The organism is Arthrobacter sp. MDT2-16, from assembly GCF_054510925.1.
Genome location: NZ_JBTNDP010000001.1, coordinates 896,657 through 943,948, shown reverse-complemented (window position 1 = coordinate 943,948; position 47,292 = coordinate 896,657). Strand labels below are relative to the sequence as shown.

General features: G+C 69.9%; 52 protein-coding genes (1 of these 52 running past the window's edge). 36 read left to right on the top strand and 16 right to left on the bottom strand.

Features of this window, described 5'->3' with window-relative positions; all coding sequences use genetic code 11:
• Positions 1-239: 239 nt before the first annotated feature.
• Positions 240-593, bottom strand: a complete 354-nt coding sequence (locus ACX80N_RS04565; RefSeq protein ID WP_459338451.1) for a hypothetical protein — start codon at positions 591-593, stop codon at positions 240-242.
• Between the two features lie 256 nt (positions 594-849).
• On the opposite strand from ACX80N_RS04565, the gene ACX80N_RS04560 reads away from it, so the two are divergent.
• Positions 850-1,143, top strand: coding sequence for a hypothetical protein (locus tag ACX80N_RS04560; protein WP_459338450.1), 294 nt, complete (start codon positions 850-852; stop codon positions 1,141-1,143).
• A 263-nt stretch (positions 1,144-1,406) separates the two neighbouring features.
• On the opposite strand, the gene ACX80N_RS04555 is transcribed toward ACX80N_RS04560, so the two are convergent.
• Complete coding sequence (locus ACX80N_RS04555; protein ID WP_105032044.1) at positions 1,407-2,363, bottom strand: manganese catalase family protein; 957 nt, start codon at positions 2,361-2,363, stop codon at positions 1,407-1,409.
• Between the two features lie 295 nt (positions 2,364-2,658).
• Here ACX80N_RS04555 and ACX80N_RS04550 point away from each other — a divergent pair, with 295 nt between their 5' ends.
• From ACX80N_RS04550 to ACX80N_RS04535, 4 genes are all read left to right on the top strand, one after another.
• The gene (locus ACX80N_RS04550) at positions 2,659-3,036 is read left to right on the top strand and encodes a VOC family protein (protein ID WP_105032043.1); all 378 of its coding nucleotides are present in this window, start codon (positions 2,659-2,661) and stop codon (positions 3,034-3,036) included.
• A gap of 239 nt (positions 3,037-3,275) precedes the next feature.
• Positions 3,276-3,887: a hypothetical protein gene (locus ACX80N_RS04545; RefSeq protein WP_459338449.1), complete on the top strand. Its 612-nt coding sequence runs from the start codon at positions 3,276-3,278 to the stop codon at positions 3,885-3,887.
• A gap of 44 nt (positions 3,888-3,931) precedes the next feature.
• A complete protein-coding gene (locus ACX80N_RS04540; RefSeq protein ID WP_105032041.1) occupies positions 3,932-4,315 on the top strand; it encodes a hypothetical protein in 384 nt (127 codons plus the stop codon).
• Positions 4,316-4,347: 32 nt separating this feature from the next.
• On the top strand, positions 4,348-5,976 hold the full coding sequence (locus tag ACX80N_RS04535; protein WP_459338448.1) for an AAA family ATPase: 1,629 nt from the start codon (positions 4,348-4,350) through the stop codon (positions 5,974-5,976).
• A gap of 60 nt (positions 5,977-6,036) precedes the next feature.
• Here the strand turns inward: ACX80N_RS04535 and ACX80N_RS04530 are convergent, their stop codons facing one another.
• Entirely contained in the window at positions 6,037-6,582 is a 546-nt protein-coding gene (locus tag ACX80N_RS04530; protein WP_459338447.1) for a CGNR zinc finger domain-containing protein, read from the bottom strand.
• An 86-nt stretch (positions 6,583-6,668) separates the two neighbouring features.
• Here ACX80N_RS04530 and ACX80N_RS04525 point away from each other — a divergent pair, with 86 nt between their 5' ends.
• The 3 genes from ACX80N_RS04525 to ACX80N_RS04515 all read left to right on the top strand — a co-directional run bounded on the left by ACX80N_RS04525 (position 6,669) and on the right by ACX80N_RS04515 (position 9,078).
• A complete protein-coding gene (locus ACX80N_RS04525) occupies positions 6,669-7,643 on the top strand; it encodes an EamA family transporter (RefSeq protein ID WP_459338446.1) in 975 nt (324 codons plus the stop codon).
• A gap of 175 nt (positions 7,644-7,818) precedes the next feature.
• Complete coding sequence (locus ACX80N_RS04520) at positions 7,819-8,262, top strand: VOC family protein (protein WP_459338445.1); 444 nt, start codon at positions 7,819-7,821, stop codon at positions 8,260-8,262.
• Positions 8,263-8,436: 174 nt separating this feature from the next.
• The gene (locus ACX80N_RS04515) at positions 8,437-9,078 is read left to right on the top strand and encodes a dihydrofolate reductase family protein (RefSeq protein WP_459338444.1); all 642 of its coding nucleotides are present in this window, start codon (positions 8,437-8,439) and stop codon (positions 9,076-9,078) included.
• Here ACX80N_RS04515 and ACX80N_RS04510 read toward each other — a convergent pair.
• From ACX80N_RS04510 to ACX80N_RS04500, 3 genes are read right to left on the bottom strand one after another with little or no spacing between them, the layout of a single operon-like run.
• Entirely contained in the window at positions 9,049-11,340 is a 2,292-nt protein-coding gene (locus tag ACX80N_RS04510; protein WP_459338443.1) for a heavy metal translocating P-type ATPase, read from the bottom strand. The genes ACX80N_RS04515 and ACX80N_RS04510 overlap by 30 nt on opposite strands.
• A gap of 1 nt (position 11,341) precedes the next feature.
• A complete protein-coding gene (locus tag ACX80N_RS04505) occupies positions 11,342-11,566 on the bottom strand; it encodes a heavy-metal-associated domain-containing protein (protein ID WP_105032036.1) in 225 nt (74 codons plus the stop codon).
• Positions 11,567-11,598: 32 nt separating this feature from the next.
• Positions 11,599-11,928 (bottom strand): metal-sensitive transcriptional regulator, encoded by a 330-nt coding sequence (locus ACX80N_RS04500; protein WP_105032035.1) that lies wholly within the window; start codon positions 11,926-11,928, stop codon positions 11,599-11,601.
• Between the two features lie 149 nt (positions 11,929-12,077).
• On the opposite strand from ACX80N_RS04500, the gene ACX80N_RS04495 reads away from it, so the two are divergent.
• The 5 genes from ACX80N_RS04495 to ACX80N_RS04475 all read left to right on the top strand — a co-directional run bounded on the left by ACX80N_RS04495 (position 12,078) and on the right by ACX80N_RS04475 (position 16,025).
• Entirely contained in the window at positions 12,078-12,737 is a 660-nt protein-coding gene (locus tag ACX80N_RS04495; protein ID WP_459338442.1) for a DUF305 domain-containing protein, read from the top strand.
• A 126-nt stretch (positions 12,738-12,863) separates the two neighbouring features.
• Positions 12,864-13,517, top strand: a complete 654-nt coding sequence (locus tag ACX80N_RS04490; RefSeq protein WP_105032033.1) for a DUF3105 domain-containing protein — start codon at positions 12,864-12,866, stop codon at positions 13,515-13,517.
• A gap of 186 nt (positions 13,518-13,703) precedes the next feature.
• The gene (locus ACX80N_RS04485; protein ID WP_459338441.1) at positions 13,704-13,919 is read left to right on the top strand and encodes a hypothetical protein; all 216 of its coding nucleotides are present in this window, start codon (positions 13,704-13,706) and stop codon (positions 13,917-13,919) included.
• Positions 13,920-13,923: 4 nt separating this feature from the next.
• Positions 13,924-15,024, top strand: coding sequence for an alanine racemase (locus ACX80N_RS04480; RefSeq protein ID WP_459338440.1), 1,101 nt, complete (start codon positions 13,924-13,926; stop codon positions 15,022-15,024).
• Between the two features lie 77 nt (positions 15,025-15,101).
• Entirely contained in the window at positions 15,102-16,025 is a 924-nt protein-coding gene (locus ACX80N_RS04475) for a TPM domain-containing protein (RefSeq protein ID WP_459338439.1), read from the top strand.
• On the opposite strand, the gene ACX80N_RS04470 is transcribed toward ACX80N_RS04475, so the two are convergent.
• The gene (locus ACX80N_RS04470) at positions 16,019-17,632 is read right to left on the bottom strand and encodes a peptide chain release factor 3 (protein WP_459338438.1); all 1,614 of its coding nucleotides are present in this window, start codon (positions 17,630-17,632) and stop codon (positions 16,019-16,021) included. The genes ACX80N_RS04475 and ACX80N_RS04470 overlap by 7 nt on opposite strands.
• A 109-nt stretch (positions 17,633-17,741) precedes the next feature.
• Here ACX80N_RS04470 and ACX80N_RS04465 point away from each other — a divergent pair, with 109 nt between their 5' ends.
• Positions 17,742-18,578, top strand: a complete 837-nt coding sequence (locus ACX80N_RS04465) for an alpha/beta fold hydrolase (protein WP_459338437.1) — start codon at positions 17,742-17,744, stop codon at positions 18,576-18,578.
• On the top strand, positions 18,571-19,140 hold the full coding sequence (locus ACX80N_RS04460) for a TetR-like C-terminal domain-containing protein (protein ID WP_459338436.1): 570 nt from the start codon (positions 18,571-18,573) through the stop codon (positions 19,138-19,140). Before ACX80N_RS04465 ends, ACX80N_RS04460 begins: the two co-directional genes overlap by 8 nt.
• Positions 19,141-19,201: 61 nt before the next feature.
• On the opposite strand, the gene ACX80N_RS04455 is transcribed toward ACX80N_RS04460, so the two are convergent.
• Positions 19,202-19,774 (bottom strand): GNAT family N-acetyltransferase, encoded by a 573-nt coding sequence (locus ACX80N_RS04455; protein WP_459338435.1) that lies wholly within the window; start codon positions 19,772-19,774, stop codon positions 19,202-19,204.
• Positions 19,775-19,974: 200 nt separating this feature from the next.
• Between ACX80N_RS04455 and ACX80N_RS04450 the strand changes: the two genes are divergently transcribed.
• A complete protein-coding gene (locus ACX80N_RS04450; RefSeq protein ID WP_205753604.1) occupies positions 19,975-20,238 on the top strand; it encodes a WGxxGxxG family protein in 264 nt (87 codons plus the stop codon).
• A gap of 96 nt (positions 20,239-20,334) precedes the next feature.
• On the opposite strand, the gene ACX80N_RS04445 is transcribed toward ACX80N_RS04450, so the two are convergent.
• Complete coding sequence (locus ACX80N_RS04445) at positions 20,335-21,912, bottom strand: MFS transporter (protein ID WP_459338434.1); 1,578 nt, start codon at positions 21,910-21,912, stop codon at positions 20,335-20,337.
• 61 nt (positions 21,913-21,973) lie between these two features.
• On the opposite strand from ACX80N_RS04445, the gene ACX80N_RS04440 reads away from it, so the two are divergent.
• The 3 genes from ACX80N_RS04440 to ACX80N_RS04430 all read left to right on the top strand — a co-directional run bounded on the left by ACX80N_RS04440 (position 21,974) and on the right by ACX80N_RS04430 (position 23,674).
• On the top strand, positions 21,974-22,531 hold the full coding sequence (locus tag ACX80N_RS04440) for a TetR/AcrR family transcriptional regulator (RefSeq protein WP_105032025.1): 558 nt from the start codon (positions 21,974-21,976) through the stop codon (positions 22,529-22,531).
• A gap of 61 nt (positions 22,532-22,592) precedes the next feature.
• Positions 22,593-23,012, top strand: coding sequence for a large conductance mechanosensitive channel protein MscL (gene mscL, locus ACX80N_RS04435; protein ID WP_459338433.1), 420 nt, complete (start codon positions 22,593-22,595; stop codon positions 23,010-23,012).
• Positions 23,009-23,674 (top strand): Pr6Pr family membrane protein, encoded by a 666-nt coding sequence (locus tag ACX80N_RS04430; protein WP_459338432.1) that lies wholly within the window; start codon positions 23,009-23,011, stop codon positions 23,672-23,674. The genes mscL and ACX80N_RS04430 overlap by 4 nt, the downstream gene beginning before the upstream one ends.
• Positions 23,675-23,692: 18 nt before the next feature.
• Here the strand turns inward: ACX80N_RS04430 and ACX80N_RS04425 are convergent, their stop codons facing one another.
• Both ACX80N_RS04425 and ACX80N_RS04420 read right to left on the bottom strand, forming a co-directional pair.
• Entirely contained in the window at positions 23,693-24,463 is a 771-nt protein-coding gene (locus tag ACX80N_RS04425; protein WP_459338431.1) for a hypothetical protein, read from the bottom strand.
• A 517-nt stretch (positions 24,464-24,980) separates the two neighbouring features.
• Entirely contained in the window at positions 24,981-26,474 is a 1,494-nt protein-coding gene (locus tag ACX80N_RS04420; protein ID WP_459338430.1) for an FAD-dependent oxidoreductase, read from the bottom strand.
• 133 nt (positions 26,475-26,607) lie between these two features.
• Here ACX80N_RS04420 and ACX80N_RS04415 point away from each other — a divergent pair, with 133 nt between their 5' ends.
• The 5 genes from ACX80N_RS04415 to ACX80N_RS04395 all read left to right on the top strand — a co-directional run bounded on the left by ACX80N_RS04415 (position 26,608) and on the right by ACX80N_RS04395 (position 31,130).
• A complete protein-coding gene (locus ACX80N_RS04415; RefSeq protein ID WP_459338429.1) occupies positions 26,608-28,203 on the top strand; it encodes a cryptochrome/photolyase family protein in 1,596 nt (531 codons plus the stop codon).
• Positions 28,204-28,211: 8 nt separating this feature from the next.
• A complete protein-coding gene (locus ACX80N_RS04410) occupies positions 28,212-29,195 on the top strand; it encodes an aldo/keto reductase (RefSeq protein WP_105032019.1) in 984 nt (327 codons plus the stop codon).
• 141 nt (positions 29,196-29,336) lie between these two features.
• The gene (locus ACX80N_RS04405) at positions 29,337-29,582 is read left to right on the top strand and encodes a hypothetical protein (RefSeq protein ID WP_105032018.1); all 246 of its coding nucleotides are present in this window, start codon (positions 29,337-29,339) and stop codon (positions 29,580-29,582) included.
• Between the two features lie 15 nt (positions 29,583-29,597).
• The gene (locus ACX80N_RS04400; RefSeq protein WP_105032017.1) at positions 29,598-30,515 is read left to right on the top strand and encodes an FHA domain-containing protein; all 918 of its coding nucleotides are present in this window, start codon (positions 29,598-29,600) and stop codon (positions 30,513-30,515) included.
• A gap of 90 nt (positions 30,516-30,605) precedes the next feature.
• Positions 30,606-31,130, top strand: coding sequence for a 2'-5' RNA ligase family protein (locus ACX80N_RS04395; RefSeq protein ID WP_459338428.1), 525 nt, complete (start codon positions 30,606-30,608; stop codon positions 31,128-31,130).
• 9 nt (positions 31,131-31,139) lie between these two features.
• Here ACX80N_RS04395 and ACX80N_RS04390 read toward each other — a convergent pair whose 3' ends face one another.
• Positions 31,140-32,582 carry a lipase maturation factor family protein gene (locus ACX80N_RS04390; protein WP_459338427.1) on the bottom strand — a complete coding sequence of 481 codons (1,443 nt, stop codon included), beginning with the start codon at positions 32,580-32,582 and terminating at the stop codon, positions 31,140-31,142.
• A gap of 142 nt (positions 32,583-32,724) precedes the next feature.
• Positions 32,725-34,155: an adenylosuccinate lyase gene (gene purB / locus ACX80N_RS04385; RefSeq protein WP_459338426.1), complete on the bottom strand. Its 1,431-nt coding sequence runs from the start codon at positions 34,153-34,155 to the stop codon at positions 32,725-32,727.
• A gap of 134 nt (positions 34,156-34,289) precedes the next feature.
• On the opposite strand from purB, the gene ACX80N_RS04380 reads away from it, so the two are divergent.
• The 7 genes from ACX80N_RS04380 (at position 34,290) to ACX80N_RS04350 (ending at position 41,262) form a co-directional block, all read left to right on the top strand.
• A complete protein-coding gene (locus ACX80N_RS04380; protein WP_459338425.1) occupies positions 34,290-34,583 on the top strand; it encodes a hypothetical protein in 294 nt (97 codons plus the stop codon).
• Positions 34,580-35,857, top strand: coding sequence for a hypothetical protein (locus ACX80N_RS04375; protein WP_459338424.1), 1,278 nt, complete (start codon positions 34,580-34,582; stop codon positions 35,855-35,857). The genes ACX80N_RS04380 and ACX80N_RS04375 overlap by 4 nt, the downstream gene beginning before the upstream one ends.
• A gap of 4 nt (positions 35,858-35,861) precedes the next feature.
• Positions 35,862-37,037 (top strand): histidinol-phosphate transaminase, encoded by a 1,176-nt coding sequence (locus ACX80N_RS04370; RefSeq protein WP_459338423.1) that lies wholly within the window; start codon positions 35,862-35,864, stop codon positions 37,035-37,037.
• Positions 37,038-37,171: 134 nt separating this feature from the next.
• Positions 37,172-38,386, top strand: a complete 1,215-nt coding sequence (pdhA, locus tag ACX80N_RS04365; protein WP_459338422.1) for a pyruvate dehydrogenase (acetyl-transferring) E1 component subunit alpha — start codon at positions 37,172-37,174, stop codon at positions 38,384-38,386.
• Entirely contained in the window at positions 38,386-39,360 is a 975-nt protein-coding gene (locus ACX80N_RS04360; protein WP_105032008.1) for an alpha-ketoacid dehydrogenase subunit beta, read from the top strand. The genes pdhA and ACX80N_RS04360 overlap by 1 nt, the downstream gene beginning before the upstream one ends.
• A 9-nt stretch (positions 39,361-39,369) precedes the next feature.
• Positions 39,370-41,031: a 2-oxo acid dehydrogenase subunit E2 gene (locus ACX80N_RS04355; RefSeq protein ID WP_459338421.1), complete on the top strand. Its 1,662-nt coding sequence runs from the start codon at positions 39,370-39,372 to the stop codon at positions 41,029-41,031.
• 9 nt (positions 41,032-41,040) lie between these two features.
• Entirely contained in the window at positions 41,041-41,262 is a 222-nt protein-coding gene (locus ACX80N_RS04350) for a hypothetical protein (RefSeq protein WP_105032006.1), read from the top strand.
• A 3-nt stretch (positions 41,263-41,265) separates the two neighbouring features.
• Here the strand turns inward: ACX80N_RS04350 and ACX80N_RS04345 are convergent, their stop codons facing one another.
• Positions 41,266-42,570, bottom strand: a complete 1,305-nt coding sequence (locus ACX80N_RS04345) for an aminotransferase-like domain-containing protein (RefSeq protein ID WP_459338420.1) — start codon at positions 42,568-42,570, stop codon at positions 41,266-41,268.
• Between the two features lie 67 nt (positions 42,571-42,637).
• Positions 42,638-43,606: a helix-turn-helix transcriptional regulator gene (locus ACX80N_RS04340; protein WP_459338419.1), complete on the bottom strand. Its 969-nt coding sequence runs from the start codon at positions 43,604-43,606 to the stop codon at positions 42,638-42,640.
• A 375-nt stretch (positions 43,607-43,981) separates the two neighbouring features.
• Here ACX80N_RS04340 and ACX80N_RS04335 point away from each other — a divergent pair, with 375 nt between their 5' ends.
• The 3 genes from ACX80N_RS04335 (at position 43,982) to ACX80N_RS04325 (ending at position 45,367) form a co-directional block, all read left to right on the top strand.
• Complete coding sequence (locus ACX80N_RS04335) at positions 43,982-44,122, top strand: hypothetical protein (protein ID WP_459338418.1); 141 nt, start codon at positions 43,982-43,984, stop codon at positions 44,120-44,122.
• A gap of 82 nt (positions 44,123-44,204) precedes the next feature.
• On the top strand, positions 44,205-45,179 hold the full coding sequence (locus ACX80N_RS04330) for a lantibiotic dehydratase C-terminal domain-containing protein (protein WP_459338417.1): 975 nt from the start codon (positions 44,205-44,207) through the stop codon (positions 45,177-45,179).
• Positions 45,176-45,367 carry a hypothetical protein gene (locus tag ACX80N_RS04325; protein WP_105032002.1) on the top strand — a complete coding sequence of 64 codons (192 nt, stop codon included), beginning with the start codon at positions 45,176-45,178 and terminating at the stop codon, positions 45,365-45,367. The genes ACX80N_RS04330 and ACX80N_RS04325 overlap by 4 nt, the downstream gene beginning before the upstream one ends.
• A gap of 208 nt (positions 45,368-45,575) precedes the next feature.
• Here ACX80N_RS04325 and ACX80N_RS04320 read toward each other — a convergent pair whose 3' ends face one another.
• Positions 45,576-46,136, bottom strand: a complete 561-nt coding sequence (locus ACX80N_RS04320) for an NAD(P)H-dependent oxidoreductase (RefSeq protein ID WP_459338416.1) — start codon at positions 46,134-46,136, stop codon at positions 45,576-45,578.
• A 115-nt stretch (positions 46,137-46,251) separates the two neighbouring features.
• Here ACX80N_RS04320 and ACX80N_RS04315 point away from each other — a divergent pair, with 115 nt between their 5' ends.
• Together ACX80N_RS04315 and ACX80N_RS04310 are read left to right on the top strand one after the other, a co-directional pair.
• Positions 46,252-46,953, top strand: coding sequence for a TetR/AcrR family transcriptional regulator (locus tag ACX80N_RS04315; RefSeq protein ID WP_459338415.1), 702 nt, complete (start codon positions 46,252-46,254; stop codon positions 46,951-46,953).
• A protein-coding gene (locus tag ACX80N_RS04310) for a Gfo/Idh/MocA family protein (RefSeq protein WP_459338414.1) crosses the window boundary here: on the top strand, positions 46,950-47,292 show its 5' portion. Its footprint extends 716 nt past the window's final position; only the first 343 of its 1,059 coding nucleotides appear in the window; the start codon lies at positions 46,950-46,952; its stop codon lies beyond the right edge, outside the window. Before ACX80N_RS04315 ends, ACX80N_RS04310 begins: the two co-directional genes overlap by 4 nt.

The window sequence follows — 47,292 nt, the reverse complement described above, 5'->3', positions numbered from 1 at the left end:
TGCGCAAGGAAAAGATCGAACTCCTCGACGACACCACCACCGACGGCACCGACACCACGGGCCGCCGCCGTTAGGCAGAACGACCGCGGCAGGTCGGGCAGCTACGTGACCTGCAGGTAGCGCGCTGCACATGCAAGCGCCCCACTGCTGAATCAGTGTGAAAAGAAGTGGGAGGCACCCTGAGCGGGGGTGCCTGCCACTTCTTCCATGTCACGGGTCCATTGTTCTCAGGCGAATCCTCAGGCGGACAGCGGGCGGAGGCGCTCCTCGTTCACGGGGAAAGGAACCGTGTAGTAGAGCTGCGGTGCCGTCATATCGCCCCAGTCATCTTTCTTGACCCGGATTTCAGCGGGTGAGACTTCGGCAATGCGAACGCGCAACCAGTCACCGGTATCCAACCGCACCTCGTACCGGTGGGTGAGGTAGGTGAGCCCGAGCTCATCGAGAGTCTCTTCCGCGCTCAACCAGTCCACGACGCCGGTCCTGCCGCGTCCCAGCAAGTCGATAGCGACAAATCCCTCATCGACGGGCTTGATCCAGCCGACCCGCTCCCCGTCCTCCGCCCGTCGGTGTTCGATCCAGTCCGGTTCCATCGCTCGAAAGTAGCATCCCGCTCGAGCGAGCGATCACCGATGCCGAACCAGTGAGGGACCGCTCAGCGTACAGATCCCTCGTCAAGTGATCGGCGAGGGGCACCGCAGGCTCAGACACCGCCGGCCGGAGTTGTTGCGAGTTGTGGTGGTTGCGGTAGACATGTGGGAGCAGTCAGCGACACCGGAACCCGCGGATGCGGCTTCACGGGAGCGGTCTGCGGATACCGGGTCACTAACAGAAGAGGGATCGAGCGCCATGTCCGAAGAGGATCTTCATAGGATTGCCGTCGCCGCGGCGGATAAGGAAGCAGCTGCGTTCGAACTCGATCACGCGGACCTGACCCTGAAGGAAGCGGTGGTCGTCGCCCTGGAGCACGGCACACCCCCCGAGGTAATTGCTGAAGTCGCGGACCTCGAACCCGAGGAAGTCATCGGCCTCGTCCACGGTGTCGAGGAACCAGCTCTCCTGAGCCTGGGCGAACTGGACTCGGCAGAGGCCCAGGAACCAGCATCGATGACGCTGCCGTCCATCGTGCAGGACGTGAGCTAGGGCACGAACCACCTACCTTCGGTGGTTTCGAGCAGCTGTCGCCGGGGCGCCGATGGCACGCCTCCTACTCACCCGAGGTGACCGTTCCTGTGTCGGTGACGGCGGTGGGCGGATGCAGGCCCCCGCAGCTTCCCGTGCCACTGCACCCTCTGTCACTGACTCCAGGACGCTCATCGGGCGTCGGGACGACTTCGCATCACGATGCACACCAGAGGGGATTGTCAGCAACAGCTGACAACCCCCTCTGGTGTGTAGCTGACTGGTTACTTGGTGGTCATAGGGCCAAAGGTGGCGTCAATGTCCGCCATCTCCATGTCGGCCGTGGCCTGAATCAGCTGAAGCAGTTCCGGGTCCAGTCCGGGGGCGAATTCCTCCAGGCGTTCGGGCGCGATCTCTGAGGGCACGCCCACAGGGGCCTGCTCGGTGGCGTCGAGCGTCGTCCCATCGTTCGAGGGTGACAATCCCTGGTAGATCTTGCCGGCCTCCGACTGTCCCTTGAGGTCGAAGGTGTACTGCTTGCTCTGCAGCCCGAGGTCGAGGAGCTTCTTCACCTCGGGGAATTGCTCGGCGTTGGTCTTCGGGATCGGTAGCAGTGATTTCCAGTTCACGCCGAGGGTCTCGAGGGCCTTGGCGTAGCCGTTCTCGTGCGCCTGGTCGCGGACGATGAGGTAGGAGATGGTGGAGCGGGCGGTCTTGTTGTCCGTCATCTCGTACATGCGGCACTTCTGCAGCCGTCCGGTCGCTTCGAGCATGAGGTTGTAGAGGAGATCCAGCGGGAGGTTGCCCGAGTTGTAGACGTAACTGCCGCTCCATGGGTTACCCGCCGAGTCCACGGGCAGGGCACCCTGTGCGCCGACGAGGTAGTGGTGGATGTTGCTTTGCGACAGGGCTAGGTTCAGGGGGATTGCGCCACCGGCGCCGGGGGTGTCCAGCGGATCGTCGAGTTTTCCCTGGTAGCGGGGCGAACCGTCGAGGAGTCGGGAGATCGTGGTGCCGATCAGCTCGACATGGCTGATCTCCTCGGTGCCGATCCCCTGGATGAGGTCACGGTAGGGCTTGGCTGCCGCTCCACGGAAGTTCATGCTCTGGAACAGGTACTGCATCATGGTGCGCATCTCGCCGAACTGCCCGCCGAGGCCCTCCTGCAGGGCGTTGGCTGCGGCGGGATCGGGCTCGTCGGGGATGATTTCGTTGATGAGCTGCTGGACGTGGAAGAACATGGGACCTCCTGGTAGGGGCGGGCAAGGAAAGCCGCCTTACCTTCACCCTTCACCGCCTGGACCAACACCACAAGGGTGCAGTACCCGGTTGCGGAGGATACGAGACGGACATTCGGGTGTATCCCGAGGCGTCCGAGGTATCAAGGAGGTGATCGACCCAGGTTCCGTGGTGACTGTCCTGGTGGGGGACCGGCTCGCGAACAGCCAGACTAGCGGCCTTGCCCGATCTGTGATCGACGGTGGGTTGTCTACCAGAGCCTTGTCATCGATCGTGTGTAGATGATGCAGTGAAGCGATGCATCGGATCCTGCTCCGCGAAGTAGTCATCGACGCTCCGGACGAGGTGTTCGCCAGGACTCGGGACTTCTGGGGTGCGGCGCTGCTCGCGGAGCCGAGACAGGTCGCGGAGCATCCGGAATTCACCGGGCTCGTTGGCCCCGCTGCGATGTCCTGGGTCGGGCTTCAGAATGTGGGTGGCGCAGCAGCCCGGTTGCACCTAGATATCGAAACCGACGATGTGGATGCCGAGGTGCAACGCCTGGTCACGCTGGGTGCGGCAATTGTCGGTGAGGGGCGAGCGTGGGTGGTACTGAAGGATCCCGCCGGGCTGCTTTTCTGCGTCGTCCCTCACGAGTCCCCCTGGTTCGAAGAGCGCGCCCGCGTCATCCCGTAGGAAGCCCCGGGTCAGCGATGGGACCAACACCTCGCAGAGTTCTGTGCTTCGGTCCTCGTCGCACTTCCCGGCCCTTCGGACATCTCCCTTCGCCCAGAGGCGAGTGGCACGTGGGCCGACATCGTCCTGCACGGGATGACCAGCCGCGCGCGGTCCTGCCCGCCGGCGATCAGGATCGGGGGCGGGGACTAAACTGGACACGCCGGAGTCCGCCCGGCCGCACCCCAGGAAGGCCCTCCATGGCTGCTGCATCGCCCGCCCCGGCCGCCGGCCGCGATACCGCCGACCTCCTGGTGTGGAGACCCTTTCTGGTCCGTGCCGCGGTGAGCGCCGTGTTCGGGCTGGTGACGATCTTCTGGCGAGAGCCCTCCACCCTCGTGATGTCCGTCGCGGGCGGTCTCTACCTCCTGCTGGTTGGCGCCGCCTACCTCTGGGCGCACCGCATGACCCACTGGGGTTCCCAGGGGAGGCTGCTCACCGACATCGGCGGCGGTCTGCTCCTCGGAGCGGGTATCGCGAGTTTCGTGTTCGTCGACGATCGCAGCTTCGCCTTCGCGGGCGCTGTGGCGCTGGTGGTGGCCGGCGCCGCCGAACTGGTCCGCGGGCTCGCGCTCCGCACTCATGCCGCGGCGCGGGACCTCGTCGTCGTCGGGGTGGTGGGCATGGTGACGGGCGGGATCCTCCCGTTCGTCGAGCAGCTCGGTGCGCACGCCCTGCTCGGCGTGACAGGTGGCGGGGCGCTGCTCACCGCCGTCGTGCTCGGCATCGCCGGGCTGAGTTACCGGCACGATTCAGCGCTCGGCGCATTGCCGGGATCCGGCGCCGCCGCCGAACCGGACCCCGTAAACTAAACCTCTACGCCTCGTAGAAATACCGCAGTACGGAAGGAGTGCCCATGGCCAGGCGCCAGCCGGGGAAACCCACGCAGGGACGATTCCGTCATGGCATCAAGGCGCCCCTCGTCTTCTCGGCCGTCCTGGCCGTGGTGGCCGGGGTTGCTACCTCGATCTTCGCCACAGGGGGCGGCGCCCAGGAGTTGCGCGTCGACCTGGGCCTCACGGCGGCCGGGATCGCCTTCATCGCCTCCCTCGTGATCTGCGCGATGCTCATGATGGCCGAGACCCCGAACCCCGAGCACCTCAGCGAGGGTTCCGGCGTACACCGCTCGTCGGCGAAGCCCGACCGGCGCACCGGCACCACGCAGCCGGCCCCCGAGCGCGACGATGAGCGCGACGACGAGCCGCGCTTCGGCGAGCGCCTGCCGAAGCAGGACACCTAGCACCGGCCCGGTGGTCCTGTTAGCCTCCCTCCATGGGGGAAGACATAGCAGGATTCATGAGGGACTTCGGCGCCATGGTGCGTCTCGTGCAGGAGGCGCAGCCGCGCTCGGCCCGAGGTAGGGAGCTCCTCGACACCCTCAGTGCGCACCTGGGTGCCGATGCGGGCGGTGTCGCGGTGGTCGTCGAGGAGGTGGCCGCCCACCGCTTCGTCGACGCCGACATCGTCCTCACCGACCTCGCGGGACAGGATGCGCGGCTCGTCGGGATCGGTGGAGGGGACCAGCGCCACCACTCGTCGCTCAGCGACATGCTCCAGCAGTCCGAGGTGTACGGGAACTACCCGCTCGCGCAGCCGGACTTCGCGAACCTGCCCGTCGGACCCGACCGGCAGCGCCAGGCCGTGGCCCTCGGGCTGCGGCTCTTCCAGCGCGACGGCGTGCCCCTCGCCGTCCTGCAGCGCAAGGCCGAACCCCGGTTCGGTCGCCAGACCGCCCTGCTCGAGGTCCTCTGCACGGACACGGCGGTCACGGCGGGCCTGCTCGCCGAGTTCCGTCAGCGCCTGCAGAGCGAGAGCGTCCTGAAGGGCCAGATCCTGTCCTTCAGCATGGAGGACTTCGGCCCGAGCAGTGCCGGCGTCACCTTCCACCACCGGCCGTCCATCACCGCGGACGACGTCGTCCTCCCCGAGGGGCTCCTGAACCGCGTCAGGGAGCACGCCCTCGGCATCGCCGCCCACCGGGATGCGCTCGTGGCGGCCGGCCAGCACCTCAAGCGGGGCATCCTGCTGTACGGCCCGCCGGGCACGGGCAAGACCCACACGGTCCGGTACCTGCTGAGCCAGAGCGAGGGCACGACGGCGATCCTGCTGGCCGGTGGGACCCTCGCGCACGTCGCGGAGGCGGCCCGTACTGCGCGCGCCCTGCAGCCGTCCATCGTGGTGCTCGAGGACTGCGACCTGATCGCGGAGGACCGCAGCTTCGGGCACGGCCCCCAGCCCCTGCTGTTCGAGGTGCTGGACGCCATGGACGGCCTGGATGCCGACGCCGACGTCACCTTCGTGCTGACCACCAATCGCGTCGACATGCTCGAACGGGCGCTCGCCCAGCGGCCCGGGCGCGTGGACCTCGCGGTGGAGGTGCCGTTGCCCGCCGAGCACGAACGCGCCGCCCTGCTGCGGCTGTATGCCGCCGACCTGCCGTTCAGTGCGGGGACGATCGGCGCGGCGGCGGGTCGGACCGAGGGCACGACGGCGTCCTTCGCGCGCGAGCTCGTGCGCCGTGCCGTCCTCGCGGCGGCGCTGCAGGGTGTGCCGGTCGCGGATGGGCACCTGCTCAGCGCGGTGGACGAGCTGATGGCGGACAGCGCATCGCTGACGAGGAGCCTGCTCGGCAGCAACCGTCAGGGACAGGACGACGGTATATCCGCCGTGCCGGGCGGCGGGGGATGGGCGCCCGGGGCGACGACGTACTCCCGGAGCTATTCGCCGGCCTACGGGTCCTCCCTCGCGATCTCCTTCGACGGCCCGGGGCAGCCGGGGTTCGCCGACGGCGGCTACTCGGAGGACGGCTTCCCGGAGGACGGCGTGGAGAGCATCGGCGTCGAGGGCGCCGGGCCGGACGGGCACGGCTTCCCGGGTCCCGGGGACGACAGCGGGCACTAGTGCCCGCCGGGGGAGGAGCCGCACGACCCGGGTGGGCTTCGGCGACGGGCGGAGCACGGCTCAGGCGGTCCGCGCCTTCCGTGCCCGATAGGCCTTCACATGGGTGCGGTTCCCGCAGTTCCCGGTGTCACAGAACCGCTTGGAGCGATTGCGGCTGAGGTCCAGCACCACGCCGTCGCAGTCCTCGGCGGCGCAGGACCGCAGGCGGTCGAGCTCGTGCCCGCGGATGACGTCGGCGAGGGCCATCGCGGCCTCCGTGGCCATGCGTTCCTCGAGCGGCGCCTCGGGAGCCGTGGCGTGGAGGTGCCAGTCCCACTCGTCGTGGCGGACCAGTTGGGGGAGGGCGTTGGCGCGGCGCAGGATCGCGTTGACGAGGGCGACGGCGTCGTCCTCCTCCGCGAACCAGATCACCTCCAGCTCGGTCCGCAGGGCGCGCACCGATCGCAGTTCCGCCTCGGTGTGCGTCCGGGACCCGGAAAAGCGCTGCTCCTCGAGGAAACGGTCCAGTCCGTCGAGGGTGTCCAGCGGATCGGTGTCCTCCCTGCCGGTGTTGATGAGCGCGGCCGCAGAGGCGAGCGCCACCTCCGTGTCATAAGTGAAAGACATGTTGACTCCTGACAACGCCGACGCCTAGTGTCATGACCATAGTCACCTTTAGCCCGTGACATCAACTCGACCCGAAGGGAGCGGACGTGACCCTGCGCCCCGCCGCCGGCCTCTGGATAGCCCTCATCTCCGCTGCGGCGTTCGGCGTCTCCGGCCCCTTCGCGAAGTCGCTCCTCGAGATCGGCTGGAGCCCCGGCGCCGCCGTCGGTCTCCGTATCGGAGGCGCCGCGGTCGTGCTCCTCGTCCCGGTCCTGATCGCCCTGCGCGGCCGCTGGTCCACGATGCGGGGCAACGCGCTGACCATCATCATCTACGGCACCACGGCGATCGCCCTGTGCCAGCTGTTCTACTTCAATGCCGTGCAGCGCATGTCCGTCGGCGTCTCTCTGCTCCTCGAGTACCTGGCGCCCGTGCTGATCGTGGGATTGCTCTGGCTGCGCTCCCGGAAGGCGCCGAACCTGCTGACCATGATCGGGTCGGTCACCGCGATCCTCGGGCTCCTGCTCGTCCTCGACCTCACGGGCGACGCCCGGCTGGACCCGGTCGGCGTGCTCTTCGGCCTCGGCGCGGCCGTCTGCCTCGTGGTCTTCTTCCTCATGTCCGCGAAGGTGGACGAGTCCCTGCCGCCACTGGTTATGGCGGGTGGCGGGACGGTGGTCGGAGCGGTCACCATCCTGCTGCTCGGTGTCACGAACATCATGCCGTTCCGCTTCGTGTTCTCGGACGTGCAGCTGGCGGGGCGCACGTTCAGCTGGCTCGTCCCCGTGGCCGTCCTCGTCCTCGTGGCGACGGTGGCCGCCTATGTGACGGGCATCGTCGCGGCGCAGCGCCTGGGCTCCAAGGTGGCGAGCTTCGTCGCGCTGACCGAGGTCATGTTCGCGGTACTCGCTGCCTGGCTGATCCTCGCCGAGCTGCCCGGTGCGGTGCAGTTGCTCGGCGGCCTCCTGATCGTCGTCGGTGTGGTGTGCGTGCGGCTCGACGAGCTCCGCTCCGCGCCCGACGGCGGCGAGCCGGCCGCGCTCGACCTGCCCAGTCCGGTGGAGCCGCTGCCGCGACCGTGAGCAGTCGGGCCGCATAGCGGACTCCGGCACGCAGCATCTTGACCTGCTGCCCGGCGTCCCCTGTTATTGCTTCATGCCTTTCGGGGACCACCTCCGGGACCACCTGGACGGGCTCGTGGGCACCTGTCGGTCCGAGGGCCGGACCGTCGACGCTACGGCACGAGATCGGATTCCCATGTCACCTGTACGGCGTTTCGATCATGTAGGCATCACGGTCGCCGATCTCACCGCGGTGACGGCGTTCTTCGTCGGATTGGGCCTCGAGGTCGAGGGAGGGCCCCTGGTCGTCGAGGGCGAGTTCCTGGACACGGTCATCGGGATGCCCGGCTCCCGCACGGAGATCGTCATGCTGTGTGCGCCCGACGGCGGCACCACGGTGGAGCTCTCGAGTTTCGCGAGGCCCGACCACAGGCCCGGGTCGCCCGGGGCGATGGCCAATGAGCTGGGCCTGCGCAACGTGGCCTTCGAGGTGGACGACCTCCAGGGGGAGGTCGACCGGCTGACCGGGGAGGGGTACGGGCTGGTCGGCGGCATCGGCCAGTACGAGGGGATCTGGCGGATGGCGTACGTGCGGGGCCCTGAGGGCATCATCGTGTCCCTGGCCGAGCGGATCGGCTGACGTCCGCCCGTGGTGGCGGGCCTGACGGCGGCATCGGTGGCTCCCACCCGAGCCGGCGACGACGCAGGAGTCGTGTCGACAGGGTCGATGATTCTGCACCTGTCCATCCGTCTTAAGAGGTGCACCACCAATCCACGTGGAGAAGGGAAGCAGCACATGGGACGGATCAGCGTTATGGAGAGCATCACCCTGGACGGTGTCATGCAGGGCCCCGGCCGGCCGGACGAGGACACGCGCGGCGCGTTCACGCACGGCGGGTGGGGGGTCGGATACCAGGACCACGTGTCCATGGAGTTCATGGGCGAGGGGATGGCCGGAGGGGGAGTGATGCTGTTCGGCCGGCGGACCTACGAGGACCTGCTCGCCTACTGGACGGCCACCACCGAATCGAACCCGTTCACCGACCACCTCACGCACGTGCAGAAGTACGTGGTGTCCCGCTCGTCCTCCACGGATCTCGGGTATCCGAACTCGGTCCTACTCAGTGGCGACGCGCCCCGGACGGTCCGCCGGCTGAAGGAGGACGCCGACGGCGACATCACCGTCCTGGGGAGCGGGGAGCTCGTCCGCGCCCTGCATGCGGCCGGCCTCGTGGACGAATACATCCTCCAGGTCCACCCCATCGTGCTCGGATCCGGGGCCCAGCTGTTCGGGCGTTCGGACCGCTCGGACCTGATGCTCGAGCGGTCCGTCACCACGACCACCGGGGTGATCATCGCGCACTACGCCGTGGCTCCGCACCACCCGGACCCGGAGGAGGATGCGGGGCGTCGGACGGGCGACCGTCTACCGGCCGAAGCTGCGCAGCCTCAGTGAGTTGGCGACGACGAGCACCGAGCTCGCCGCCATCGCCGCCCCGGCCAGCATCGGGTTGAGCAGCCCGAAGGCCGCGACGGGGATGCCCACGGCGTTGTAGAAGAACGCCCAGAAGAGGTTGCCCTTGATGGTGCTGAGCGTGCGGCGCGAGAGTTCGATCGCCTGGGCCACCTGAGCCAGGCTGTTGCCCATCACCGTGAGATCCGCCGCCTCGATGGCGACGTCCGTGCCGGAGCCCATCGCGATGCCCAGGTCCGCCTGGGCCAGGGCCGCTGCGTCGTTGACGCCATCGCCTGCCATGGCCACGGTGGCTCCCGCGGCCTGGAGTTCGCGGACGGCGTCCACCTTGCCCTCGGGTGTGACTCCTGCGCGCACGTCCGCGGGGTCGATCCCGACGGCGGCGGCCACCTGCAGGGCGACGGCACGGTTGTCGCCCGTGAGCAGCACGGGGCGCAGGCCGAGGCGGCGCAGGCGGTCGATGGCGTCCGCCGAACCGTCCTTGACGGTGTCGGACAGGGTGATGAAACCGGCGACGGCGTCCCCGACCGCCACCCACACGGCGGTTCTCCCCGTGGCCTCGGCCGCACCGAACGCCGCCGTTTCGGCGTCGGTCGGGTGGATGCCGTTCCGGGCGAGCCAGGCGGCCCGTCCGGCGGTGACGGTGACGCCGTCGACCTCCCCGCGCACGCCGCCTCCCGGGGCGCTCGAGAAGTTGCCCGCTTCCGGCAGCCGGCCGTGTCCGGCGGCGTGCCGTGCGATGGCCTGCGCGATCGGGTGCTCGCTCGCCGCTTCGACGGCGCCCGCGAGGCGCAGTACCTGGGCCGTGGAGACGGCACCGGAGCCGGACGGCGCAGGGGCACCGGATGCGTCGGGAGTGCCCGGCAGGACGACGACGTCGTCGACGGCCATGGTGCCGGTGGTGACCGTGCCCGTCTTGTCCAGCACGATGGTGTCCACCGTCCGGGTGTCCTCGAGGACCTGGGGTCCGCGGATGAGGATGCCCAGCTGGGCGCCGCGCCCGGTGCCGGTCAGCAGTGCCGTCGGCGTCGCAAGACCCAGGGCGCAGGGGCAGGCGATGACCAGCACGGTCACGGACGCGGTGAACGCGGCGTCGAGGTCGCCGGTGAGGACGAGCCACAGGACGAACGTGAGGACCGCCAGGGCGAGGACCACGGGGACGAAGACGGCACTGATGCGGTCGGCGAGCCGGGCGATGCGCGCCTTGCCGCTCTGCGCCTGGCTGACCAGGCGGCCCATGGAGGAGAGCACGGTGTCGGCGCCGACGCGCGTCGCCCGCACCACGAGCCGGCCGGAGGCGTTGATGGTCGCGCCCGTGACGGCGTCGCCCGGGCCCACCTCCACGGGGATGCTCTCGCCGGTGAGGAGGGCGGCGTCGACGGCGCTGTGGCCGTCCAGGACGACGCCGTCGGTCGCGATCTTCTCGCCGGGCCGCACCACGAACTCGTCGCCGGGGATCATCACGTCCACGGGCAGGGTGACCTCCGTGCGCTCGCCGTCGACGTCGCGCAGCACGTGGGCCTCCTTGGCGCCGAGGCTCAGGAGCGACTTCAGCGCATTCCCGGCCCGCTGCTTGGCGGAGGCCTCGAGGAAGCGTCCGAGCAGCAGGAACGTCACGACGACGGCAGCCACCTCGAAATAGAGCGAGGGGGCATCCATCGCCATGCCCTCTCCGCCGCCGTGCTCGGTCAGTGTGGGATCGCCCACCAACTGCCAGGCCGAGAACAGGAACGCCGCGGTGACGCCGATCGAGACGAGCGTGTCCATCGTGGAGGACAGGTGGCGCGCATTGACGGCCGCCGCGCGGTGGAACGGCCAGGCGGACCAGGTCACCACGGGCAGGGCAAGGGCGAACACCACCCAGCCCCAGTTCGCGAACTGCAGGGCGGGCACCATGGAGATCAGCAGCACCGGGACGGACAGGACGGCGGCGAGGACCAGTCGGGCTGCGAGGAGCGACGGCGCGACGTCGTGGTCATGGTCGTGCCCGGGCCGATCGGGGTGCACCACGTGTGCGCCGTACCCCGTGGCCACGACGGTGTCGATCAGGTCCTGGTCGCTGACGGTCCCAGGGACCCGGACGACGGCGCTCTCCAGCGGCAGGTTGACACTCGCCTCGACGCCGTCGAGCTTGCCGAGCTTCCGCTCGACGCGGCCCACGCACGAGGCGCACGTCATGCCCTGGATGGCGAGTTCGACGACGCGCTGCTCCTGCCCGGCGCCCGGGATCTGCTGGGTGGTCATGTCAGGAGCCGGCGGGCACCACGGTGTAGCCGGCCTCGGCGACGGCTTCGTCGATCGAGGCGGCGTCCAGCGGTGCCGAGGACGAGATGGTGGCGGTGGACGCGCCGCCGGTGACGAGGTCCACGTCGACGGTCTCGACGCCGGGCAGCCCGGACAGTTCGCTCTTCACGGCGCTGACGCAGTGACCGCAGGTCATACCGGTGATGCTGACGGTGGTGGTGGTCATGGTTGTTCTCCCTAGGTGGTTGTCGTGGTGGTCTAGCGCAGGAGCCGGCCGATCGCCGCCGTCGCCTCCTGGACCTTCTCCTGGACGGCATCGTCGCTGCCCGATGCCTGGGACTCCTGTGCCGCTCCGACGACGCAGTGGGAGATGTGCTCCTCGAGCAGCCCCATGGAGACGGCGTGGAGGGCCTTGTTGACGGCCGCGACCTGCGTGAGGACGTCGATGCAGTACTTGTCCTCCTCGACCATGCGGGCGATCCCGCGCACCTGGCCCTCGATGCGCCGGAGGCGCTTGAGGTAGGCGTCCTTGTCCGCGGTGTAGCCGTGCGGCGCGGCGTTCTCGGTGCCTGGTCCGGCAGTGATCATGAAGTGGCCCCTTTCCTCCGGTCAACAATACCCTCGGGGGGTATAACGCACCAGTGTACGGTGCCATTCCCGCAGGATCTCCACGTCGAGGAAACATCCAGCACGGTGCCGTACGGTTACTGATTGCCGACCCCCACAAAAGGACGTCCATGACCATCTCGCTGTCCGGCTGGCAGAAGCGCGTGCTCCTGGCTCTCGCCGGGATCGCAGTCCTCGCGCTCTTCGCGCTGGCATTCACTGCCGGACGCGTCTCCTCGGGCCCCTCCTACCCGGGCACCACGAGTGCGGATGCCGGGTTCGCCCGCGACATGCAGGTGCACCACAACCAGGCGGTCGAGATGTCGATGATCGTGCGCGACAACGCCACCGATGAGACGCTCCGCTCGATCGCCTACGACATCGCGCTCACCCAGCAGCAGCAGGCAGGGCAGATGTACGCGTGGCTCGAGGAGTGGGGGTTGGACCAGAGCAGTTCCCAGACGCGCATGGAGTGGATGGCCGCCGGCGCCGGCGATCACGGCATGGCCATGGGTGCGGGGACGGACGGCGCGTCCATGCTCACCCCGGACGGCCTGATGCCCGGCATGGCGACCGAGGCCCAGCTCGACGAGCTGCGCGACGCGCGCGGTGAGGACGCCGAGCGGCTGTACCTGAACCTGATGATCGATCACCACGAAGCGGGCGTGGACATGGCCGCGGCCGGTGCTGAGCTCGCACGGACGGAGCAGGTCCGCTCCCTGGCCACAAAGATCCAGTCGGGCCAGCAGGCCGAGATCACGCTCATGCAGACCATGCTCGACGCCCTGTAGTCCGGATCCGCGAACCGCCCGGCAGGGTCGGTCCGAGGCACTGCAGGGCCCCGCCGGTAGATTGGTTTCCGGCGCTAACCGATTCGCGGTGAACGCCGCAGCCATCCCAGCACCGAAGGAAACCCGTTGAACAAGAAGCGATCCCAGGAGAACCAGGACCGTCAGGCGCGCCTCGCCGCCATCCAGGCCGAGCAGCGGGCCGGTGAACGCAAGCGCAACGCCCTGATCTTCGGCGGCATCGGCGCCGTGATCCTGGCCATCATCATTGCGGTGACCCTGGTGATCGTGAACCAGATCCAGGACAACCAGCGTCGTGACGCAGCGGCCTCGCAGGAGATCGAAGGCGTCCAGGAGTACCCCGATGTGGCGTTCGAGCACGTCGACGGGCCGGTCGAGTACGAGCAGTCGCCCCCTGTGGGCGGGAACCACAACCCGATCTGGACCAACTGCGGCGTCTACACGGAAGCCGTGCCCAACGAGAACTCGGTGCACTCCATGGAGCACGGGGCCGTCTGGATCACGTACAACCCGGACATCGGGCAGGAGGAGATCGACAAGCTGACCGAGCTGGTGGGCACGCGCTCCTACGTGCTGCTCAGCCCGTACCCCGATCTCGACACGCCGATCGCCGCCAGCGCCTGGGGCCTGCAGCTGAAGGTCGATTCCGCGGACGACGCGCGGCTCGGCACCTTCCTGGACAAGTACATCCAGGGCGAGCAGACCCGCGAACCGGGTGCCGCCTGCTCCGGTGGGACGACTCCGGCGGGACGCGCCTCCTAGCTCCCGTCCCCGGGTACGACGGCGCGGTGCCGGTGACGGCGTGCCGCGCCGTCGTCGTACCGTCCTGGACGCGCTCCGTCCAGCGCGGGCCGGCACGAACCCGCCGGCCCTTCGGTCCTCCGCCCCCGGTATCGTTGCAGCGCCGGGAGGTTCGCTCCCGGACGCGAGGCGAGCGGGAGGTCGACCATGACCCACGATCGGGCATCCGGGGAGATCTCCCTGCCGGGCCGGCTCCAGGACAGGGTGCTGCGGAGCTCCGACATCCACGACTTCCCCGACGGGCCGGCGAAGCTCGCCGCCGACGTCCTGTCCTCCGACGGCCCCTGCCTCCGTTCGGCCCGCGCAGCGGCTGCGGTCGTCACGTCGACCAGGCAGCTCCCCGAGATGCACGTCGACTCCTGATCCGATGGTGGCTTCCGATGTGAGGGATGTGGCGACACCTGCCGTCGTCGTCGACCTCGATGTCCTCGAGCGCAACATCACCGACATGGCACGGTCCGCCGCGGAGCGGGGACTGGGCCTGCGGCCGCATGCCAAGACCCACAAGATCCCGCAGATAGCCCGGCGCCAGCTTGCTGCAGGAGCTGTAGGGCTGACGGTGGCGACGCTCGGGGAGGCCGAGGTCTTCGCGGCCAGTGGTGTCCCCGACATCTTCATCGCCTACCCGCTGTGGGTGGACCAACGGGCCGCTGCGCGATTGCTCGCCCTGACGGAGCGCACCCAGGTGACCCTCGGCGTGGATTCCGCGGAGGGTGCACTGCAACTGGCGCGCGTCCTGGGCGGTTCCGCCTCCCGGGTGGCGGTGCGCGTGGAGCTGGACAGCGGCCATCATCGCAGCGGCGTGCCTTCCGACCGCGCCCTCGGGGTTGCCCTCGCAGCCTCGGATGCAGGGCTCGCGGTCACGGGGCTCTTCACCTTCCCGGGTCACAGCTACCAGCCGGGAGCCGCGTCCTCGGCGGCCGCGGACGAGCAGCAGACCCTCTGCGCGGCAGCGGCCGCCCTGCGGAAGGGGGGCTTCGCGGACCTCGAGCTCAGCGGCGGGTCGACTCCGTCGGCGTCCCTTGCATCGGGGAGCACCCTGACGGAGCTGCGTCCCGGCGTCTACGTCTTCGGTGACGCCCAGCAATGGGAACTCGGCCACTGCGCTCCGGAGAACATCGCGCTCACCGTCGAGAGCACCGTGGTCAGCCGCTCGTCGGGAACCGACGGACGGGCGGACCGCCTGGTCCTCGATGCCGGCAGCAAGGTGCTCGGCAGCGACAGGGCGACCTGGGCCACAGGTCACGGCCGCCTGGTCGACCATCCCGACGCCCGCATCATCGCCCTGTCGGAACACCACGCGACGGTCGAATGGGCCGCCACGCAAATGCCTCCGTTGGGGACGCGGCTGCGCGTCGTTCCCAACCACGTGTGCCCCACGGTCAATCTCGTGGACGAGGTGCAGGTGGTGCGCGACGGCGTCATCGAGGACCGCTGGAGGGTCGCTGCGCGCGGCAGGAACAACTAGGCGACCCCGGAACGGTTCCTGGCCCACGGCACGGAAGATCCGCAGGCCACCGACCCGGAGCGCTGCCTAGACTGTCGGTGAGCGGAACGCCTCCCGGGTTCCGCATGGTCGAGGGGAGCACCATGAAGCTCGTTCGAAGCGCAGGGCGGACCGCGGGGGCCACCGCCCTGCTCCTGCTGGTCATCACGGGGTGCGGTGGCGGCGGGACGGCCCCGGTGCCGGAACCGCCGGCGCAGGGCAACGTGCTCGATGCCGCCGACGTCCTGACCGCCGCGCAGGAGCAGGAACTGAACGTCCTCATCGACCAGCAGAATGCTCGTACGGACGCCGCGCGCGTGGCCGTCCTGACCGTCGAGGACGCGAGGGGATCCATCGAGGACTTCGCCCGCTCGGTCGCGACCGACTGGGGCGTCGGGGACGACGGGGCCGAGAACGGCGTGCTCGTGGTCGCGGACACCGCGGAGCGCGAACTGCGCATCGAGACCGCAGACGGCGTGCGCGAGACGTTCTCCGACGACGACGCCGAGGAGGTCATCGAGGACGTCCTCGAGCCGGCGTTCGCCGACGAGGAGTACGCCCGGGGGCTCACGGAGGCAGTCGGCCAGATCTACGGCTACGCGCAGGGCCAGGATCCGGTGGAGGAGCCCTTCGACTGGGTGCTCTTCGGCTGGGTGGCGGGCGGCATCGCCGTGCTGCTGGGCGGGATCATTTGGCTGCTCGCCGCGGATTCCCGCCGTCGTCGTATCATCGCGGATGAGGAGCTGAGGGCCGCCGAGCGGGCCGACCCGGACCTGCGCCTCACCGACGAGCAGCGCGACGCGTACCGCAAGTACCGGTACAGCAAGCGGGGTGACGACGCCGTGTCCAACCCGGCCGTATGGCTGCCCCTCTACGTTGCCAATCCCGGGCTCTACTCCGGCGGCACCGGGGGCAACGCCTCGGGGTCCTCCTTCAACGGAGGCGGAGGCTTCAGCGGCGGAGGGGCGTCGGGCAGCTACTGATCGACGGCGGCGCCGATCGGCTCGAGCACGACGTCGGGGTAGTCCTTCCTGAAGTGCCCCACCTTCCACTTGTCACCGAACACGGCGACGATCTCGCCGTCGGACCGGAACAGGATCTCGCCGCCGCGGAAGGTCTCCGGGACGCCCTGGCTCTCGGGAGCCACGCGCATGGCGAGTGTGTAGGAGAGGTTGTCGAGCGACGTCGGTGCGTTGAACTCGGTGCCGAGCCGCTCGGCCGCGACCTCGAACTGCAGGGCTCCTACGGCGGCGAGCACGGGTGCCTGGTCGCCGCGGAGGTCCGAGCGCAGCACCTGCACCACGCCCTCGTGCTCCAGCTGCTCGATCCCGCGGCGGAACTGCTTGTAGCGGCCCGGATCCTTCGCGCGCGCGACCACGAAGAGCTCGGGGGAGAAGCGCGGGATGTCGGGGAACTGCACGGGCTGCTCGGCGAAGAGGCTGTCACCCACGCGCAGGCTCGTCGCGTTCACGAGGCCGACGACGTCGCCCGGCCACGCGGTGTCCACGACCTCGCGGCTGCGGCCGAGGACGCGGTGCGCGTACTTGGTGGCGAAGGGCTTGCCCGTGCGCTGGTTGGTGATGATCATGCCGCGCTCGAACGTGCCCGAGCAGATGCGGAGGTAGGCGATGTGGTCGCGGTGGGCGCTGTCCTGGCCGGCCTGCACCTTGAAGACGAAGCCGGACATGGGCGCGTCGATGGGCCGGGGCTCGTCCTCCTTGGACGGGCGCGGGGTGGGGGAGGGTGCCACGTCCACGAGGATGTCGAGGAGCTGCGAGACGCCGAAGTTCTTGGCGGCCGCAGCGAACAGGACGGGGGTCTGGCGGGCCGCCTCGAACTCCTCGCGGTCGAAGGACCCGTTGGAGGACTCGACGAGTCCGGACTCCTCGCGGGCGTCGAGCCAGGCGCCGGCGTCGCGCGGGTCGAGGGCGTCGATGTCCACCTCGGTCTCCGCGGCGGCCTGCGCTCCGGCCTCGACGGCCTCGAGGGCGATGGCCCGCTCCGCGCGCAGGTCGATCAGGCCCTGGAAGTCCCCGGCGATCCCTGCCGGCCAGGTCAGCGGCACCGGAGTCATGCCGGTGCGCTCGCCGACGTCGTCGATCAGGCCGAGCGCGTCCAGGCCCGGGCGGTCCCACTTGTTGATGACCGTGATGATGGGGATGTTGCGGGCCTTGCACACGGCGAGCAGCTTCACGGTCTGCGGTTCGAAGCCCTTGGCCGCATCGATCAGCATGACGGCGGAGTCCACGGCCGCGAGGACGCGGTAGGTGTCCTCGGAGAAGTCGGCGTGGCCGGGGGTGTCGACGACGTTGAGGATGGTGTCGCGGTAGGTCAGCTGCAGGGCGGCCGAGCTGATCGAGATACCACGCTCCTGCTCGATCCCCATCCAGTCGGAGACGGTGGCGTGGCGGCTCGACTTGCCGTGGGTGACGCCGGCGTCCTGGATGGCGCGCGCGAGGAGCGCGAGGGCTTCGGTGAGGGTCGACTTCCCGGCGTCGGGGTGGGAGATGACGGCGAAGGTGCGACGGCGTCCGGCCTCGCGGCGGACGGCGTCGGCGTCGAGGGCGGGGGATTCGGTTAGCAGGGCCACTCCTCCATTGTCTCCCGTGCTCGGGAGATGCCCTGCCAGGGCCGTACCTGTTCGCTCAACGCATCGAGAAGCTATTGCCAATAGCTCAAAAGCTAACTACAGTAGCTTCATGACGCACCAGCGATTCCTCTCCCAGCCCGGCACCCTGCAGCTGACCGTCCCCGGTGGCACTCTCGCCTACGACCTCCAGGGCACGGGTCCGCTCGTCCTGCTGGTCCCCGGCATGGGGGAGCTGCGCTCCTCGTACCGCTTCCTCGCTCCTGCCCTCGTCGATGCCGGCTACCGGGTGGCGACGGTCGACCTCCGCGGCCACGGCGACAGCAGCGCCTCGTTCGGGTCCTACGGAGACGTCGAGACGGCCTCCGACATCACGATGCTGCTCCGCGAGCTCGCGGTGCCCGCCGTCGTCGTGGGCAATTCCATGGCCGCCGGAGCGGCCGTGATCGTCGCGGCCGAGCATCCCGCCCTCGTGGAGGGCCTCGTGCTCATCGGCCCCTTCGTACGTGACCCCTCCTCGGTCGGAGCCCTCCAGCGCCTGCTCTTCCGGGTGATAATGGCCCGCCCCTGGGCCGCGTCCGTGTGGAACGCCTACCTGCCGAAGCTCCATGCCGGCCGGAAGCCGGTGGACTTCCCCGAGTACCGGAGGGCGGTGGTCGCCGCGCTTCGACGGCCGGGCTATGCCCAGGCGTTCAGCCTGACCACCCATACCGACCACGTCCGCGCCGGCGAGAGCCTGGCGGCGGTCCAGGCGCCCACGCTCGTGGTCATGGGGGACAAGGATCCCGATTTCCCGGATCCGCAGGCGGAGGCCACCTGGATCGCTGACGCCCTGGGCGGGTCGTCGGTCATGATCGGGGACGCCGGCCACTACCCGCAATCACAACAGCCCGAGCAGACCTCCACTGCGATCGTCGGGTTCCTCCGTACGCTCGGACGCCATGCCTAGGGCCGGTCTGAATACCGCCGCCGTCGTCGAGCGGGCCGCGCACCTGATCGACGATCCCGGAGCCGGCGCGCTGAGCCTGGCGGCGCTCGCCGAGAGCCTGGGCGTCCGCGCACCGTCCCTGTACAAGCACATCGAGGGCATGCCCGGGCTCGAGCGCGCCCTCGTCGTCCGCGCGAAGGAGGACCTTGCGCGGGCCCTCGGCCAGGCCGCCGTCGGACGCTCCCGGGACGATGCCATCGCGGCCGTCGCCGTCGCCTACCGCACCTGGGCGCTCGGGCATCCGGGCCAGTACCCGCTGAGCATCCGCGCCCCCGTGCCGGGCGACGCCGCGGACGAGGAGGCATCCAGGGCCCTCGTCGAGATCATCTTCAGCGTGCTCGCCGGCTACGACCTGAGCGGAAGCGACGCCGTCGATGCGACGCGCTTCCTCAGGTCCGCCCTACACGGATTCGTGGCGCTCGAGACGGGCGGGGCCTTCGCGCTGCCGGTCAGTCAGGAGCGCAGCTTCTCCCGGCTCGTCGAGAGCGTCGCCACGGCGCTGTCCTCGTGGTCGCGGCCCTGACGGCGGCTCGCCGTCGGTCCGGCGGGCAGTAGCCCGACGGCCGCACCCTGCGCGCACCGGATCAGGCCAGCTCGAGCCGCATGAGGATGCGGGGGAACCCGTTGACCACCGAGGTGGTGTCGGCCGCTTTCGCGAAGCCGGCCCGGTCGAAGAGCTTCCGCGTGCCCACGTAGGCCATGGTCAGGTCGACCTTCCGGTTCCCGTTGTCCACGGGGTACCCCTCGATCGCCGGTGCGTCGTAGGAGCGCGCGAAGTCCACGGCGCCCGCGAGCAGATGGTGCGAGATGCCCTTCCCGCGATGCCCGGGCCGTACGCGGATGCACCACACCGACCATACGGCGGCGTCGTCGACATGCGGGATCCTGCGGTTGCGGGCGAAGCTCGTATCGGCACGGGGATGGACCGCGGCCCACCCCACCACGTCGTCGCCGTCGTACGCGAGGACGCCGGGCGGCGGATCCTGGCGGCACAGGCGTCGCACGAGGTCGCCACGGTCCGGACCGGCAAGGGCCGCGTTCTCCTTCGCCGGGATGCGGTAGCTGAGGCACCAGCAGACGTTCGCGTCGGCTCGCTTCGGGCCCACGACGGCCGCGACGTCGGCGAACACCGTGGCCGGACGCACCTCGATCACCATGGCCCTACTGTTCCATCCTCCCGCCCGGTGGACAACGCCCCGCCGGCCCGGGTCGGGCGACTGCGCCTGCGCGCGTACCCCGTGCTGCTCGGTCCCGGCAAGCATGTGGCGACCACCCATCCGGGCAGATGGACCGCCGAATAGTAAGTAGGCTGATGGTCTGGCTTCCACCAGGAGCCTTCCCCTACCTAAGGAACGTCATGATTCGCAAGAGCGCAGCCACCGCAGCCCTGTCCCTCGCCGTACTGATGGGCGTGGCAGCCCCGTCCACCGCCGCTGAAGAGACGGCTCCCGCCACGGAGCAGACCCAGCAGAGCGAAGAGGGCAACGGCGATGCGGGCCTGTGGGGCCTCCTCGGGCTCCTGGGTCTGGCGGGCCTCCTCAAGAAGAACAAGAAGGAGCACGTGGACCACCGGGTCAACGGCTCCTCGAGCGTGAACGATCCGAACCGCCCCGGCCACTAGGCCCTGCTTCCGGGCACGGCCCGCGGGCCGTGCCCGTCAGAACAGGCAAAGGGTCCGTTCCTCGAAGGAGCGGACCCTTTGTGGTGCTGGTGCGGCCTAGTGGTCGACCGGCGCCGCCGTCGTGCTCCGCAGGCTCCACGCGGCGAGGGCCGAGGCGCCGACCATGAGCAGGGCCGCGATGCCGGCCGTGACCGTCACGCCGCTGTCGAACGCGTGGAACGCGGAGTCACGGAGGAGGGACGCGCTGGTGGGGCCGAGCTGCGTGGCCACCTCCACCGCACCGCCGAGGGTCTCGGTGGAGGAGTCCGCCTGCGTACCGCTCAGTCCGGCGGGGAGCACCAGGTTCCGCTGGTACGACGCCAGGAGGATGCTCCCCAGCACGGCGGTGCCCAGCACGGACCCCACCTCGTAGGCGGTCTCGGAGACCGCGGACGCGGCTCCGGCCTTCGCTGCGGGAACGGTGGACAGGATGAGGTCGTTGGACACCGTCTCCGACGCCCCGACGCCGACGCCGAGGATGACGAAGGCGATCATGAGGAATCCTGCGGACCCGCCCCCCCCGAGCAGGGCGATCATCGAGTAGGCGACTGCGGAGAAGAGCAGCGAGACCGACACGACGACGTGCGGCGGCAGGCGTCGGGCGAGCGGCACGACGGCGAGGCCCGCGATGATCGTCATCAGGAGGCCCGGCAGCAGCACGAGTCCGGCGTCGAGCGGTGTGTGACCGAGGACGAGCTGCAGGTGCTGGGACACGAAGAACAGGAACCCCACGAGCGAGAAGATCGCGAGCAGGTTCACCAGGACAGCGCCGCTGAAGGCGCGCACCGTGAACAGGCGCACGTCGAGCATGGGGTCGCGCCGCTGCAGCTGGCGCATCACGAACACCGTGCCGGCGGCGACACCGATGAATGCGGCGGTCACGGAGACCAGCAGCGGCCCGCCCTTGGCGAGGTTCTTGATGGCGTAGACCACCGGCAGCATCGTCCCGATGGACAGGATGATGCTCACGTAGTCCACGCGTCCCGGGTTGCCGTCCTTCGACTCGGGGACGACGACGGGGGTCAGCACGAGCATGAGCACGAGCACGGGGACCGCGAGCAGGAAGACGGAGCCCCACCAGAAGTGCTCGAGCAGCAGACCGCCGAGCAGGGGCCCGAGCGCCGCACCGGCCGAGAAGCCGGCCGCCCAGACGGCGATGGCTATCCGGCGCTGGTTGCGGTCGATGAAGATGTTGCGGATGAGCGAGAGCGTGGAGGGCATGAGCATGGCGCCGAAGACACCGAGCCCCACACGGGAGGCGAGGAGGAAGCCGGCGGTCGGGGCGAAGGCGGCTGCGACGGAGAACAGGGCGAATCCTGCCGCGCCGATGATGAGCAGGCGGCGACGGCCGAAGCGGTCACCGAAGCTACCCATCGCGACGAGGAGTCCCGCGAGGACCAGGGGGTAGCTGTCCACGATCCAGAGCAGCATGGTGCCGCTCGTGGCGAAATGGCGGGAGATCTCCGGCAGGGCGAAGCTCAGTACGGTGTTGTCCACCGAGACCAGCAACACCGGCAGCATCAGCACGGCGAGGGCGAACCACTCGCGGCGACCGGCAAGGGAAGGGGAGGAGGGCTGAACGGCACGCGGGTTCACCTCGGACACACGTGCGGAAGCGGAGGGTGTAGTGGTCATGCATCGAGGCTATACCGTCCAGCCGGTACAGTACAAGAAACGTGACCGGTATCATGAGCGGGTGTCCAGTTCCCGCGAGCGCATCCTCGACAGCTTCGAAAACGCGTTGATCCGAGACGGCGAGCGGGCGGCCACCATGGAGGCCGTCGCCGCCGCAGCCGATGTCTCCAAGGGCGGACTGCTCTACCACTTCCCCTCGAAGGAGGCCCTCGTGGACGGCCTCGCAGACCGCCTCCGCGGACTCGCCGACCGGGACCGCGAGGCGATGGCCTCAGCGGAGGACGGCGCCGCGCGCTACTACGTGCGCACCTCGGTCTTCGAGGACAGCGCCCTCGACCGCGCGCTCGTCTCCATGGCGCGGCTCGCCCAGCAGGGCCACCCGACGGCGAAATCCTCGCTCGCCGAGATCCAGGAGGGCTGGCTCGACACGCTCCAGGCGCAGCTCGGCGACCGCACCGCCGCACGCGCTGTCAAGCTGCTCGGCGACGGCCTGTACTACGACGCCGCCTTCTTCGCCACGGACGGTGCCGGACGCACCAGCCGCGGTGAGATCGACGAACTGCTCGACGTCGTCGACCTGATCGTCTCCCGTCAGGGGAAAGCGCCGGCGACCTCCTGACCGCACGCGACCCTGCCCCCTTCGGCCCGCGCCGACCGCCACCCGACCCCGAGAGGACCTCATGATCAAAGGCTTCCGTGACTTCATCCTGCGCGGCAACGTCATCGAACTGTCGATCGCCGTCGTCATCGGCAGTGCCTTCACGGCGCTCGTCGGTGCGTTCACCGCGAACATCATCAACCCGATCATCGCCTCGGCGGGCGGTGTCGATGCCACCGGCTACGGGTTCCCGGTCCGGCCGGGCAACGACGCCACGTTCGTGGACGTGGGCGCGGTCATCACCGCCCTGGTCACGTTCCTCATCACCGCAGCCGTGGTCTACTTCCTCTTCGTGGTGCCCATGAACCGCGCCAGTGCACGCCTGCGCGCCCACGCCGCTGCACAGGGTGTCACCGAGGAACCCGTGCCCGTCGACACGGCGCTCCTCACCGAGATGCGGGACCTGCTGAAGGAGATGGCGGCGCGGGAAGCCCGGCGATGACCGGACCGGTGCCGGGTGTGCAGCGCGTCCCGCTGCGCCCTGCCGTGCGCGGCGCGGTGGCCGTCGTCGTGCTCGTAGCCGTCGCCGCCACCTTCTTCGACACGGCCTCGCGCGGACCGGTGAACCCGTTCAACTTCTTCGGTTTCTTCACGATGCAGAGCAATATCGCCGCGGCCCTGGTGCTGCTCCTCGCGGCTGCCCTGCAACTGCGGGGGAGCGCCGGGCCGGAGTGGCTCACGCCGCTCAGGGCCGTCGTGACGACGTACATGCTGGTCGTGGGCGTGGTCTACAACCTGCTGCTCGCCGGGCTTGCCGGGGGAGTCGAGCTGCCCTGGGCCAACTGGGTGCTGCACGTGGCGTTCCCGATCTACGCCGTCGTGGACTGGGTGGTCACGAGTGACCGCCGCCGACTGTCCTATCGCGTCATCCGGCTGATCGTCGCCTATCCGGTGGTCTGGATCCTGGTGGTGCTCCTGCGGGGTGCCACCGATGGCTGGGTGCCGTACCCGTTCCTCGATCCCGCGTCCGGTTATGCCTCGGTGCTGCTGTACGTCGTCGGTATCGCGGTGGCGATCGCCGGTTTCGGCGCCCTGGTCATCCTCATCAGCCGGTCCACGGCCGTGGGAGGGCTCGTGGCAGGAGTCCGGCGCAGCCGGGCCTGACCGGCCGGCGACCCTGCGTCAGTCGGCGTCTCCACCCAGGACGTCCACGTGGACGTGGTCGAGGTGCCGCAGGATCTCGTTGGCCGGGGCAGGGGCGTCGTAGCGGTGCCATTGCCCTCGCGGGAGGTGCGCGCTCCAGAACCGGTCGTCGAAGATCACGTACTGGATGTCGAGGTCCTCGGCGTGGGCGACCAGCCAGTGGGCGAGCATCCACCCCTCGCGACGGTTCTCCTCGGTCACGGGGCGGAAGAAGACGTCGATGGCGCGGCCGTCGTAGTGCGTCGAGTCTCCTCCGTGCCCCTGGCCGACACCTCCGGGCGCGAACCCGCCCAGGCTCTGGTCGCCGAACACCTCGGTCAACTCCGAGCGCACCTGCTCGGCACGCGGTGTCAGGCCGCTGGCGGTGAGCTGTTCCAGCAGCAGGTCCGTGGCCGCTGATCCCCGGCAGCTCAGAGTGGGACCTGCGTCGTCGGCCGGTCCGTCGGCCAGTTGTCGCAACACCGCGTCGTCGATGCCGGAGGTGTCGGGGGCTTCCACGCCGCGGGCCGCAAGCGCCACGGCCGTGGCGGCCAGCTTCGCCTCGGAGCGATCGAGGCCCACCACTGCGTCGGTCGTCGCGACCGTGCACTCCGGGCCACCCGGCAGGAAGCCGCCCTCGGTGCGCAGGGTGCCGAGCATGCCTGGCCCGAGGAGGACCACCACCGCTGCGAGTACTCCGAGCAGGAGGACACCCAGGAGGAGCCGGAGCGGACGATGTCGCCGGCTCTGCCGTGCCTGGTCAGCTGTCACGAGGCAGGCTGATGTGGGCGGGTGATCCGAGGGCGCCCGCCCCGGCACGGCTGAGTGCCGGCGGCTTCGGGACTCCGGCCCCGATGATCACGTTCCTGCTGATGCATCCCTCCCGGGCCGGTGAAGCGCTGCGCCACCAGTCGGGATGAGGCAGCCGATGGTTTAACTCCCCCGCCGAGGCAGGAAGTTCCCGCAGACAGGGATCCGGCCGCCCCGGGCCTGCTCCGCAGTGTCCCCTTCCGGGGCTCGTCGAACTGCTGATGCCTGCCCCGCCGGCTGCGGATCCGCCCGGGACCTCAGGACGCCCGGACCGAGCCGACAGGGCTCGGACGGGCCGGCGGCCTCACTGTGACGGTCTGCAACATCGCGACCGCGGGCGCATCAGTTTGGACGAGTCCGGATGACGCTGATCCCTGCGCGCTGCAGTGGCAGCCTGCGTGCCGATCCCGGGTATCCGGACCGGCACGGTGGGTGCGTCACTCCCGGCCCGCCATCGACCGGGCCGGGACGCGCCGGCCTACCGCCGGGTGTCCGCCAGGTCCGACGTCGACGGCCCCTCCAGCAGCTTCCCGTCCGCGGTGAACCGTGAACCGTGCAGCGGGCAGTCCCACGACCGCTCGGCGTCGTTCCAGTTGAGGATCCCCTTCAGATGCGGGCAGACGGCCGAGACGCGGTGCTGCACGCCGTCGACGGTGCACACGCCGATGGGCCGTGCCCCCTCGCGGATCACGCGACCCTCGCCCTCGCCGGGCGCCGACGACGCCGTCTTCGCGAGCCCCGAGAGCCAGCCGGTGACCATCTCCATGCCCACCACGGCGTTCGCCTGCGCCGTCTGGAGGGCGTCGGCCGGACTGACCTTCGTGCGGTAGAGCGTCTCGGCCCATGGCATGTTGCCGCCCAGGATCTCCGCTGCCAGGGCCAGGGATGCGGCGACGGCGTTGGTCATGCCCCACTTGTTGTAGCCGGTCGCGGCGTAGATGTGCCCGCCGCCGGCCGGGACCTTGCCCACGTAGGGGACGGCCGCGGCGGGGGTGTAGTCCTGGGCGGACCACGCGTACGCGGGTCGCGCCGTCGGGAAGTACTCCTGCGCCCAGCGCGTGAGGTCGTCCACCCGGGCCTGCGTGTTGGAGCTGTGGCCGACCTTGTGTCCGTTGCCGCCGACGATCAGGTACTTCGTGCCGTCCACGGTCGCGGTGCGCAGGGACCGGGTGGGGGAGTCGGCGCTGAGGTACATGTCCTCCGGGATGTCATCGTCCACCGTGAGCGCCACGCAGTAGGAGCGCATGGGCTGCAGCACGGCGAAGTAGCCGCCGCGGTCGAGGATCGGGATGCCCGTGGCGAGCACCACGTTCGACGCCGTCACCGCGCCCGCGCTGGTCCTCAGTTCGACGCCGTCGGCCCCCACGCGAGCCTTCGCGACGCCCTCGACCCGCACGCCCTCGATCAGTGCGCCGCCGTGCCGGCGGAACTCGGACGCGAGCCCTGCCAGGACCTCGAGCGGGTGGAACTGCGCCTGGTCCTTCAGCCGCAGGGTCTTCCGTACCGGGAAGGGGAGCGCCGCCGCGTTGCCGAGTTCGGTCGCGAGGCCCGCCTCCGTGCAGGCATCGTGCTCGGAGACGAGCTTCCGCGCACCGGTGTCGGTGGTCGCATAGTCGACGGCGTCCCGCTTCTCGTAACCGACGCCGTGCTCGTCGCAGAAGCGCAGGAGCCAGCTCTGACCCTCCCGGTTGCCGGTCACGTAGGCCCGGGCCAGTTCGGCGTCGTGGTGCTTGAGGATGGTGGAGATGCTCGTGCCCTGCAGCAGGGAGAGCTTGGCCGTGGTGTTGCCCGTGGTCACCGCTCCGGCGGTCCGGGCCTCGAGGACCGCCACGCGGTGGCCCGCCCTCGCCAGGAGCAGCGCCGTCGTCAGGCCCGTGAGCCCGGCTCCCACCACCACGGAGTCGTACGTTGCACCGTCCTGCAGGGCGTCGGACGGGATGGGCGGGGCGGTGTCGAGCCAGAGCGATCTCACGGTGGTCCTCTCAGGAGCCGAACGATGCTCCCACGCAACCACTAAGCCTGCTTACAGTCAAGCGCCCGCCGCCGTGTCCGAGGCGGGCACTAAGGTGGCCAGCGACGACTGTCTCCTCCAGGAAGGCGCCCCGGTGCACATTCGACTCGTCCTGCCGCACCAACTGTTCGAGGAGCACCTCGAGGCCTCCCGCGACACGCACTTCGTGTTCCTCGAGGACGACCTCCTCTTCCGCAGCCTGCGGTTCCACCAGCAGAAGCTCGTGCTGCACCGCGCCGGCATGACCCTCTTCATGCGCAGGGTCGAGGAGGCGGGTTACAGCCTCGACTACGTGGAGACCTCCGCCGAACACACGAGCCAGGAGCGCCTGGCCGCCGTGCTCGCCGACCGCGAGGCGACCCTCGTCACCTACTACGACGTCGTCGACGACTGGCTCGAGCGGCGGCTCACCAGGACGCTGGCCGATGCGGGGGTCGAGGCCCGCGTCCTGGAGACGCCGCAGTTCCTCACGTCGCGGGAGCTGATCGCCAGCTACTTCTCCTCCCATAACTGGCGCATGCAGACCTTCTACGAGTGGCAGCGCAAGCGGCTCGGGATCCTGGTGGAACCCGAGGGATCCCCGACGGGCGGGAAGTGGAGTTTCGACGCCGAGAACCGCAAGAAGCTGCCGAAGAAGCTGGACCTGCCGGACCTGCCCGAGTTCGACCGGCCCGCCGAGGTCGAGGACGCCATCGTCTGGGTCCGGTCCGCCTTCCCGGACAACCCGGGCAACGCCGAATCCTTCAACTGGCCCGTCACCCACCGCCAGGCATCCGACGCCCTGGAGGCGTTCCTCACGGAGCGCTTCGAGCTCTTCGGCCCCTACGAGGACGCTATCGCCGTCGGCCAGACGTACCTGTTCCACTCTGCCCTGAGTTCCAGCATGAACACCGGCCTGCTCAGCCCCGCCGAGGTGGTGGACCTCGCGCTCGACTTCGCCGAACGCCACGGGACGGCGATCGCCAGCGTGGAGGGCTTCATCCGCCAGGTCATCGGCTGGCGCGAGTACATCCGCGCGTCCTACGTGCTTCGCGGGCGGGAGATGCGCATCGGCAACACACTGAACCTCACCGCGGACCTCGACGAGCGGTGGTGGACAGGCGACACCGGGCTGGAACCGGTGGACTCCGTGATCACGCGCGTCCTCGACACCGCGTACGCCCACCACATCGAGCGCCTCATGATCCTCGGGAACGCGGCCCTGCTGATGCGGGCCAAGCCGGATGCCGTCTACGAGTGGTTCATGGAGATGTTCATCGACGCCTACGACTGGGTGATGGTGCCCAACGTCTACGCCATGAGCCAGTACGCGGCCGGCACCATGATCACCACCAAGCCCTATGTCAGCGGCAGCAACTACATCAAGAAGATGAGCGACTTCAGGGACGGCCCCTGGCGGTTCAGCTGGGACGCGCTGTACTGGGAATTCGTCCGGGACCACCGGGATCTGTTCGCCCGCAACCCGCGGTCGAACATGGTCGTGGTGCTCCTCGACCGCATGGACGCCGAGCGGCGGAGGGACCTGCAGCACGAGGCCGCCCGGTGGATCCCCGGCAAGGGGTCGACGTCGGTGGACGGGTACCGCCCGGCCCACTCGGAGGAGCGCACACCCCTGGAGGCGCGGGCGCCGCTGGAGGAGCGTCCGACGCCGGAGGCGCCGGTGACCCAGGCCACGCTCCCCGGCCTATAGTCGGAACCATGGAACAACGAATTCTCGGAAGAACCGGCCGTCCCGTCTCTGTCGTCGGCCTCGGCACCTGGCAGCTCGGCGCGGACTGGGGCGAGGTGGAGGACAAGGACGCCGTCGCCGTCCTCGACGCCGCCGTCGAAGCGGGCGTGACCTTCTTCGACACGGCGGACGTCTACGGTGACGGGCGGAGCGAGACGACGATCGGCCGGTTCCTCGCGGACAACCCGGGTCTCGACATCCTCGTGGGCACCAAGATGGGCCGCCGCGTGGACCAGACCCCCGAGAACTACACGCTCGCGAACTTCCGCCAGTGGATCGACCGGTCGCGGACCAACCTCGGGGTGGACTCCCTCGACCTCGTGCAGTTGCACTGCCCGCCGACCGCCGTGTACAGCTCCGACGAGGTCTACGACGCCCTCGACACGCTCGTCGGCGACGGCGTCATCCGCAACTACGGCGTCAGCGTGGAGCGCACCGACGAGGCCCTCGCCGCCATCGCCCGGGGCAACACCGCCAGCGTGCAGATCATCCTGAACGCCTTCCGCCTCAAGCCGCTCGACGAGGTGCTGCCCGCGGCGAAGGACGCCGGCGTCGGCATCATCGCGCGCGTCCCCCTCGCCTCCGGGCTGCTCTCCGGCAAGTACACGAAGGACACCGCCTTCGCGGAGAACGATCACCGCAACTACAACCGCAACGGCGCCGCGTTCGACGTCGGCGAGACCTTCTCCGGCGTCGACTACGAGACCGGGCTGGAAGCGGCCCGCCAGTTCGCCGACCTGGTGCCGGAAGGCGTCACCACGGCGCAGGCCGCCCTCGCCTGGATCATCGCTCAGGACGGCGTCAGCACCGTCATCCCGGGAGCACGCAACCCGGAGCAGGCGCGTGCCAATGCCGCCGCCGCGGAGCACACCGGCCTCGGTGCCGGGATCAGCGCCGCCGTCGCCGGGATCTACGACCGCCACTTCAGGGCCACCGTCCACCCGCAGTGGTGACCTGACCGCGGAGCCTGCCGGAATCCGCCCTTCCCGGGCGGGTTCCGGCAGCCCCGGGCCTCGGCTAGGGTGTGCTGTACCCAAGTCAGACGGAAGTCAGAGGACGTCTGCCATCGTTGAATCACCAGCGAAGGAACCGACATGACTGAGAACACCTCAGGCGCTGCCGTGGGCGAGACCCACACCATCCGCGACTGGACCGACCTCGCCGAGGAGATGTGGTCCTACCTCACCGGCCGGGGCGCCGCCATCAACTACACGCTCCAGGACATGACGATCGAGGTTCCTCGGGACATCGGCCCGGATGCCCCGCGTGCCGTCTGGAAGTTCGACGGGACGCTCCGCATCACCACGAGTGACAACGCCGCCGGAACACCCCAGGGCTGAACCGCCCCGACCGACATGGCCTCGTCACTCAGGTTCGACATCGACATCGACTTCTCACTCAGGGAACCGGCTACCGACGGGACACCGGAGGCACGGCTCTCCGGCACCGTGAAGGCGGCCGGTACGGCGGTCGAGATCTTCATCGATGACCCAGCAGCCTTCCGCGGCAACAACCTGCCCAGCATCGGGCAGGTGCGTAGCTTCGCCAAGGCGCTCGCGCAGCGCGGACTCGCCGTGTCGGTCTCCGGCCCGCGGGGGCTGCTCGTCGGTCTCGGCGCGGTGGAGCCCTCCATGGCGCAGCGGCTGATCACCCGCTCCCCGCACATCCGGCTCGGTGCCCCGGGGACGCTCGCGCCGCTGCTCGGCATCGGTCGGCGAGCGCTCGAGAAGGGCGATTCGCCGTCGCTCGTCCCGCCGTCCACGCCGTTTCCCCTGGTGCCGACGGTCAACCGGCGTATCAAGCGGACCATCACGACGACGCACTACGTGCGCGGTGGGGGCCGTCCGCGGCTGATCTTCGTGCAGAACTCGCAGGTCTGGAACGGTCAGGTGCCGCGGGAGTTCGAACTCGTGGCGGACCGCACCACGATCGGCAGCGCCGAGGACGCGATGCTCGCCCTTCCCGGTCTGGAGGATCTCCACGCGGAGGTCCTCCACACCGAGGACGACGAGTACGTGATCGTTCCCCATGGCCCGATCACGGGCAGCGTCAGCGGCAGGGAACCGGCCGTCCTCCGCACCGGTGCCCGCGTGCAGCTCGGCGGGTGGGCACTGGCCTTCTTCCGTGAGGAGTACGCGGACCACGGTCGGCCGTTCGGTGGTCGCAACGGGGGCGAGCTGTCCTATCAGCGTCCGCAGCGCAACCCCCGGACCGGTGTCACCGAGGTGGACGGCTCGGAGGGCGTCGGGGACTTCCGGCGGCAGCCACGCTGATCCGGGTGCAGGCGGGAGAGCGGCCGCAGGACCCGTCGTCGGATCCCTCGTCGGATCTGTCGTCGGGACCGGCAGGAGGGCGCGTCAGGCATGGCCGATGACGTCGAACTCCTGCTGGCCCCGGCGTCGGAGGCGTTCCTGCTCGAGGACTGGGCCGTGCTGGACGCCGCGGGTCTGCCCAACCAGTCGCAGCACCAGTCCTTCAGCAACGCGCCGCACATCACCCTCGCGGCTGCCGCGCGGATCGACGACCGCTACGACGCCGATCTGACGGCCGCTGCGGAGGGGGACACGCTGGACCTGGTGACGGCGGGCTTCCTCGTGTTCCCGACGCGGCGGAAGTTCGTGCTCGCCCGTCAGGTGGTGGCCCACGACGCTCTGACGGACCTGCACCGCCGCATCTGGCAGGCCCTCGACGGCGTCCCGGATGCGGTGCCCACCACGGTCCGCGGGGCGTGGACACCGCACATCACCCTCGGCCACGGCCTCACGGCGGAGCAATTGGCCTCGGCGCTGGACCTCCTGCGGAACCGGCCTCCCGAGCGGCTGGTCACGGGCGTGGTGCGGCGGTGGGACGCCAGGGAGAAGCGCCTGATCCTGCTCGGCGGCGGCTAGTTCCCGGACTCAGGGGGCTTCGTCCCGCAGTGATGCCGGGTTGACCAGCACGCCCTGCGGCTCGCGGATCCATACCAGGCCCGTCCGCCGCTTCTCCTCCCGCGTCGTGAAGCGGTAGAGGAAGATCCGCGCTCGGACGTAGCGGGGCCGGGCGCCGTCGAACGGGTCCTTCCGCAGCAGCTTCAGGATCAGCGGGTCCGCCTGCAGGAGCTTGACCAGGAACGGTGTGAACCAGCCGCCCTCGGACCCGAGGGCGAGGAACCACATCATCCAGTCGAGCCGCAGGTGATAGGGCGCGAACTGGCGCGGCGTCCGGGACGGGTCCCCGGGCTTGCCCTTGAACTCGTACTCGCGCCACTGCGCGCCGGAGCCGACGTCGTCGAGCGTTCCCTCCACGATGACCTCGTAGCGGACCTGCGTGACACTGCCGAACGCACCGTACGCATTGCCGAGGTGCCAGCGGTTGAAGCTCGCGTTCATCAGCTGCCGGCGGGCGAACAGGTTCAGCAGCGACGGCCAGCTCAGGTAGGCGAGGAGCAGCATCGCGAGGGTGACGACGACGGTGAACCAGAGCGGCGTCGGCGCGTAGGTGCCGGACACCACGAGCGCCGGGAACACCGCCTCGTAGAAGGAATCGGGCACCGCGCCGAAGGCCAGGATGATCGTCAGCGTGTTGAGCCACGCGAAGTTGCCGGACAGCACCAGCCAGCCCTGCGTCACGATCATAACGAGCGCCGCGAACCCCGCGACGGGCTGCGGGGCGAAGAGGAGGAACGGCACCACGAGCTGGGTGACGTGGTTGCCCGCCACCTCGAGGCGGTGCAGGGGCTTGGGCAGCAGGTGGAAGAAACGGCTGGCTGGGTTCGGCATCGGCTGGGTCTCGTGGTGGTAGTACAGGGCGGTGAGATCGCGCCACGAGCTGTCACCGCGCATCTTGATCATGCCCGCGCCGAACTCGAGGCGGAAGACGAGCCAGCGGATGATCAGCAGGACCAGGAAGGGTGGCGCCACCTCGTTCGACCCGAGGAACGCGACGATGAACCCGGCCTCGAGGAGGAGGCTCTCCCACCCGAACCCGTAGAACGTCTGGCCCACGTTCACGATCGAGGTGTACAGCCACCAGATGACGAGGAACGCCACGAGCGGCACCCACGGCGGCCCGGCCTGCGGGACCCCGAGGACCAGCAGGGCGGAGATCACCGCCCCCGACCATGCGACGACGCGCAGCAGGCGGTCGGAGTAGCCCCGGCGGAACAGCGAGGGTCCGGCCCGGTCCCCGACCCGCGTGAGGAACACCGGGACGGGCAGCAGGCCCTTCTCGCCGAGGAGGGCGGGGAACTGGGCCACCGCCGACAGGAAGGCCACGAGGTACACGGCAGCGACTCCGCGCTGCACGATCTGGCGGCCCACCTCGTAGTCCTCAGCCGTCAGGACAGCGGTCAACCACTCCATTCCTCCAGCGTCGTGTTCCTCTCGGGATGGCGTCAAGGAGGCATGCGTGCGCCGCGGGCGGGCACGTCCTGCTAACGGTCGCCCGGTGGCTCAGCCCGGGATGTTCCGCCGTGCCGCGGCGTGCCGCCGTCGGCGCGGCCGGTCAGCCGAGGTGGTCCACGAGGCGCGAAGCGATGCCGGTGTAGCGCGCCGGGGTCAGCGCGAGCAGACGCTGTTCGGCCTCGTCGCTGAGTCCGAGGCTGCCGACGAACTCCCGCATGCGGTCCGCGTCCACGCGGCGGCCGCGGGTGAGGTCCTTGAGCCGCTCGTACGGGTCGTCGAGGCCGGGCACGCCCGCGATCGCCTCGGCGCGCATCACCATCTGCACCGCCTCGCCCAACACCTCCCAGTTCCCGTCGAGGTCCGCCGCGAGGACATCCTCGGCGACGTCGAGCCGGGCCAGGCCCTTCGCGACGTTGGAGACGGCGAGCAGCGAGTGGCCGAGGGCCACACCGATGTTGCGCTGGCTCGACGAGTCCGTCAGGTCGCGCTGCCAGCGCGAGGTGACGAGGGTCGACGCCAGGACATCGAGCAGCGCCGAGGAGATCTCCAGGTTCGCCTCCGCGTTCTCGAAGCGGATCGGGTTCACCTTGTGGGGCATGGTGGAGGACCCGGTGGCTCCCGCCACCGGGATCTGGGCGAAGTAACCGATGGAGATGTAGCTCCACACGTCGGTGCAGAAGTTGTGGAGGATCCGGTTGAAGCGGGCCACGTCCGCATACAGCTCCGCCTGCCAGTCATGCGACTCGATCTGCGTGGTCAGGGGGTTCCAGGTCAGCCCGAGGCCCTCCACGAAGGTGCGGGAGACATCCTGCCAGTCGACCTGCGGAACGGAGGCGTAGTGGGCGGCGTAGGTTCCGGTGGCGCCGTTGATCTTGCCGAGGAACTCGGTCGCCGCGATGCGCTCGAGCTGCCGGGTCAGGCGGTGCGCGACGACGGCCATCTCCTTGCCCAGTGTGGTGGGCGTGGCCGGCTGGCCGTGGGTGCGGGAGAGCATGGGGGTCTCTCTCGCGGTCCGCGCGAGGTCGGCGATCGCCGCCACGAGGCTGCGTGCGGCCGGGAGCCACGTCTCGACGATCGCCCCCCTGATGCCGAGGGCGTAGGAGAGGTTGTTGATGTCCTCCGACGTGCAGCCGAAATGGACGAGGGGCTTCAGTTGGCCGATACCGAGACCCTCCAGGCGCCGCCCGATGTAGTACTCCACGGCCTTCACGTCGTGGACGGTGACCGCCTCGATCTCGCCGAGTTCCGTTACCGCGTCGGCGTCGAAGGCGGTGACGATGGCCCGGAGGCCGGCTTCCTGCTCCGCGCTGAGCGGCTCCGTCCCGGGCAGCACGGCATGGCGCGTGAGGTGGATCAGCCATTCGACCTCCACGTGGACGCGGTCGCGGTTGAGTGCCGCCTCGGAGAGGAAATCGATGAGTGGGGCGACCGCCTCGCGGTACCGGCCGTCGAGCGGACCGAGGGTGAGCGACGTCCCCTCCCCTCGGGACAGTGCAGCGAATTCAACCCGGGAGGATGCGGAGTCAGCCATGGCTCCATCATTCCACGGCACGGCTGGGCGCCCGCCACGCCGCTGTCCACATAGCCGCCTGGGCCGCCTGGGCGTGTCCGGCAGCCTCCTAGCATGGACGGACGCCAGGGGAGAGGGTGGGCATGGACAGCCGGATGGATGCGGCAGGCCGGTGCGAACCCGGAGCGGCCGCCAGCCAGGCCGTCGCCGCCACCGGGGAGGCCCTGCGGTGGCATGCAGAACAGCTCCGCGAGATCCGTCGCCGTGCGCTGTCGGTGGCCGTTCTCTCCTGGGAGTCACCCGCCGGTGGCGCCTTCCGGGCCTATCTGGCCGAGCGGTGCACCGAGCTGACCCGGACCATCGACCTGCTGGAAACCACCATGGGGGACCTCGGCCTCTACGAGCACCTGCTGCGCGAGGCGGAACTGCAGCAGCAGGCCGGGCTGTGACGGACGGGCTCCTCCCGCTGCAGGGCGACGACGGCTTGCTGAGCATCGGCGGGGGAGTGGGAGGCACACGGTTCCAGTGGGATGAGCTGGAGGACGCCGCCCGGCTGCTCGACCGGCTCGCGGCGGACACCGTGGACGTCGCCTTCGCCATCGCGCACCTCGACCGCGACTTCCAGGAGCTGCCCTGGCGGTACTCCCACCTCCGGCCGGCCGACGGGATAGCAGGAACCTCCTACCAGGCGGCCGCCGCCCATCTGGGGGCCGCACGGGCCTCGGCCTCGGACAACTCCAGGGCGCTGTACTCCACCAGTGAGCGGTTGGGCGGGAGCCTGCGGGCCTACCATCTCGCCGATGACCTGGCCCGCGCCGCGACGGAGGCGGTGCGTTCCCGCAGTGAGGCGGTGGCGCGTTTCATCGCCCACGAGGCCTCCGGCCGGGGTGCGGCCGGTATCGGTCCTATCGAACTGCACACCGGGGACGAGGGTCCGGCGGTCCTCGACGGCACCGTCGCGGGTGTCGTCGATCGCCTGGCCGCGGTGGAGAACGAGGACCCAGGGACCTTCGAGGTGCTGCGAGCCGGAACGGCCGAGGACCCGGTCTACGTCGTCGTCCTCCCCGGCACGCAGTCCGGGCCGCTCGACGGTACGGCCGGGAGCAATCCCTTCGATGCGGGGGGGATCGTCGAGGCGTTCGGGGAGGACAGCCGCTTCATCGAGGCAGCAGTCCTGGAGTCCCTCCAACGGGCGGGGGCACAGGAGGGGGACGGGCTGATCGTCGCGGGCTACAGCCAGGGAGGCCTCCACGCCATGAACGTGGCCGGATCCGAGGCGGTGGGAAGCCGCTACGAGGTGCAGCTGGTCGTGACGGTCGGCACTCCCACCGGGACGGAGCGCACCGGGCCCGGCGAGTACCTCCATCTCGAGCATCGCGACGACACGGTGCCGCGGTTCGATGCGATGCACAACGCCGACGACCGCCACCGGACCACCGTGGTGCTCGGCAATCCGGTACCCGCGCCGGCCCGCCGGGAGGACGGCTCCGAGGAGCCTGCCGGTCTCGGGCAGGCGCACACGCTGCAGAACTACGCGGCCGGGGCGAGGCTGGTGGATGCCAGCGACGCCCCCTCCCTCGCGCCGGCAGCGGCCCTGCTCGCGACGGCGGCCGCAGCCGGGACGGTCCGCCGTTACTCGTTCGCGGCCACCCGGCGTCCCGGTCAGGCACGGGCCACCGAGCTCCCGGCGCAGCGCGCGCCCGGGAGGTCGGGTCTAGGCTAAGCCCATGACGTCGATCGATGATCTTCCCGCCGTGCCCTCGGACCAGACGCCCCCCGGCCAGGAATCCGGCGAGGCCGGCCGTCCCGCCGGCGTCCGGCCCCGCGGCGTCCTCGGGAAGCTGCCGCGCTACGCCGCCGGCAAGCCTCCGGTGGTGGTGGAGGGACTGGAGAGCTTCAAGCTGTCCTCGAACGAGAATCCGCTGCCGCCCCTTCCTGCGGTCCTCGAGGCGATCGCGGCCGAGACCTCGGTCAACCGGTACCCGGACCCCATGACGACGGCGCTGCGGACCGAACTGGCCGGATACCTCGGCGTTCCGCCCCTCGACATCGTCACCGGTGCGGGCAGCCTCGGTGCGCTGAACCAGATCCTCGCCACCTTCGCGGGGCAGAACGACTTCGACGCTCCCGACGAGGTGGTCTACGCATGGCGCTCCTTCGAGGCCTATCCGATCAGCGTCGGGCTCGCCGGCGCAGCCGGTGTGCAGGTCCCTGTCCTCCCGGACGGGAGGCACGACCTCGATGCCATGGCGGCCGCGATCACGGACCGCACGCGCATCATCCTGCTCTGCACGCCCAACAACCCCACCGGGCCCGTCCTCACGCGGACCGAGGTCGTCAACTTCCTGGAGCGGGTGCCTCGGCAGGTCGTGGTCGTGATCGACGAGGCGTACCAGGAGTTCGTCCGACACCCGGAGGCGGTCGACGGGATCGCCCTCTACCGGGATCACCCGAACGTCATCGTCCTCCGCACGTTCTCGAAGGCCCATGGGCTCGCCGGCCTGCGGGTGGGCTACTCCGTGGCCCGCCAGGAACTCACCGAGCACCTGCGCGTCAGCGCCGTCCCGTTCGCGGTGTCCCAGGTGGCCGAACACGCCGCCGTCGCGTCCCTCCGGCACATCGACGACGTCGACGCCCGGGTGCAGTCGATCGTCGACGAGCGCACGCGTGTGGCGGACGGGCTGCGGGACCTCGGCTGGACCGTCCCGGCGGCGGAGGGGAACTTCGTCTGGCTGGCGCTGGGGGACCACACGCAGGACTTCGCCGCAAAGGCCGCGGAGCAGGCCCTGTCGGTGCGGGCCTTCGGTGCAGAGGGTGTGCGCGTGACGATCGGCGAGCCGACCGCGAACAGCCGGTTCCTGGAACTGTGCCGAGGGTACAGCCACCGCCCGGTCGCCGGCTGAGGTCGTCTTAAATAGGCCCGAGGACGCGCGCTGGCTAGTCTTGGGGGATGCCGCGGGAACATATGTTTCCCGGTGTATGACTTACGGCACACATTCCACTAAAGGAATGTAACGGGTCGGGTGAGGAGCCAAGGATGAACAGCAGCCGATTGCCGGCCGCCGAATTCGACGTCGAGGAAGTGGTGCGCGCGGCTCATCCCGCGGACACCGCCGACCTGGAGCCCGGCACGGAGATGCTGCGCGTCCTCTCGCCCGACGGCACGATGGCGAGCGGCCTGAGTGCGCGGATCGCCGGCGAGACCGTCGACTTCACCCCCTACCTTGCGGCTGACGCCGAGCACCTCCGCTCGCTGTACCGCGACATGTTCCTCATCCGCCGCTTCGACCAGGAGTCGACGGCCCTCCAGCGCCAGGGCCAACTGGCGCTCTGGGTGCCGCTCACGGGTCAGGAGGCCGCGCAGATCGGCTCCGGCAGGGCCCTCGCCCCCCAGGACTACGCCTTCCCCACCTACAGGGAGCATGGCGTCGCCCTGACCCGCGGCGTCGAGTTCGCCGAGATCCTCCGCCTGTTCCGGGGTGTGACCAACGGTGGCTGGGATCCCCGGGAGCGGAACTTCCACCTCTACACGCTGGTGCTGGCCGCCCAGTCCCTGCACGCCGTCGGCTACGCGATGGGCATGCAGCGCGACCAGCTCGCCGATCCGTCCCTGCCTCCCGCAGCCTCCGTCGCGTACTTCGGCGACGGCGCGAGCTCGGAGGGCGACGTCCACGAATCGATGGTCTTCGCCGCGTCCTTCGACGCCCCCGTCGTGTTCTTCTGCCAGAACAACCAGTGGGCCATCTCCGTCCCGTCGAGCGTGCAGGCGAAGGTTCCCCTCGCGCAGCGCGCGGCGGGCTACGGCTTCCCGGGCATCCGCGTGGACGGCAACGACGTCGTCGCCGTCGAGGCGGTCACACGCTGGGCGCTCGAGCACGCGCGGTCCGGCAGGGGGCCGGTGCTCATCGAGGCCTACACCTACCGGATGAGCGCCCACACCACCGCGGACGACCCCACCAAGTACCGGCTGTCCCGCGACGAGCAGGAGTGGCAGCCCCGCGACCCGCTGGTCCGCCTCGAGTCCCACCTCCGCTCGACCGGTCTGGCCGACGACACGTTCTTCGGAGATCTCGACGCCGAGGCTCGCACCATGGCCACCGAGCTGCGGCGGGCCGTGCTGGCCATGACGGCGCCGGACCTCGCCGACCGGTTCGCCGCCGTCTACGCGGAACCGCACCCCCTCATCCAGGAGGAGCTGCGGTTCTTCGAGCAGTACGAGGCCGGATTCGCCGATGAAGGGAAGCACGCCTGATGGTGACCATGACCATCGCCAAGGCGATCAACGAAGGGCTGCGGGCGTCGCTCGCCAACGACCCGAAGACCCTGCTGATGGGCGAGGACATCGGGGAGCTCGGCGGCGTCTACCGCGTCACCGACGGCCTGAAGAAGGACTTCGGGGCCCTGCGCGTCGTCGACTCCCCGCTCGCCGAGTCCGGCATCATCGGCACCGCGATCGGTCTCGCCCTGCGCGGCTACCGTCCTGTCTGCGAGATCCAGTTCGACGGCTTCGTGTTCCCGGGCTTCAACCAGATCACCACGCAGCTCGCGAAGCTCCGAACCCGCAGCGACGGCATGCTGAGCGCGCCCGTGGTCATCCGGATCCCGTACGGCGGTGGGATCGGCAGCGTGGAGCACCACTCGGAATCGCCCGAGGCCCTCTTCGCCCACACCGCCGGGCTGCGGATCATCACGCCCTCCAACGCGCAGGACGCCTACTGGATGATCCAGCAGGCCGTCACGTGCGAGGACCCCGTGATCGTGTTCGAGCCGAAGCGGCGCTACTGGCTCAAGGGGGAGGTGGACACCTCCGCCCCTGCGGCGGACCCCTTCTCCGCGCAGGTCCTGCGGCAGGGGAGCGATGCGACCATCGTGGCCTACGGACCGCTGGTGCCCGTGGCGCTGGCCGCGGCCGCCGCAGCCGAGGACGACGGGCGCCAGGTGGAGGTGATCGACCTGCGGTCCATCTCACCGATCGACTTCGACACCGTCACGGAGTCGGTGACCCGGACCGGCCGACTGATCGTGGCCCACGAGGCTCCGACCTTCGGCGGTATCGGCGGGGAGATCGCCGCGCGGATCTCCGAGCGCGCGTTCCTGTCGCTCGAGGCGCCCGTCATCCGCGTGGGCGGCTTCCACATGCCCTACCCGGTGGCCCGCGTGGAGGAGCAGTACCTGCCGGACATCGACCGCATCCTCGAGGCACTCGACCGTGCCTTCGCATACTGAAGGACCCCCATGACGCTCAATACGTTCAACCTGCCCGACGTCGGTGAGGGCCTCACCGAGGCGGAGATCGTGCAGTGGAAGGTGGCGCCCGGGGCCACGGTGTCGGTCAACGACATCATCTGCGAGATCGAGACCGCGAAGTCCCTCGTCGAGCTCTCCTCCCCGTACGCCGGCACCGTCTCCGAACTGCTCGTCGCCGAGGGCGAGACCATCGAGGTGGGCACGCCCATCATCTCCGTCGAGGACGCAGAGTCCGCTCCGGAGGCGGCGCACGACGGCGGTCAGGATGGGGCCGCGTCGGACGCACCGGTGCATGACGGCGGACCCGACGGAGACGTCGACCGGGTGATCGAGGCCGATGCCGAGGCCGCCGCCTCCCGGCAGGACGCCATCGGCACAGCCGACGATGGGCCCGTTCCCGTGCCCCGGATGCCGGGTGAATTCTCCGGGGCGGAGTCCGGTGCAGCCGGCGTGCAGGCCGCGCCCGGCACTGCCGCCCCGGAGGTCACACCCGGGCCGCTCGTCGGCACGGGACCGAAGGCCGATGCCGTGAAGCGTCGTCCCCGCAAGCAGCAGGGGGCCCCCGGTGCGGGACACGTGGCGCCGTCGTCCGGTGCAGGCAGGCCTGCGTCCGGCCCGGCGTCCCCGGCACCCGCCGCGCAGGCACCGGCCCCTGCCGGCTCGACTGCTCCCGACCCGGCCGCGCCGGCCACCCGGGAGTCCGCCGGACGGAGTGCACCGCAGCCGGCCGCGGAGCCGCCCGCCCGGGTGAACCCGCTCAACCAGCTCATCAACCGCGTGCTCGCGAAGCCCCCGGTCCGCAAGGCCGCCCGCGACCTCGGCATCAACCTGGCGGACGTCCCCGCCACCGGGTCCGCGGGAGAGGTCACCAAGCAGGACCTCATGAGCTACCAGTCCCAGCGCGACGCCGAACAGGACGGCGCCGACTCCTTCTGGGCGGACCGGAAGGTGCTCGGCGGCGGCCGGATCGAGCGCATCCCGGTCAAGGGCGTCCGCAAGGCGACGGCCCGGGCGATGGTGCAGAGCGCCTTCACGGCGCCGCACGTCAGCATCTTCGTGGATGTCGACGCCTCCCGGACCATGGAGTTCGTCAAACGCCTGAAGGCGTCCCGCGACTTCGAGGGCATCAAGGTCTCACCCCTGCTGATCCTCGCCAAGGCCGTCATCTGGGCCGCCGCACGCAACCCGTCGGTCAATGCCACCTGGTCCGACGACGAGATCCTCGTCAAGCACTTCATGAACCTCGGCATCGCCGCCGCGACCCCGAGGGGACTCATGGTGCCCAACATCAAGGACGCCCAGGACCTCTCGCTCAAGGAGCTGGCGCTCGCGCTGAACGACCTGGCGACGACGGCGCGGGCCGGCAAGACCCAGCCGGCGCAGATGCAGGGAGGCACCCTGACGATCACCAACATCGGGGCGCTCGGCATCGACACGGGAACGCCGATCATCAATCCGGGTGAGGTGGCGATCGTGGCGTTCGGCACCATCAAGCAGAAGCCGTGGGTGCTCGACGGCGAGGTCATCCCGCGCTGGATCACCACGCTGGGCGGCTCGTTCGACCACCGTGTGGTGGACGGCGACCTCAGTGCGCGCTTCATGGCCGACGTCGCCTCGATCCTCGAGGAGCCCGCGCTGCTGCTCGACTAGGGTGGGGTCATGAACCAGCCCCTTCCCGGCGACCGGCCCCGGAGGTCGCGTCCGCGCTACCCGCTGAGCAGGCTCCTGCTCGTGGTGGCCATCGGTTTCATCGCCTCGATCGCCCTGCAGATGGCGTTCCCGGGGCTGAACACGGTGGCGAGGCTGTCGATCCTCGTGATCGTCGCAGCGCTCATCTCCATCGCGGTGACGCTGCGCCAGCAGAAGCGGCCACCCCGGTAGCGATCAGACGGACGGGGTGCTGTTCTCCTCGATGGCCGTCCGCAGGATCGGAGCCAGCCGCCGCACGCCCTCGACGATGTCCTCGGGGGAGACGGCACTGAAGGCCAGCCGGAGCTTGTTGGACGGATCGTCCGACGGCGAGAACGCGGCGCCGGGGATGAAGACGACGCCGGCGTCGATCGCCGTGTACAGCAGGGGATAGGTGTTGATGCCCTCGGGAAGGGTGACCCAGACGAAGAATCCGCCGTCGGGGGTGGTCCAGTGCACGCCGTCGGGCAGTTCCTCGGCGAGGGCACCGAGCATCGCCTCGCACCGCTCCCGGTACAGCGCGCGCATCGAGCGCAGGTGGCCGCGCCAGTCGTACTCCGTGAGGTACGCGGTCACCAGCATCTGGGTGAGCGGCGACGGGCACAGCACCACCGCCTCGCAGGCGAGGTAGAACCGCCGGTAGAGGTGCCGGGGCACCAGCGCCCAGCCGAGCCTCACGCCGGGCGCGAAGATCTTCGAGAAGGAGCCGAGGTAGATGACGTCGTCGGGGTTGTCCGCGCGCATGGGCTTCAGCGGTTCGCCGTCGAAGCGCAGCATCCCGTAGGGGTTGTCCTCGAGGACGAGGATGTTGTGGGCCCGGCAGATGTCGACGACGCGCTGGCGGCGGTCGGCCGCCATCGTGATGCCGCTCGGGTTGTTGAAGCTCGGGATCGTGTACAGGAGCTTGATGGCGCGGCCCTGCGCCTCGAGGTCGGCGATGGTGCGTTCCAGCGCATCGGGGACCAGCCCGGCGTCGTCCATGGGGACGGTCACGACGTCGACCTCGTAGGCCTCGAACGTGTTGAGCGCGCCGACGTAGGTGGGGTCCTCGCAGAGGATCACGTCGCCCGGGTTGCAGAACACCTTGGCCGCGACGTCCTGAGCCGACTGCGAGCCGGTGGTGATGACGACGTCGTCGGGGCTGGCACCCTCGATGCCCTCGGCCGCCATGACGTCGCACACGAGCCGCCGGAGTTCCTCCATGCCCTGGCCGCCGCCGTACTGCAGCGCCTCGAGGCCGTGCTCGGCGATGATCTTCTGCGCCGTGCGCCCGAGGTCATCGAGCGGGAGGGACTTGAGGTAGGGGCTGCCGCCGGCCAGGGACACGAGCCCGGGGCGGATGGAGATGTCGAAGACGTCGCGCACCGCGGACTGCTTGATGTTCGCGGCCCGCACCGAGAACAGCGCATCGTGGCGGTTGGCGGAATCGACCGCCCGCTCGAGGGCGGCCTCGGTCTCGGCGGGCAGGACGTCGGCAGGGGCTTCGCTGGAGGATGTCACGCCCAGAGTCTAGGCGCGGGTTCACCATCAGGCAACAGGTGTTGCACCACGGTGCGCCGCCGGGGGGCTAGACCCAGCCCGCCTCGCGCGCCTTCAGCGCGGCCTGGAAGCGGCTCTCCGCCCGCAGGGTGTCCAGCATCCACGCGATGTGCCGGCGGCAGGTCCTCACGTTGATGTCCAGGCGGCGCGCTATCGACTCGTCGGACAGCCCGTTGGCGAGGCCCTGGATGATGGAGCGCTGCAGGCTGCTCAGCGGCGACGCGATCTGCCCGGGCGCGAGGAAGGACTCGCTGATCTCCCAGGCGACGTCGAACAGGTGCGTGAAGATGTGGATCAGGCTCGCGTCCCTGATGACGAGGGCCGCCTTGTCGTCACGCGTGAGCTGGCGGCCGACGAGCGCCAGCTTGTCGTCGAAGATGAGGATGCGCAGGGGGATGAACGGCAGCACGTTGAACTCGCCCCCGCCGGCGGCGATCGCCTCGACGGCCTTGCGGGTGGGCACGTGGTCGCGCGTGCTCGTGTCGTAGAGCGTCCGGCGCCGGACCCCGTTCTCGAGCAGCTCGAGATCCTTCCGGACGCTCTCCTCGTGCACGTCCGCCGTCGAGCCCTGGCCCGGCTGGGCGATGTACACCTTCTCGGTGACGTCGCGTCCGTAGTCGATCAGCACCCGGTGGATCAGGTGGGGGTCCTCGAGCGTCTCCACGGATGTGCTGGCCAGGACGCTCTTGCGCGCCTCGAGGAAGGTCGGGAGGAGGCTCGAGAGCTCACGCCGCTGGCCGCTGATGCGCGACTTGAGTTCCTGCATGGCGCGCTCGTCGGCGTCCACGAGGTCCGCGAGCGCGACGTCCGGCGAGACAGCGACGAGTCCGTCCGGCCGGCCCGCCTCGGGACTGAGCAGCCGGCGCTCGGCGAGCTCCCCGATGGCCGTCTCGATCCGGCGCAGGGTGAGGCCGAGGGCCTCCGAGGCCTCCGCGCGCGTCCACCCGGGGTGCCCGACGGCGTAGCGGTACAGCTCGAGCGATGTCGCATCCAGCATGAGCAGCAGTCCTTGTCCCGGGTCGCCGGCGCAGCAACAGCCGATCAGGCGGTGAAAAACATGACATGTCCAGTTAATGACAGATCGGGGGAGGTGGCAATCCGGGGAGGCCGGGCGAGCCGTCCAGCCCCGTGATTCCGCGGTTCTCCGCACCGCTCAGCAGCGTAACAGCCGGGCGCGGCGGAGGTCCGCGTCCTGTTCGCGGCATGTCCACAAACGGCCACCGGGACCGCTGGACAGCGTCGGCCCGTGCCGGACATTCTGAGTGAGCCGGTCTGCAGGCGGCCCGAACGGGGCTTCCGGAGCGACCGGCCACTGCGGATCAGCAGTGCGGCACAGCTCGACCACCCGGGAGACCGGCAAGGAAGGATCGCCATGAAGAAAGTACTCGGCGCAACTGCGGGCCTGTTGATCGTGGTGGGGGCTGTTCTGCCGGCAGGCCAGTCCATCAGCGCAGCGAGCTGGGACTGGCCCAAGAGCCAGGCCACGGCGGGAAGCTGGGACTGGCCGAAGTAGAGCAGGAGCCCTCCGGACTAGAGCCCGGAGGCCCCAGAGCCCGCCCCAGCGGGGATGACCACAGACCCTGAAGGAGAGAGCCATGAGCCAGGTGACCGCCGTTCGAACCGCCTCACGGACGGCAGTCAGCACTCAGTGGTGGCATCTCTCCCTCTCGACGGGTGGCTTCGATGTAGCGGACGGCATCATCGAAGAGCTGGTCACCCCGCTGGTGGCGCAGGCTCAGGCACTCGGCGCCAAGCGCTGGTACTTCAGCCGGAGCGAGGACGCGTCCACGGGCGTCGTCAGCCGGGTCCGGCTCAGCATCCATGCCCACCCGCGCGTCCTCGAACGCCTGCGGGCCTTCCAGCGCGCACTCCAGGTACGCAGCGCCCCGGCGCTGCCCCTGCTGGTGGTGCGCCAGCAGTTCACGGCACCCGCGAGCAACACCTACTACTCCGGGGGCCAGGAGCCGGCCGACCCGCAACTCGAGGCGAACCTCGTGAAGTACGGCGGCGTGGAGGGGCTCCACCTCGCGGAGGAGGTCTTCGAGCTCAGTTCGGAATTCGCCATCTGGGCCAATCAGCGGTTCCCCCGCATGCAGAGCCGTTCCGCGCTCGGAGCGCTGGTGCTCTTCGACGCGGCGCAGAGCATGATGCGCGGTCCCCGCTCCGCCGGCTGGCCGGACCGCCGTCGTCTGTCCTGGGATTTCTACTGGGACAGCCACCTGCGCACCTGCACGGCCGACGTCGGTCCGCGTGCCGCCGGTGTCCGCGAGGCCATGACGGCCCAGGTGGCCTCCAAGGCCACGGGCTTCCACGCCCTCATGGCCGCCACCGCGTCCGAGTCGGCGGTGCACAACTGGCGACGCCGGTGGTTCCGGGCGCTCGACACCTACCTGTACCGTGCGGACAAGGTGCGCGTCAGCCGCAGCGCGCAGCACCTCACGGTGTACCAGGCGCACATGACCCTCAACCGCCTCGGTTTCGTGGCCCGTGAAGAGGCGGCGCTGGGACTGTATGCACGGACATGGAAGCCCGTGTCCGCCGGACCCGTCGAGCGAAGGACAGCATCATGACCGCAAGGAACACCCTCGTACTCGCTCATGACGACGCCGATCTCTCCGAGGCCCTGGGCTGCTCGTCGGAGACCGTGGAGTCCATGCAGCACGACGGCGTGCTCGAGTCGCAGGGCCAGCTCTGGGAGATCGGGCCGGCGCAGGACTATCTGCGCGACGCCGCCTGGGCGGACAACCTCTGGCACTGATGCTTCCCCCGACGCACTGACCGCCCCTCGGAGGGATCGGGTTCGCCCCAGGTACTCACCGGCCCGAACGGGCGCCTCCCGGTGTTCTTCGGCACGAACAGCACGACGCCGGCGCTGCATGCGCCGGCGTCGTGCTGTTCAGAGGGTGCCGTTGCAGGTCCCCCACCCGAGGTGGTTGCTCACGGCGTCCGCGATACCCGGGCGGGTATCAGGCGGCGACCGGTGTCACTGCGCCTGCGAGGGCCGAGAGCACGTCGTTGACCGCGCCGGCCACCTCGGCGTCGTCCTTGGGGTGCAGCTCGGCGAAGCGCGTGATGGAGCCGCCGATGGAGAGCTTTGCGTCGTCGACCACCGAGGCGCCGGCGACGCCGAGCGCGCGGCGGGCCTCGTCGTGCGCCCACACTCCGCCGTACTGGCCGAAGGCGGAGCCGATGACGGCGGCGGGCTTGCTCGAGATGGCTCCGGCACCGTACGGGCGGGACAGCCAGTCGATGGCGTTCTTCAGTACGGCGGGCATCGTCCCGTTGTACTCGGGGGAGACGAGCAGCACGGCGTCGGCGTCGGCAGCAGCGGCCCGGAGGTCGTCGGCGGCCTTCGGGCGGTCGGTGTCGTTGTCGATGTCCTCGTTGTAGAAGGGGATGTCACTCAGCGCGTCGAAGGTGACGACATCGACGGCGTCCGGGGCGTGCTCCGCGGCGGCCTCGGCGAGCTGGCGGTTGATGGAACCCTCCCGCAGGCTGCCGACGAGGGTGAGGATCGTGGTGGACATGAGTACTCCCGAAGTAGTGTGACCGTGCGGTCGAGGCTGACAGGAGGCGCACCGGCTGCGCCCACCGTATCTAAGCGGACCGCGGTCCGCTTTATTCCCCGACTATAGTTGCGGCATGCAGGGCGAGGAATTGCTCCGGGTCACGGGCGACGACGGAGAGCGTACCGATGCGGCGCGCAACCGGCGCCTGCTGCTGGACGCCGCCGCCGAGATCGTGGCGCTCCACGGACCCGACAAGCTCACCACGGAGGGTGTCGCACGCCGTGCGGGCGTCGGCAAGGGTACCGTCTTCCGCCGGTTCGGCAGCCGGGCGGGCCTCCTCCACGCCCTCGCCGACGAGGCCGGGCGCTCCTTCCAGCAGGCGTTCATGGCAGGGCCGCCTCCCCTCGGGCCGGGAGCAGCCCCCCTCGACCGGCTCATCGCCTTTGGGGAGGCGAGCATCGCGAGGATGCACTTCGACGGGCAGATCCTGCGCGCGGCGGAGCAGCGGGGCGGACCGGATCCCGAGCACCCGACGCAGCAGCTCATCCGGCTGCACCTGTCCCTGCTGCTGCGCCAGCTCGGCGTCCAGGACCCCGAACTGGCCTCCTACCAGCTGGCGGCCTTCCTGAACGCCGGACTCCTGCTGCACCTGCAGGAGCACCGGGGCATGTCCACCGCCCGCCTCTGCGAGTCCTGGCGCACCCTCGTCGCAGCGCTCGCGGCGCAGGGTCCGGCCCCGGATCGCACCTCGGATCGCAGCTTGGACCATGTCCTGGATCGCGCTTCGGACAGCGTCCTGGATCGCCCCTCCGATGCGGGCAGGGAGTGCACGTGAAGGCGGTCCTGGTCGGTTTCGGCCATGCCGGCCGGGTCTTCCACGCCCCGCTCATCGCGCACGATCCCGATCTCGAGCTCGCCGCCGTCGTCGTGCGCAGCCTGGACCGCCAGAGGGCCGCGCGCTCCGACTGTCCGTCCGCCGTCGTCGTCGCGACACTGGAGGAGGCCCTGCAGGCGGTGCCGGACGCGGAGCTCGCCGTGATCGCCACGCCCCCGGCCACCCATGCAGCCCTCGCCGCCGCCGCGCTCGGCAGGGGACTGCACGTGGTGGTGGAGAAGCCCTTCGTGGTGCACGCAGAGGACGGAGAGTGGCTGATCGAGGCTGCACGGGCGGCGC

What these genes read in the sequence shown, in the direction of transcription:
- ACX80N_RS04510 (WP_459338443.1), bottom strand. Translation starts at nt 11,340, where the DNA reads ATGACCACCCAGCAGATCCCGGGCGCCGGGCAGGAGCAGCGCGTCGTC.
- ACX80N_RS04390 (WP_459338427.1), bottom strand. Translation starts at nt 32,582, where the DNA reads ATGGAGTGGTTGACCGCTGTCCTGACGGCTGAGGACTACGAGGTGGGC.
- pdhA (WP_459338422.1), top strand. Translation starts at nt 37,172, where the DNA reads ATGAACAGCAGCCGATTGCCGGCCGCCGAATTCGACGTCGAGGAAGTG.
- ACX80N_RS04405 (WP_105032018.1), top strand. Translation starts at nt 29,337, where the DNA reads ATGACTGAGAACACCTCAGGCGCTGCCGTGGGCGAGACCCACACCATC.
- ACX80N_RS04455 (WP_459338435.1), bottom strand. Translation starts at nt 19,774, where the DNA reads ATGGTGATCGAGGTGCGTCCGGCCACGGTGTTCGCCGACGTCGCGGCC.
- ACX80N_RS04485 (WP_459338441.1), top strand. Translation starts at nt 13,704, where the DNA reads ATGACCCACGATCGGGCATCCGGGGAGATCTCCCTGCCGGGCCGGCTC.
- ACX80N_RS04370 (WP_459338423.1), top strand. Translation starts at nt 35,862, where the DNA reads ATGACGTCGATCGATGATCTTCCCGCCGTGCCCTCGGACCAGACGCCC.
- ACX80N_RS04520 (WP_459338445.1), top strand. Translation starts at nt 7,819, where the DNA reads ATGTCACCTGTACGGCGTTTCGATCATGTAGGCATCACGGTCGCCGAT.
- ACX80N_RS04550 (WP_105032043.1), top strand. Translation starts at nt 2,659, where the DNA reads ATGCATCGGATCCTGCTCCGCGAAGTAGTCATCGACGCTCCGGACGAG.
- ACX80N_RS04360 (WP_105032008.1), top strand. Translation starts at nt 38,386, where the DNA reads ATGGTGACCATGACCATCGCCAAGGCGATCAACGAAGGGCTGCGGGCG.
- purB (WP_459338426.1), bottom strand. Translation starts at nt 34,155, where the DNA reads ATGGCTGACTCCGCATCCTCCCGGGTTGAATTCGCTGCACTGTCCCGA.
- ACX80N_RS04450 (WP_205753604.1), top strand. Translation starts at nt 19,975, where the DNA reads ATGATTCGCAAGAGCGCAGCCACCGCAGCCCTGTCCCTCGCCGTACTG.
- ACX80N_RS04465 (WP_459338437.1), top strand. Translation starts at nt 17,742, where the DNA reads ATGACGCACCAGCGATTCCTCTCCCAGCCCGGCACCCTGCAGCTGACC.
- ACX80N_RS04380 (WP_459338425.1), top strand. Translation starts at nt 34,290, where the DNA reads ATGGATGCGGCAGGCCGGTGCGAACCCGGAGCGGCCGCCAGCCAGGCC.
- ACX80N_RS04315 (WP_459338415.1), top strand. Translation starts at nt 46,252, where the DNA reads ATGCAGGGCGAGGAATTGCTCCGGGTCACGGGCGACGACGGAGAGCGT.
- ACX80N_RS04330 (WP_459338417.1), top strand. Translation starts at nt 44,205, where the DNA reads ATGAGCCAGGTGACCGCCGTTCGAACCGCCTCACGGACGGCAGTCAGC.
- mscL (WP_459338433.1), top strand. Translation starts at nt 22,593, where the DNA reads ATGATCAAAGGCTTCCGTGACTTCATCCTGCGCGGCAACGTCATCGAA.
- ACX80N_RS04445 (WP_459338434.1), bottom strand. Translation starts at nt 21,912, where the DNA reads ATGACCACTACACCCTCCGCTTCCGCACGTGTGTCCGAGGTGAACCCG.
- ACX80N_RS04400 (WP_105032017.1), top strand. Translation starts at nt 29,598, where the DNA reads ATGGCCTCGTCACTCAGGTTCGACATCGACATCGACTTCTCACTCAGG.
- ACX80N_RS04350 (WP_105032006.1), top strand. Translation starts at nt 41,041, where the DNA reads ATGAACCAGCCCCTTCCCGGCGACCGGCCCCGGAGGTCGCGTCCGCGC.
- ACX80N_RS04515 (WP_459338444.1), top strand. Translation starts at nt 8,437, where the DNA reads ATGGAGAGCATCACCCTGGACGGTGTCATGCAGGGCCCCGGCCGGCCG.
- ACX80N_RS04355 (WP_459338421.1), top strand. Translation starts at nt 39,370, where the DNA reads ATGACGCTCAATACGTTCAACCTGCCCGACGTCGGTGAGGGCCTCACC.
- ACX80N_RS04535 (WP_459338448.1), top strand. Translation starts at nt 4,348, where the DNA reads ATGGGGGAAGACATAGCAGGATTCATGAGGGACTTCGGCGCCATGGTG.
- ACX80N_RS04505 (WP_105032036.1), bottom strand. Translation starts at nt 11,566, where the DNA reads ATGACCACCACCACCGTCAGCATCACCGGTATGACCTGCGGTCACTGC.
- ACX80N_RS04545 (WP_459338449.1), top strand. Translation starts at nt 3,276, where the DNA reads ATGGCTGCTGCATCGCCCGCCCCGGCCGCCGGCCGCGATACCGCCGAC.
- ACX80N_RS04540 (WP_105032041.1), top strand. Translation starts at nt 3,932, where the DNA reads ATGGCCAGGCGCCAGCCGGGGAAACCCACGCAGGGACGATTCCGTCAT.
- ACX80N_RS04410 (WP_105032019.1), top strand. Translation starts at nt 28,212, where the DNA reads ATGGAACAACGAATTCTCGGAAGAACCGGCCGTCCCGTCTCTGTCGTC.
- ACX80N_RS04530 (WP_459338447.1), bottom strand. Translation starts at nt 6,582, where the DNA reads ATGTCTTTCACTTATGACACGGAGGTGGCGCTCGCCTCTGCGGCCGCG.
- ACX80N_RS04320 (WP_459338416.1), bottom strand. Translation starts at nt 46,136, where the DNA reads ATGTCCACCACGATCCTCACCCTCGTCGGCAGCCTGCGGGAGGGTTCC.
- ACX80N_RS04340 (WP_459338419.1), bottom strand. Translation starts at nt 43,606, where the DNA reads ATGCTGGATGCGACATCGCTCGAGCTGTACCGCTACGCCGTCGGGCAC.
- ACX80N_RS04325 (WP_105032002.1), top strand. Translation starts at nt 45,176, where the DNA reads ATGACCGCAAGGAACACCCTCGTACTCGCTCATGACGACGCCGATCTC.
- ACX80N_RS04495 (WP_459338442.1), top strand. Translation starts at nt 12,078, where the DNA reads ATGACCATCTCGCTGTCCGGCTGGCAGAAGCGCGTGCTCCTGGCTCTC.
- ACX80N_RS04500 (WP_105032035.1), bottom strand. Translation starts at nt 11,928, where the DNA reads ATGATCACTGCCGGACCAGGCACCGAGAACGCCGCGCCGCACGGCTAC.
- ACX80N_RS04335 (WP_459338418.1), top strand. Translation starts at nt 43,982, where the DNA reads ATGAAGAAAGTACTCGGCGCAACTGCGGGCCTGTTGATCGTGGTGGGG.
- ACX80N_RS04395 (WP_459338428.1), top strand. Translation starts at nt 30,606, where the DNA reads ATGGCCGATGACGTCGAACTCCTGCTGGCCCCGGCGTCGGAGGCGTTC.
- ACX80N_RS04480 (WP_459338440.1), top strand. Translation starts at nt 13,924, where the DNA reads ATGGTGGCTTCCGATGTGAGGGATGTGGCGACACCTGCCGTCGTCGTC.
- ACX80N_RS04565 (WP_459338451.1), bottom strand. Translation starts at nt 593, where the DNA reads ATGGAACCGGACTGGATCGAACACCGACGGGCGGAGGACGGGGAGCGG.
- ACX80N_RS04560 (WP_459338450.1), top strand. Translation starts at nt 850, where the DNA reads ATGTCCGAAGAGGATCTTCATAGGATTGCCGTCGCCGCGGCGGATAAG.
- ACX80N_RS04430 (WP_459338432.1), top strand. Translation starts at nt 23,009, where the DNA reads ATGACCGGACCGGTGCCGGGTGTGCAGCGCGTCCCGCTGCGCCCTGCC.
- ACX80N_RS04555 (WP_105032044.1), bottom strand. Translation starts at nt 2,363, where the DNA reads ATGTTCTTCCACGTCCAGCAGCTCATCAACGAAATCATCCCCGACGAG.
- ACX80N_RS04460 (WP_459338436.1), top strand. Translation starts at nt 18,571, where the DNA reads ATGCCTAGGGCCGGTCTGAATACCGCCGCCGTCGTCGAGCGGGCCGCG.